At 37.1% G+C, this 51811-nt stretch carries 46 protein-coding genes, 1 tRNA gene, 3 pseudogenes and 1 riboswitch (1 of these 51 running past the window's edge); of the genes and pseudogenes, 20 read left to right on the forward strand and 30 right to left on the reverse strand.

Translation table 11 applies throughout. The annotated features are described in order from the left end of the window. Positions 1 to 1100: the 3' portion of a sigma-54 interaction domain-containing protein gene (locus tag ACQKMR_RS14490; protein WP_427697919.1), read on the forward strand. 295 nt of this gene lie to the left of the window's left edge; the window shows 1100 of its 1395 coding nt (coding positions 296-1395); the start codon falls outside the window, past its left edge; its stop codon occupies positions 1098 to 1100. Between the two features lie 250 nt (positions 1101 to 1350). Here ACQKMR_RS14490 and cobT read toward each other — a convergent pair whose 3' ends face one another. Then, positions 1351 to 2397 carry a nicotinate-nucleotide--dimethylbenzimidazole phosphoribosyltransferase gene (gene cobT / locus ACQKMR_RS14495; RefSeq protein WP_427697920.1) on the reverse strand — a complete coding sequence of 349 codons (1047 nt, stop codon included), beginning with the start codon at positions 2395 to 2397 and terminating at the stop codon, positions 1351 to 1353. 166 nt (positions 2398 to 2563) lie between these two features. Then, entirely contained in the window at positions 2564 to 3112 is a 549-nt protein-coding gene (lepB, locus tag ACQKMR_RS14500) for a signal peptidase I (protein ID WP_427697921.1), read from the reverse strand. Between the two features lie 283 nt (positions 3113 to 3395). Between lepB and ACQKMR_RS14505 the strand changes: the two genes are divergently transcribed. Next, positions 3396 to 4151, forward strand: a complete 756-nt coding sequence (locus ACQKMR_RS14505) for a bile acid:sodium symporter family protein (RefSeq protein WP_427697922.1) — start codon at positions 3396 to 3398, stop codon at positions 4149 to 4151. On the opposite strand, the gene ACQKMR_RS14510 is transcribed toward ACQKMR_RS14505, so the two are convergent. After that, positions 4148 to 5332, reverse strand: a complete 1185-nt coding sequence (locus tag ACQKMR_RS14510; RefSeq protein ID WP_427697923.1) for an acyl-CoA dehydrogenase family protein — start codon at positions 5330 to 5332, stop codon at positions 4148 to 4150. The genes ACQKMR_RS14505 and ACQKMR_RS14510 overlap by 4 nt on opposite strands. A gap of 423 nt (positions 5333 to 5755) precedes the next feature. Between ACQKMR_RS14510 and sfnG the strand changes: the two genes are divergently transcribed. Continuing rightward, positions 5756 to 6826, forward strand: coding sequence for a dimethylsulfone monooxygenase SfnG (sfnG, locus tag ACQKMR_RS14515; RefSeq protein ID WP_427697924.1), 1071 nt, complete (start codon positions 5756 to 5758; stop codon positions 6824 to 6826). A 186-nt stretch (positions 6827 to 7012) separates the two neighbouring features. After that, a complete protein-coding gene (locus ACQKMR_RS14520; RefSeq protein WP_427697925.1) occupies positions 7013 to 7558 on the forward strand; it encodes an NADPH-dependent FMN reductase in 546 nt (181 codons plus the stop codon). Positions 7559 to 7797: 239 nt separating this feature from the next. Here the strand turns inward: ACQKMR_RS14520 and ACQKMR_RS14525 are convergent, their stop codons facing one another. The 3 genes from ACQKMR_RS14525 to ACQKMR_RS14535 all read right to left on the reverse strand — a co-directional run bounded on the left by ACQKMR_RS14525 (position 7798) and on the right by ACQKMR_RS14535 (position 11795). Further along, a complete protein-coding gene (locus ACQKMR_RS14525) occupies positions 7798 to 8583 on the reverse strand; it encodes an SDR family oxidoreductase (protein WP_427697926.1) in 786 nt (261 codons plus the stop codon). A gap of 15 nt (positions 8584 to 8598) precedes the next feature. Then, on the reverse strand, positions 8599 to 9453 hold the full coding sequence (locus ACQKMR_RS14530) for a RhaT/GlcU family sugar-proton symporter (RefSeq protein WP_427697927.1): 855 nt from the start codon (positions 9451 to 9453) through the stop codon (positions 8599 to 8601). Between the two features lie 515 nt (positions 9454 to 9968). Continuing rightward, positions 9969 to 11795: an APC family permease gene (locus tag ACQKMR_RS14535; RefSeq protein ID WP_427697928.1), complete on the reverse strand. Its 1827-nt coding sequence runs from the start codon at positions 11793 to 11795 to the stop codon at positions 9969 to 9971. Positions 11796 to 11946: 151 nt separating this feature from the next. After that, positions 11947 to 12090, reverse strand: a riboswitch (cyclic di-AMP (ydaO/yuaA leader). Between the two features lie 156 nt (positions 12091 to 12246). On the opposite strand from ACQKMR_RS14535, the gene ACQKMR_RS14540 reads away from it, so the two are divergent. The 3 genes from ACQKMR_RS14540 (at position 12247) to ACQKMR_RS14550 (ending at position 14577) form a co-directional block, all read left to right on the forward strand. Then, complete coding sequence (locus ACQKMR_RS14540; protein ID WP_427697929.1) at positions 12247 to 12387, forward strand: bacitracin ABC transporter ATP-binding protein; 141 nt, start codon at positions 12247 to 12249, stop codon at positions 12385 to 12387. A 501-nt stretch (positions 12388 to 12888) separates the two neighbouring features. Continuing rightward, on the forward strand, positions 12889 to 14283 hold the full coding sequence (locus ACQKMR_RS14545; protein WP_427697930.1) for a cytochrome P450: 1395 nt from the start codon (positions 12889 to 12891) through the stop codon (positions 14281 to 14283). Between the two features lie 120 nt (positions 14284 to 14403). Beyond that, positions 14404 to 14577: a hypothetical protein gene (locus ACQKMR_RS14550; protein ID WP_427697931.1), complete on the forward strand. Its 174-nt coding sequence runs from the start codon at positions 14404 to 14406 to the stop codon at positions 14575 to 14577. 330 nt (positions 14578 to 14907) lie between these two features. Here ACQKMR_RS14550 and ACQKMR_RS14555 read toward each other — a convergent pair whose 3' ends face one another. Then, on the reverse strand, positions 14908 to 15096 hold the full coding sequence (locus ACQKMR_RS14555) for a YjcZ family sporulation protein (protein ID WP_427697932.1): 189 nt from the start codon (positions 15094 to 15096) through the stop codon (positions 14908 to 14910). A 956-nt stretch (positions 15097 to 16052) separates the two neighbouring features. Between ACQKMR_RS14555 and ACQKMR_RS14560 the strand changes: the two genes are divergently transcribed. The 4 genes and pseudogenes from ACQKMR_RS14560 to ACQKMR_RS14575 all read left to right on the forward strand — a co-directional run. After that, a complete protein-coding gene (locus tag ACQKMR_RS14560; protein ID WP_427697961.1) occupies positions 16053 to 17396 on the forward strand; it encodes an amino acid permease in 1344 nt (447 codons plus the stop codon). Positions 17397 to 17780: 384 nt separating this feature from the next. After that, the gene (locus ACQKMR_RS14565) at positions 17781 to 18458 is read left to right on the forward strand and encodes a FadR/GntR family transcriptional regulator (protein ID WP_427697933.1); all 678 of its coding nucleotides are present in this window, start codon (positions 17781 to 17783) and stop codon (positions 18456 to 18458) included. 16 nt (positions 18459 to 18474) lie between these two features. Next, on the forward strand, positions 18475 to 19701 hold the full coding sequence (locus tag ACQKMR_RS14570) for a CynX/NimT family MFS transporter (protein ID WP_427697934.1): 1227 nt from the start codon (positions 18475 to 18477) through the stop codon (positions 19699 to 19701). Between the two features lie 52 nt (positions 19702 to 19753). Next, positions 19754 to 19890: pseudogene (locus ACQKMR_RS14575) on the forward strand (NAD(P)H-dependent oxidoreductase); the annotation flags it as partial. 425 nt (positions 19891 to 20315) lie between these two features. On the opposite strand, the gene yhbH reads toward ACQKMR_RS14575, so the two are convergent. Continuing rightward, entirely contained in the window at positions 20316 to 21485 is a 1170-nt protein-coding gene (yhbH, locus tag ACQKMR_RS14580) for a sporulation protein YhbH (protein ID WP_427697935.1), read from the reverse strand. A gap of 368 nt (positions 21486 to 21853) precedes the next feature. Further along, the gene (locus ACQKMR_RS14585) at positions 21854 to 22033 is read right to left on the reverse strand and encodes a hypothetical protein (protein WP_056530917.1); all 180 of its coding nucleotides are present in this window, start codon (positions 22031 to 22033) and stop codon (positions 21854 to 21856) included. 118 nt (positions 22034 to 22151) lie between these two features. On the opposite strand from ACQKMR_RS14585, the gene ACQKMR_RS14590 reads away from it, so the two are divergent. After that, on the forward strand, positions 22152 to 22361 hold the full coding sequence (locus ACQKMR_RS14590) for a heavy-metal-associated domain-containing protein (RefSeq protein ID WP_053344681.1): 210 nt from the start codon (positions 22152 to 22154) through the stop codon (positions 22359 to 22361). 152 nt (positions 22362 to 22513) lie between these two features. Here ACQKMR_RS14590 and ACQKMR_RS14595 read toward each other — a convergent pair whose 3' ends face one another. From ACQKMR_RS14595 to ACQKMR_RS14615, 5 genes and pseudogenes are all read right to left on the reverse strand, one after another. Next, on the reverse strand, positions 22514 to 22840 hold the full coding sequence (locus ACQKMR_RS14595) for an SCP2 sterol-binding domain-containing protein (RefSeq protein ID WP_427697936.1): 327 nt from the start codon (positions 22838 to 22840) through the stop codon (positions 22514 to 22516). 203 nt (positions 22841 to 23043) lie between these two features. Next, the gene (locus ACQKMR_RS14600; RefSeq protein WP_427697937.1) at positions 23044 to 24939 is read right to left on the reverse strand and encodes a PrkA family serine protein kinase; all 1896 of its coding nucleotides are present in this window, start codon (positions 24937 to 24939) and stop codon (positions 23044 to 23046) included. A gap of 660 nt (positions 24940 to 25599) precedes the next feature. Next, positions 25600 to 25739, reverse strand: a pseudogene (locus tag ACQKMR_RS14605) (alanine:cation symporter family protein); the annotation flags it as partial. 3 nt (positions 25740 to 25742) lie between these two features. Further along, complete coding sequence (locus ACQKMR_RS14610) at positions 25743 to 27380, reverse strand: APC family permease (RefSeq protein WP_427697938.1); 1638 nt, start codon at positions 27378 to 27380, stop codon at positions 25743 to 25745. A 135-nt stretch (positions 27381 to 27515) separates the two neighbouring features. Continuing rightward, the gene (locus ACQKMR_RS14615) at positions 27516 to 28508 is read right to left on the reverse strand and encodes a glutaminase (RefSeq protein WP_427697939.1); all 993 of its coding nucleotides are present in this window, start codon (positions 28506 to 28508) and stop codon (positions 27516 to 27518) included. Positions 28509 to 28906: 398 nt separating this feature from the next. On the opposite strand from ACQKMR_RS14615, the gene ACQKMR_RS14620 reads away from it, so the two are divergent. Further along, positions 28907 to 30226, forward strand: a complete 1320-nt coding sequence (locus ACQKMR_RS14620) for a sensor histidine kinase (protein ID WP_427697962.1) — start codon at positions 28907 to 28909, stop codon at positions 30224 to 30226. 4 nt (positions 30227 to 30230) lie between these two features. Then, complete coding sequence (locus ACQKMR_RS14625; RefSeq protein ID WP_427697940.1) at positions 30231 to 31178, forward strand: response regulator; 948 nt, start codon at positions 30231 to 30233, stop codon at positions 31176 to 31178. 127 nt (positions 31179 to 31305) lie between these two features. Here ACQKMR_RS14625 and ACQKMR_RS14630 read toward each other — a convergent pair whose 3' ends face one another. The 8 genes from ACQKMR_RS14630 to queG form a co-directional block, all read right to left on the reverse strand. After that, entirely contained in the window at positions 31306 to 32313 is a 1008-nt protein-coding gene (locus ACQKMR_RS14630; protein WP_427697941.1) for a FecCD family ABC transporter permease, read from the reverse strand. After that, the gene (locus ACQKMR_RS14635; RefSeq protein ID WP_427697942.1) at positions 32310 to 33320 is read right to left on the reverse strand and encodes a FecCD family ABC transporter permease; all 1011 of its coding nucleotides are present in this window, start codon (positions 33318 to 33320) and stop codon (positions 32310 to 32312) included. The genes ACQKMR_RS14630 and ACQKMR_RS14635 overlap by 4 nt, the downstream gene beginning before the upstream one ends. A 77-nt stretch (positions 33321 to 33397) precedes the next feature. Further along, the gene (locus ACQKMR_RS14640) at positions 33398 to 34318 is read right to left on the reverse strand and encodes an iron-hydroxamate ABC transporter substrate-binding protein (RefSeq protein ID WP_427697943.1); all 921 of its coding nucleotides are present in this window, start codon (positions 34316 to 34318) and stop codon (positions 33398 to 33400) included. Next, positions 34315 to 35115, reverse strand: coding sequence for an ABC transporter ATP-binding protein (locus tag ACQKMR_RS14645; protein ID WP_427697944.1), 801 nt, complete (start codon positions 35113 to 35115; stop codon positions 34315 to 34317). The genes ACQKMR_RS14640 and ACQKMR_RS14645 overlap by 4 nt, the downstream gene beginning before the upstream one ends. Positions 35116 to 35436: 321 nt before the next feature. Continuing rightward, positions 35437 to 36186 carry an oxygen-insensitive NADPH nitroreductase gene (gene nfsA, locus ACQKMR_RS14650; RefSeq protein WP_427697945.1) on the reverse strand — a complete coding sequence of 250 codons (750 nt, stop codon included), beginning with the start codon at positions 36184 to 36186 and terminating at the stop codon, positions 35437 to 35439. Between the two features lie 91 nt (positions 36187 to 36277). Then, the gene (gene trmL / locus ACQKMR_RS14655; protein ID WP_427697946.1) at positions 36278 to 36766 is read right to left on the reverse strand and encodes a tRNA (uridine(34)/cytosine(34)/5-carboxymethylaminomethyluridine(34)-2'-O)-methyltransferase TrmL; all 489 of its coding nucleotides are present in this window, start codon (positions 36764 to 36766) and stop codon (positions 36278 to 36280) included. 66 nt (positions 36767 to 36832) lie between these two features. Then, positions 36833 to 37690, reverse strand: coding sequence for an amidase domain-containing protein (locus ACQKMR_RS14660; RefSeq protein ID WP_427697947.1), 858 nt, complete (start codon positions 37688 to 37690; stop codon positions 36833 to 36835). Positions 37691 to 37942: 252 nt separating this feature from the next. Next, complete coding sequence (gene queG, locus ACQKMR_RS14665; RefSeq protein ID WP_427697948.1) at positions 37943 to 39082, reverse strand: tRNA epoxyqueuosine(34) reductase QueG; 1140 nt, start codon at positions 39080 to 39082, stop codon at positions 37943 to 37945. A 105-nt stretch (positions 39083 to 39187) separates the two neighbouring features. Between queG and ACQKMR_RS14670 the strand changes: the two genes are divergently transcribed. Beyond that, entirely contained in the window at positions 39188 to 39856 is a 669-nt protein-coding gene (locus tag ACQKMR_RS14670) for a B3/B4 domain-containing protein (protein ID WP_427697949.1), read from the forward strand. A 331-nt stretch (positions 39857 to 40187) separates the two neighbouring features. Here the strand turns inward: ACQKMR_RS14670 and ACQKMR_RS14675 are convergent. From ACQKMR_RS14675 to ACQKMR_RS14690, 4 genes are all read right to left on the reverse strand, one after another. Then, a tRNA-Gly gene (locus tag ACQKMR_RS14675) sits at positions 40188 to 40261 on the reverse strand. A gap of 189 nt (positions 40262 to 40450) precedes the next feature. Further along, a complete protein-coding gene (locus ACQKMR_RS14680) occupies positions 40451 to 40864 on the reverse strand; it encodes a YbjN domain-containing protein (RefSeq protein WP_427697950.1) in 414 nt (137 codons plus the stop codon). Positions 40865 to 41030: 166 nt separating this feature from the next. Next, a complete protein-coding gene (locus ACQKMR_RS14685) occupies positions 41031 to 42983 on the reverse strand; it encodes an FUSC family protein (RefSeq protein ID WP_427697951.1) in 1953 nt (650 codons plus the stop codon). 307 nt (positions 42984 to 43290) lie between these two features. Continuing rightward, on the reverse strand, positions 43291 to 44319 hold the full coding sequence (locus tag ACQKMR_RS14690; RefSeq protein WP_427697952.1) for an NADP-dependent oxidoreductase: 1029 nt from the start codon (positions 44317 to 44319) through the stop codon (positions 43291 to 43293). Positions 44320 to 44737: 418 nt separating this feature from the next. Here ACQKMR_RS14690 and ACQKMR_RS14695 point away from each other — a divergent pair, with 418 nt between their 5' ends. The 4 genes and pseudogenes from ACQKMR_RS14695 to ACQKMR_RS14710 form a co-directional block, all read left to right on the forward strand. Beyond that, entirely contained in the window at positions 44738 to 45277 is a 540-nt protein-coding gene (locus ACQKMR_RS14695; protein WP_427697953.1) for a TetR/AcrR family transcriptional regulator, read from the forward strand. Positions 45278 to 45346: 69 nt separating this feature from the next. Continuing rightward, positions 45347 to 45619 carry a DMT family transporter gene (locus ACQKMR_RS14700; RefSeq protein ID WP_427697963.1) on the forward strand — a complete coding sequence of 91 codons (273 nt, stop codon included), beginning with the start codon at positions 45347 to 45349 and terminating at the stop codon, positions 45617 to 45619. 25 nt (positions 45620 to 45644) lie between these two features. Further along, on the forward strand, positions 45645 to 45992 hold the full coding sequence (locus tag ACQKMR_RS14705) for a DMT family transporter (RefSeq protein ID WP_427697954.1): 348 nt from the start codon (positions 45645 to 45647) through the stop codon (positions 45990 to 45992). Positions 45993 to 46203: 211 nt separating this feature from the next. Then, positions 46204 to 46353 (forward strand): annotated as a pseudogene (locus ACQKMR_RS14710) (transposase); the annotation flags it as partial. A gap of 218 nt (positions 46354 to 46571) precedes the next feature. Here ACQKMR_RS14710 and ACQKMR_RS14715 read toward each other — a convergent pair. Both ACQKMR_RS14715 and ACQKMR_RS14720 read right to left on the reverse strand, forming a co-directional pair. Then, positions 46572 to 47039: a UPF0158 family protein gene (locus ACQKMR_RS14715; RefSeq protein WP_427697955.1), complete on the reverse strand. Its 468-nt coding sequence runs from the start codon at positions 47037 to 47039 to the stop codon at positions 46572 to 46574. A gap of 64 nt (positions 47040 to 47103) precedes the next feature. Further along, positions 47104 to 47544 (reverse strand): SRPBCC family protein, encoded by a 441-nt coding sequence (locus tag ACQKMR_RS14720; protein ID WP_427697956.1) that lies wholly within the window; start codon positions 47542 to 47544, stop codon positions 47104 to 47106. 533 nt (positions 47545 to 48077) lie between these two features. Here ACQKMR_RS14720 and ACQKMR_RS14725 point away from each other — a divergent pair. Further along, positions 48078 to 49313, forward strand: coding sequence for an alpha/beta hydrolase family protein (locus tag ACQKMR_RS14725; protein ID WP_427697957.1), 1236 nt, complete (start codon positions 48078 to 48080; stop codon positions 49311 to 49313). A gap of 219 nt (positions 49314 to 49532) precedes the next feature. Here the strand turns inward: ACQKMR_RS14725 and ACQKMR_RS14730 are convergent, their stop codons facing one another. Next, positions 49533 to 50012 carry an HXXEE domain-containing protein gene (locus ACQKMR_RS14730; RefSeq protein ID WP_427697958.1) on the reverse strand — a complete coding sequence of 160 codons (480 nt, stop codon included), beginning with the start codon at positions 50010 to 50012 and terminating at the stop codon, positions 49533 to 49535. Positions 50013 to 50304: 292 nt separating this feature from the next. Continuing rightward, a complete protein-coding gene (locus ACQKMR_RS14735; protein ID WP_427697959.1) occupies positions 50305 to 51597 on the reverse strand; it encodes an MFS transporter in 1293 nt (430 codons plus the stop codon). Positions 51598 to 51811: the final 214 nt, after the last annotated feature.

Here is a 51811-nt window from a genome sequence, read left to right on the forward strand (position 1 = left end):
ATGATGGTGAATTGATTCGCGTCGTTAGTTATACCCAGGACCAAACTGAAATCAGAAACTTACAGGATCAATACGGACAATTAGAAAAAAAGATTCAAGAATACCAAACAGAGGTCGAGGAACTTCGGGAACAGGAAGAACTGATCTATCGAAGCAAAGAAATGCAGCAAATCTCCAAAACGATACTCCGTGTTTCAAAAACAGATGCTACTGTCATGCTTCTCGGGGAATCAGGGGTTGGAAAGAGTGTCTTTGCCCGCAGGCTCCATAATCAGAGCTATCGCAGTAAAGAACCCTTCATTGAAGTAAACTGCAGTACCATTCCAGAAAGTCTTTTTGAATCTGAAATGTTTGGATACGAAGCAGGATCCTTCACAGGGGCGCAAAAGCATGGGAAACAAGGATTGATTGAACAGGCACATAACGGAACCTTATTTTTAGATGAAATCGGAGAGCTTCCCTTGGATATGCAGGTCAAATTATTAAATGTTCTACAGGAGAAAACCTTTAAAAGGGTGGGTGGAAAAAAAGAGCATAAGATAGACTTTCGGCTCGTAACAGCAACAAATCAAAACCTTGAGGAAATGGTCGAAAAAGGATCATTCAGGCTCGATTTGTATTACCGCTTAAACGTAATTCCTGTCCAAATCCCACCTTTACGCGAAAGGAAAGAGGATATTGCCATCTTGATCAATCATAATCTTGAGATTATTAACAAGAAATACAAGTCAGATAAAAAATTGCACCCCTCCACATACGAAATCCTCATCCAGCATAAATGGTCCGGGAACGTGCGTGAATTAGAAAACTTAATTGAACGGCTCATTTTGACTTCGGAAGACTCCATTATTTTCCCTGGCTTCCTCCCCTCCCATTTTCATGATCAAGAATCTTTGGAGAAAAAAGATGATACCCTAATGATCGATCAAATGATGGTTGAGGACCGCGATCTCAAGACAGCTCTTGAACAAGTGGAAAAATGGATGATGATGAAAGCACATAAACAATGTAAATCGACATATGAAATGGCTAAATTTTTAGGTATTAGCCAGCCTTCCGTCGTTCGAAAAATGAAGAAATATCAAGGTCAACTTACCTGAGTACAGCTCAGTTTCTAATACCCCATTACATCTGGTGAGTGATAGAAGCTGTGTTTTCGTAACTTTCCAGAAAAGTAATAGGCAGACTATATTGACTTTTTTTCGTAAAATAATTAAATTGTTTGTTAAATATTATTAATCCACATGGTAAAAAACAAGAAATCACGATAGATGCACGGCGGTTTAATTCTTAGCAGGTCTTTTTACATAAAAATAAGAGGCCTTCATATAGAAAGCCTCCTTCATCTTATTATTTGTTTGACACACCTGCCGACTCAAATGTTGCCATTTCCTTTATGATCAATGTTGCTGACTGAAGAATAGGAAAAGCAACTGCAGCTCCTGTTCCTTCTCCTATTCTCATTCCTAGTTGAAGAATTGGCTCTTTTCCAAGCAATTCAATAGCCGTTCTATGTCCCGGCTCTGCGGATTGATGTCCGACAAACATATAATCAGATGCACGACCAGAAATAAGATTTGCAATTACAGCAGCCGTCGTTGTAATAAAACCATCAACAAGAATGGGAATTCGGTTATTGGCTGCTGCAAGCATGGCCCCTGCCATCCCGGCAATTTCAAGTCCGCCAATTTTTATCAGAATATCGATTGGATCATCAGGATTAGGTTTTCTTAAAAGAATTGCTTCTTCAATAATTCTTTGTTTATGTAAAATACCTTCACTTTTTAATCCTGTTCCCTGGCCTACAAGCGATTCTACGCTCTTCCCGCTAACAACGGAGATTATTGCAGAACTAGCTGTCGTATTTCCAATACCCATTTCACCAAGGATCAGACATTTTGCTCCCCGTTCGATCATTTTCAGAGCGCGCTCATACCCGATTTCAAGCGCTTGATTTACTTCTTCCCGTGTCATAGCATTCTCTTTATAGAAGTTTCTTGTTCCACGGCGGACTTTCCTTGAAGTTAATTCCGGTGCTTCAATATCCGCGTCAATCCCGATATCAACTATGTCAAAGTAAGCATGAATCGCACGGCTGAATACATTGATCGCCGCTCCATTATTCAGGAAATTGAGAGCCATTTGTTCAGTCACTTCTTTTGGATAAGCGGAAACCCCCTCATCCGTAATCCCATGATCGGCTGCAAACACAATCACGCCCGGTCTCGATACTTCAGGAAAGGCTTCACCTGTCATCTTTGCTAATTCGATTATCAATTCTTCTAGCCGTCCCAAACTTCCCTGCGGAACTGTAAGCGAATCCACATACCTTTTTACCTGCCGTCCCATTTCTTCATCCAGCATTGGGATGGAGAGAGTGGCTAACTCATTCTTCATTATGAAAATACCTCCAAAATTCAAAATAAAAAACCTTAACCATAGGTAAAGGTCCTTATCTATCATCTGCTATAAATACAACTTAGTCTATATTATTACACTATAAAATTTCTCTTTGAGTAAAATGGATAATGTTAAAACATGCACATATTCCGAGTTCAATATTTTACTGTGGCATCCCTAGTTCATGTAATGGATAGAAACGAAATTCCACTTTACCCACAAGTGATTCCTCAGATATAAAACCAAATCTTCTTCCATCCCAGCTATCCCTACGATTATCTCCCATGACAAATAAATAACCATTGGGTACTTTGGATTTCCCTAATAGATTTTGCAGGGTAAAATTCTCCGTCAGATTTTCTTCAGGTGGAATTTGCTCTTTGTTTGTTTTCAAATATGGTTCTGTATACTTTTTCCCATTGATATATAGCACGTCTTTTTTCATTTCCACACTGTCACCTGAAAGACCAATCACTCTTTTGATATACTTCTTATCTTCATCAGGAGCATGAAATACGACCATATCGAAATGTTCGATCTTACCGATTTTTGTAACAACAATCCGGTCATTGTTTTCATAAGTTGGCTCCATTGATTCACCCTTAACAGTCACTGGGGTAAATAAAAATTGGTTGCAAATAAAGACGATTATTAATGCAAATAGGATAGATTTTGCCCATGAAAGCACTTCACTTTTTATCTCTTTCTGCATATAACTTCCTCTCTTATCGATTTTGAATGATTAACAAATATAAAATGAAAAATCTTTTTATATTAACATTTTACTTAAATGGATTTATTATGTATATAGTAGAAATCTTTAAGATAAAAGATCTTTCTTTTAAAATACTTTTTTTTGCATATGGTAAAGTTACTTAAGAAGAATTTAACGTAGGAAGTTTAGGCTCAAACTTTAAATCACTGCAACGGGCAGTCACTCACCCTTTACCTATTTTCATCGCCGTTTTGATCATCCTGCACGTACTTATGCCAATATGGGTCTGACTCTTGGCTATTTAGTTTTTCGTGGGGATGCCTTCAAGATTATAGGTTTAGTCTTAGCTGTTGTTATTCCTACGGGTGTCACCATTATGATTTGGGTATCCATGTATAAAGGGAATGCTGTACTTGCTCTAACCATTATCCTAATCGACACTCTATTCTCTCCAATCATCGTTCCTTACAGCGTTGCCCTTTTCGGAGGCGGCTCAATTGAAATGGATATGTGGTCAATGGTGAAAGGGTTAATCGGAATGGTCGTTCTTCCGTCCATACTGGCAATGTTCTTGAATCAGACTACGAAAGGCAAGGTAAAAACAATTCTATCCCCCCGATTAGCTCCTTTTTCCAAACTAAGCGTAGGAATTGTCGTAATATTGAACAGTTCAAAAATTGCTCCCTATTTAACTCATTTCGATAAAAAATTAATAATCATGACCTTCTTGGTTTTATTTATATCCGCTTCAGGCTATGCTCTTTCTTGGATGATTGGAAAATTTTTAAGATGGGAACAGGAAGACGTCATTCCCTTAACTTTTACCGGCGGGATGCGGAACATCAGTGCAGGAGCTGTTCTTGCGACCACCTATTTCCCGGCTGCCGTTGCGGTTCCTTTAGTACTTGGAATGCTTTTTCAACAAATGCTCGCTTCCTTTTACGGATATTCCATAGATAAGTATTACCATCGAGGTTTTTCGAAGATTAAATCAGATGGTTTTTTTAAACTTGAGATAATTCATGCTTACCGTTAGGAATAAGGTGTGATTTCAGGCACCTTAGAATTGAGGGCCCAATTGCCAATATCCCGGATTTTATAATCAAGGGGATCATGCAAAGTATGGGTTCTTATATTCCTCCAAAATCGATCATACTGATACCTAGCCGAGGTAGCTCTTGCTCCCATTACATCAAACATACGATTCGTTACCTCTAACGCCGTTTTCGCTACGGAAACCTTCGCTGTTGCAATCGTGATCCCGCACTCTCCCCGTTCCTGCTCAGTTAGCATCCACTCTTTTTCCCATACATTCTGCAGGGCGTCTGCTGCATTTTGAGCCAGTGCAGCTGAAGCTTTTAACTGAACGAATAATTCTCCATAATGGCGAATGGTATAGGGGTCGCTGGTTGCATCTTCTACATAAGACGTCATCCAGGGACGGGTCACATTTTTTGTATAGTTCTTTGCTTCTTCAAAGGCTCCTTCCGCAACTCCTAGCATCACATGAACCAAAATAGTTTGGGCAATGTGTGTCCTTAGTGTAGGAAACAAACCTTGAAGATCTTGTTCATAATAATCAAGCACCTCTTCCTTTTTCAGTACCACTTCATTAAATATAACCGTCCCGCTGTCTGTTTGCCGCTGTCCAAAACTATCCCAATCATCCTGTATAATAATTCCTTTTCGATTAGTTGGAATAACAGCAATAACAGGGCGATCAAAACCTGTGCTCTTAGCAGAAATCAATAAGCGGGCAGAATCCATTGCCCCTGAACAAAAGCTTTTTTTTCCATTCAATATCCAATGTGAGTTTTCTTTATTCAACAGCAAATTTTCATCCCGAGGATTAAATGCATTTCCCCAGAACAAATTCTTTTCAGCCGTTTCCTCATATAACTTCTCTTTCTGAAATGGAGATCCGAATAAGTGGACAGATGTCAAACATAAGAAATGATATCCGAATAAATGGGCGATCGATCCATCCACTTTTGCCAGTTCACGTGTTAATTGTAAAACTGTTTTCCAATCTTCCCCTTTCCCTCCTAGGGATTTTGGAATCATAAGCGAAAGCAAACCACTTTCACGAAGTAAATCACGCTCAAATTTTGCTGTTCCTCCTCGTTTATCTCGCTCAATTGCTGTTTTAGCAAATTCCTTAGCTAATGAGTATGCTATTTCAAGATAATCAGCCTTACTTTCTTTCGCCATTTTCATTAATTGAGTCCTCCTTAATGCTTCTTTAGTTTCTTATATAAAAAATAATAAAGAGGCTCCCATCTCAAGATACATTCCACCTTGAATTGGGAGCCTCTAGTGATCTAGTCGGCTATTGAATTATCAGAATCTTCGTTTTTATATTAAATCTTATTAAACACATTAGTCAAGTAATAATTAGGGATATTTTTTTGCAAAGAATACAAATCTGCCCTTTAATCCTCACTTGACAGATGGGCTTAATGTATAATAAACTTTCTCACAAAGGTGTACGGACTTTTAAAAAAACAAAACAAAATATGCTGACTGGTTTACCAGAGGCTCTTGTCGAACTCTTCTTTTATTTGAAGGCTGACAAGAGCCTTTCTTTATAAAAAATTGCTTTTTAGAGAAGATATTCCCGAAAAACAGGAGGTAATAAAAATGAGTTTACAATTTGCATATTGGGCACCAAATGTAAGTGGCGGTCTGGTTATTTCGAATATTTCCCAAAGAACAGGTTGGACGTATGACGCGAATAAACGATATGCACAAATGGCCGAAAACCTAGGATTTGATTATGTTTTATTGCAAACTCGATTCTTTGCAAGCTATGGGGCTGAGAATCAATTAGAAGCTGCTACGCTTGCTTCTGCATTGGCAAGTGTGACTAATAAAATTAATATCATTACAGCCGTTCTTCCTGGACTGTGGCATCCCGGTGTCGTAGCCAAAATCATCTCTACGATCGATCATATTAGCCATGGACGTGCATCCATAAATATCGTTAGTGGATGGTTTAAAGACGAGTTTACTGGCTATGGAGAACCATGGTTGGATCATGATGAACGTTACAGGCGTTCTGAAGAGTTTATACAAGTTCTACGAAATTTATGGACAAAGGAAGAGACTACGTTTAAGGGTGATTTTTACCGAACAAATGAAGCACCCCTAAAACCCAAACCGATTAACCCTCCCAAAATATTTCAAGGTGGCAACTCTATTGCTGAGGCAGGACGAGTGTCTGATGTTTATTTTATAAATGGAAACACATTAGAGAAATTAAAAGAACAAATTGACCAAGTACGATCATTGGCTCGCTCGAATGGAAGAGAGATTCAGATTGGTGTCAATGGTTTTGTGATTGTTCGTGGTACAGAAGAAGAAGCAAAACGAGTTTTAACAAATATAGTTATACATGCAGATCAAAAAGCTGTCGAAGGATTTAAAAAACAAGTGAAATTTGCAGGTCAAGCTTCATCACAAGGAGAAGGAATGTGGCAAAACTCAACATTCGAGGATCTCGTTCAATACAACGACGGATTCAAAACCGGGTTAATTGGGACTGCCGAGCAAGTTGCGGACCGCATTATTGAATTAAAAAAAATCGGAGTGGATATCATCTTAACAGGATTCCTGCACTACGAAGAAGATTTACAAGCCTTCGGGGAGAAGATAATTCCTCTCGTAAGGCAAAAAGAAGAAAAAGTAAAAGAAGAAATTACTACTATATAGATAATAAGAATCCAACAATGCAACACTATTGCTGATTTAAATTAGTCACATTACTCCGAAGTAGGGCAAGTATATGAGTTTTCATAGGCACCCTTTTTCCCTTTCAATAAAATAACAATTATAATGTGAAAGTGGAACAAATTAACATGAATAGACAATACAAATAAGTACTCGGAGGTAATGAAGATGAAAATTGTTGCAATTGTAGGGAGTATTCGTAAAGAATCTTATAACCTAAAGCTTGCTAAATTTATTCAAACTCGATATCAAGAACGGTTTGATCTTGAAATCTTAAACATTCGGGATTTGCCTTTTTATGACCAAGATATTGAAAACGAACCTCCTGTAGTTGTAAAAGAATTTAAAAGCAAAGTCGCTAGTGCAGATGCGGTCTTATGGGTAACTCCTGAATACAATGGTACGATTCCTGGCGTATTAGGCAATGCTATCGATTGGTTATCACGTGTGGATAAAGTCTTGATTGGTAAACCATCATGGATCATGGGTGCGTCCATGGGGCAATTAGGAACGGTTAAAGCCCAATTACATTTGCGTGAAATTCTATTCGCTTTAGGTATCTCCTCTCCTCTGCTTCCTGGAAATGAAGTTTATGTTGGAGCAGTTCATGAAAAAATCGATAAAGAAGGTACTCTTACGCATGAACCGACTGTTCAGTTTTTAGATACTGTCGTTGATAACTTCATTGCCTGGTTTAATCATCATAATCGTTAATTTAGTAAAAATCCCAGTAGGAATTATCCTACTGGGATTTTTTGTGCGTCCTACCTATTCATTAAACTAGACTCTTCTTCGACTAGTATAAGTTGTGAGGCAGATTCAAACTTTTTTAGCTGAACAAATGCCTACTTAATCATCTACCCTATTAAAGAAGAGCAGACTAACGAGGAAGTAAGTCCAAGATAGAAGCTATTAAAACCATTATTAAGACGAGTATGATTCAAGAGATTCTTTCATCCTCTTCCCGCTTGAAATGAAGGATATTTCGTCATTCCCCCATCAGCAAATAGGGTGATGCCTGTTACATAACTTGACTCCGAAGATGCCAGCCATACAGCAACCGCAGCGATTTCTTCAGGCTTTCCAATGTACCCCATTGGAATCATACTTTCAAGATCCTTTTTCTTTTCAGGATCTTCAAGCTTGTCGGCATTTATTGGCGTGGCTATTGCACCTGGACCAATGCTGTTTACACGAATCCCTTTTGGCGCATATTCTAGCGCCAAAGTTTCCGTAAGCAACTTCACACCGCCCTTGCTTGCCGCGTAGTGAACAAATAAAGGCCATGGAATTTTTTCATGTACACTGGACATATTTATCACATTTCCTTTAATGTTGTTTTCTACAAAATACTTGATGGCTTCACGGCAACCTAAAAAATTACCTGTTAAATTGGTGTTAATTACCCGGTTCCAGTCGCTTAATGGCATCTCATGAGAAGGGACTGGATTTTCTATTCCTGCATTATTAATGAATATGTCAAGTTTTCCAAATCCCTTTATGGCTGATTGCACAAAATTAATCACATCTTCTTCAACGGTAACATCGCCTTTTACTGCAATAGCTTCCCCATCAGTTTTTTTGATTTCTTCTAATACACTATCTGCTTCCTCTAATTTAGTACGGTAATTAACCACGACCTTCGCCTTTTCCTGAGCAAAGCGAATTGCCATTGCCTTTCCTAAACCAGTGGATGAACCAGTTATCACAACGACCTTTCCTTCTAAATCTGTATACATTTCATCGCCCTCCAATTAACTTTTTGCGAGTCCGAGCATAACCCCAGCTGTAATAATCAAGATAATTCCAATAACGATTCCAATTAATTGGCGCCTTGTTTTCTTCTCATGCAAAATTATGATCCCACCGAGCGTTGAAATAATAATGCCCATTTGAGATAGGGAAAAACTCGTTGCGACTCCCACACGAGGCTGTGATATAAATAAAAACATGTTTCCTGCTGCCCATATTAATCCAGGAATGATATTGCGAATTGCATACTTATTAAACGGCTTATGTTTAAACGTTAATAATAAGCCACCTACCACCATCCCGATTGCTTGAGGAAACAATGCTGACCAGCCATTAACATCAAAAAGACGTGCAACAACCACATAAACTAAATAACCAAATGTTGAGATGAGTAGAATAACGATTCCCTTTTTCAAGTTTCCCGATTTACTCTCTTTTGATTCTTTATCTTCCAGTGAGGTCAACACGATTCCAATGATAATAAATACTAAAGCCAGTACGCCTAAAATAACCGCTTTCAGTGTAGACCATTCGTGAAAAACAATGACTCCAAATAAAGTAGTAGAAATCAGCTGTAATCCCGTTGAAATCGGCATTGTTTTAGAAACACCCATTAAATCAATGCTTTTGAGCTGATTAGCTTGTCCAACAGCCCAAAAAAGTCCTGAAACAAACCCCACACCAAAAACTAGAGGTGACAACTTGATATCCGCGAAAAAATAAACCCCAATAGAAAAAATCAAAGCCCCAATCGTTGTACCTAGGGTTTGACTATAGGGACCACCACCAAGTTTCACATTAAATAAAACGATACTTCCCCAGAATAGTGCCGGTAAGAGAGCTAATAATATATCCATTTTCAACCCCCATATATGTATGTACTAAACATGTCATTTTTTAATATGTACTCACTAAGAAAATTGAACCTTGGTAATTTTATCTATGAAAACTTCTTAGAGGCTTACTGAATTTTGATCATCTAATGACCATTTATTCAAATGAATGATAATGATAAATTCAAAAGGAAAGACAAATTCAGCTGCAGTTGTTCTACATAAAAAGGGCTGCCAGCGGCAACCCTTTTTATGTAGAATTAGTATTCTCACTCATATTAGCTTGAAATAATGGAGGAAATGTTTGAAATGAATCCACTCGTTCCCTCTGCGTTGAATCTACTACGATACTATCGGTATCACCTGAATAATGTAAACACTTATGACTTGTTGCACTTCTTAAACAATAGGTGGTTGCCAATTTTGGCAAAAACTAAAACCTCTCATTTTTTGAATGATATCAAAAATCTATTTGTCAGTCATAAACTTTATATTTCCAGAAAAGTAAAGCTATCAATGAAATCACTTTTTTTATATTTTTATTTTTTCAAATGATACGGTACTGTCGTAATAACTACATTTCTTCTATAAAGTAAGTATGCACGGATCAGTAAACTAGATTGGTTGTGAAGAATATTGTGCCAGCCTTTCTTCGGAATAAATTGTGGAATGATTACTGTAACTTTATAGTTAGATTCCCTCGCTTTATGTTCAACTGTATCTACAAATTTAGTTAGTGGCTGTATGATACTTCTATAATAAGAGTTCAGTGTGACGAGTCTAATATCTGGTTGCCACTTCTTCCATTTTTCTTCGAATTTTTTTTCATCTTCTCTTTCAAAAGCAACATAAACGGCAATAACCTGATGTGCCGAAAGAGATTTAGCATAATTTAATGAGTTCTCAACCACATGAGTTATACCAGCCACAGGTACAATAATGATATTCCCTTCTATTGGTAAGATAGGCTCACAAGTTGTAATCCTAAGTTGGTCACCAACTGCTTCATAATGCTTTCTAATTCGATGAAAAATAACAATGATGATAGGTAAAAAAATCAAAACAGGCCAAACCTGAGTAAATTTGGTTAAAAAGAATATCATTGTGACGATAAAGCTAATAAGGGCACCAATTGAATTAATGGTTAATTTCATCATCCATCCTTTTGGCTTTTCGCGAATCCATTTAACAATCATCCCGGACTGAGACAACGTAAATGGAATAAATACCCCAACCGCATAAAGTGGAATAAGATTTTCTGTATGTCCTTCAAATGCGATTATTAAGATGATTGATGCAAGTCCTAGTATGATAATTCCATTGGAATATCCTAATCGGTCTCCTCTAATTGTAAACGCCCTTGGTATGAATTTATCCTTTGCAAGATTTACCGCAAGCAAAGGGAAAGCAGAATAGCCAGTGTTGGCAGCAAGTATCAAAATTAATGCAGTCGTACCTTGAATGAAGAAATACATGAAATTCCGTCCAAAGATCTCTTCAGCAATCTGCGAGACAACTGTTACCTCTGCGTTAGGTACTATGCTTAAATAATAGGCTAAGAATACAATTCCCGTAAATAACACGGCAAGTAAAGAACCCATTGCTATTAATGTTTTTGCAGCATTATTAGGGGCTGGATCTTTAAAGTTCGGAATCGCATTGGAAATCGCTTCAACTCCTGTTAATGCTGAGCTACCTGATGCAAAAGCTCTTAGAAGTATAAATAAACTGATTCCTGCTACTGGTGTTCCAATTGATGCATGTAAGTCAGGGGAAACGCCACCAGTTAAAATTTTGTATAGACCTACACCAATCAGAATGAATAACGCTAAAACGAATAGATACACTGGATAGGCTAATACGGAAGCCGACTCTGTTACCCCTCTTAGGTTTAGGATGGTAAGAAGAATTACAAAAATTATAGCAATAAAGACATTATATGAATGTAGGCTCGGGAAAGCAGATGTGATGGCATCTGTACCCGCAGAAACACTTACAGCCACAGTTAGGATATAGTCGACTAACAAGGATCCTCCAGCTATCAACCCAGGATTCACACCCAAATTGTTTTTTGAAACCACGTATGCTCCCCCGCCATGAGGATAAGCAAAGATAATTTGTCTATAGGACAAGATTAAAGCCATTAACAGAATCAATACACCAATGGCGATAGGAATGGAATACCAAAATGCTGCGGCACCCACTGTAATTAAAACAATTAATATTTGTTCCGGACCATATGCAACCGAAGACAAAGCATCAGAAGATAATATGGCCAAGGCTTTTGTTTTGTTAAGCTTTTGGTCACCTAATGCCGTTGATTTTAAAGGCCGGCCTATTAAGAACCTCTTTATAGAAGATAACATTAAGAATCACCGCCATTTTTCAAATTAAGTGTATTTTGCCCAGTTATATGAATAAAACTTTACGAACAAAACAAGAATAAAATAGAAAAATGCCCACAAGTCATAGTTAAATAGACCTGCAGACATCATTTTTTTGTCTCACAAGTTCCACCTTCCTTCTCATATAACGCTTACGAGGTTAGCTGTCGGATTCGGGCCTTTGAGTAGCCCTACCTAGAAAGGATTCACCCCTTGGATTGTAAAACAATCCCAAGAACGGTTCCCCCGTACCATAAGGTTTCAGCGATTTAGAAATATGAAACTGTTGATATCATACTCCCGTGATTCAGAAAAGTAAATGAAAAATTTGCAAACAAAAAGAATAATTTTTTCTTAGAGAGGTTATGTTGTTAACAACTACTTCATTAGTGATTAAGACATATGGTACCAAGAAAGGATAGAGGAGAATTACATGCCCCCAAAAAATGATAACCCAATATTATCTGATGAATTTTTAGATCAAGTGGTTAAAGAAATTAACGAAGAATATGGTGGTCCCGCAATGGAAAAAAATGATCAGCACCAAAATAGAGATAGGGAAGAAAGAAGCTGAATACATCTCTGATTTATCAATAAATTCTCCTTTCTATTTAAACTAATTTAACAATTAATTAGCCAAAAACTTCATTTAAAATTAGTAAAATCATTTAAAAACACCAAAAGAAAAATCACTTTCAGAATATCTCAAAAAAACTCTGGATTCCTCTTTCCCAGAGTTTTTTAATCTAGGTCCCTTTAATTCCTTACCTGTTTTATAGGAAGGATTTTAGGAGCCTCTATTTGTACTTCTCCTCCTTTTTGAAGGTTACTACCAGCTCGAAATACGCCCTCACGATTTGTTATTTTCTATAATTAAAAAACTATATTTTTAGCAGAATTAAGAATAGAAATCTAGTAATCTCCCCTCACCCTTTAGGACGCATATATTCATTCATTATGATTAACTAATTAAAAATTATGTGCTCTTTCTTTTAACAACTTGTCCAAACCAATATAGCTTATTCTCATAGAATGATTACAAGAAATTATTATTACCGAAAGGAGAAAAACAACATTGAGTGAAACTGATGAAGTATTATATGATTCTCCAATGGTCCCAAATGGAAAACTAATTTCTGGCCATACAAAGGAGTTTCAAAAAGATGTACTTGGCTTTCTTACCCGTTTATCAAAAGAATATGGAGACGTTGCAAAATTTCGTTTTGGACCTTTCCAAAATGTTTACCTCATTTCAAATCCGGATTTAATAAAGCAGATACTTGTAACGAAACAAAAATCCTTCGTCAAATCAAAGGACAGCAATGCTATAAAACCACTCGTTGGTGATGGAATTCTTACAAGTGAAAAAGACGTTCACATGCGCCAGAGAAGGCTTATTCAACCCTCTTTCAAAAAGTCCCATATTAGCAATTATGCCCAGGATATGATTGATATAACAATGGACTATATTTCAGCTTGGAACAATAGGGAAGAACGGATTATTACAAAAGATATGATGAATATTTCTCTCGGTATAATCAGCAAGACCATGTTCAGCATGGAATTCAAAGATGGGTATGAAGTGGTCGGGGAACCGATAGAATCATCCTTGAGAATTGCCGTAAAAAGGATGAGAACACTACTTCGATTGCCTTTATGGGTCCCAACTAAAATCAACCGTAAATATAAAAATGCGATACAGAAACTTGATACTGTGATTTATAGCATAATCGAAAAACGTAGGGAAGATGCAGAGAGACATGAAGATATGCTTGGGATTCTAATGGAGGCTAGAGATGATAAGGACGGCTTAGGTATGTCAAACCAGCAAGTACGCGATGAACTAATGACCATTTTCCTTGCCGGTCACGAAACGACGGCAAATGCACTTTCCTGGACCCTATACTTGCTTTCACAGCATCCTGAAGTGGAAACTAAACTTTTCAATGAAATAGACAGAGTAATAGGAAACCGTAATCCAGCTCCTGACGATTTCATGAAATTAACATACACACAAAATATTATCTGGGAATCTCTTCGACTATACCCGCCAATCTATATCATATCGCGGCAAGTGGAGGCGGATGTGGTAATTGAAGGGTATCGTTTTAAAAAAGGCGATATGTTCCTGATAAGCTCTTATGTGATGCATCACAAGCCGGAGTATTTTGATAATCCAGATTCTTTTATTCCAGAGCGATTTGAAAACAACTATTTGAAAACTTTACCTACGTACGCTTACTTTCCATTTAGTGGGGGGCCAAGAGTCTGTATTGGTAATCATTTTGCTTTTATGGAAGCTGTGCTTGTCCTAGCGTGCATTTCTAAAACGTATAGAATAAAGCTTGCACCAGACCATCATGAAGTAAAACCAATACCAACCCTTTCACTCAGACCAAAGCGTGGATTGCGCATGATAGTAGAAGAAAGAAATGAAGAAAGTTCAAAACCTAAAGCTTCTGATATTTAAATGAATATTACTTGTATTATATGAAGAAAACTTTCCTTCTGCTAATAAGGCCTGTTATTAACATTTTTAAGAACCATACCTATTTTGATGGTCATCTGAATTACAAAAGGAGGGATGAAAATGTATATGCATCATTCACCCAAGATGGGTATCATCCACACTGAAATGCACTATCTAGGGATGGCTTCACAGGTATTTGCCGGTTATTTAGAATTTCTACAGGATAGTGAACAGGTACAAGAAACCGATTACCTACATCCACTTTCTTTCTCCACTTTATGTGAGAGTGAATAGCCTTTTAATAATTATAGAAGAAACCGACCTATTAAGGTCGGCTCAGTTTGTAGATAAAAAAGACTGTAGGTAAAAGAGGTTCTATCTAAATTTTATAACAAAGTTGATTGGAGCGGAAGGTGCGAGACTCCTGCGGGAAAAGCGCGTCTAGGGGAGACCCCGCAGGCGCAAGCCGAGGAGGCTCCCGGACCGCCCTCGGAAAGCGAGTGCCCTACGTTCCAATCAACGTTCAAATTGTACAAGCCATAAAAAAGCTGTAGGCAAACTCGATTTTCATCGAGTTTGTCTACAGTCTGAACCGACCTATTAAGGTCGGCTTTTTTTATTATTTTAGCAGTAGCCCCCATATCCTTGAACCGGGGCATATCCACCGTCGAATCCTCCACCGTATCCTCCACCGTATCCTCCACCACAAAAGCTAGCTCCAACAATTACTAACAGTATAAACAAAACGACTATAAAGGCGAAACCTCCACCAAATCCAAAACCGCCGTCACAACTTGACTCACAACCTGACATATAGAAACATCTCCTCATTTGTTTTTATAGAAGAACTTTACTGGGTTATCTCATCTTATGCACTAGTCAGGAAAATGACAGCAATTTAACAGGACTATTTTTGCTCTCATAATTTGTTAATTAAAAATCCCACAATCTCCAATGAATATTGAATAGGTTGAAAATTATTTTGTATCAGCTTTATATTTTTAAAGTTTCACTTATATATTGTATATTTTCAGATGATTTACCGCACTTTAAGAAAAGATTGAAGGTGATATAATGGCCAAAATGTTTTCAGTTTTATTAATTTTGTTAGGGACGCATTTACTAATGACTGCTCGTAACGTTTTTGGGGGTGGAAACTCAATCACTCGAACAGACAAATCTGAACTGTGCCCAAGTTCATTTATTAATCTCTCTACATTGATTTGTTGAATGTTTTTCTTTAGACTTTATAAAAGAACACCCGTTTCGCACTATGTTCGTTTCAGCAATGACTGATTTAGTATCTAATTTAGAAAAATATATAAAGGTTTAAGAGAAAAATATTGAAAATTACACTCTTAATTTTTAGAACTGAGATCCGATTAAGCAATGTATAGATGGATATGGTACAAGTAAGCTAAATAAGAATTCAAGAACCCAAATTCCTCATATTGGAATTTGGGTTCTTTGTTTACAAAGGTGTACTTAGTTCCTCACATCATTTATTTCCTAAAAAATATGCTCTTTAAAAGTAAGGATTCAAATAGAAAAATAAATTAACTTTAACAAATGACATTTTAATTAAGAATAAGTATCAAAATATGTTTAAATAATATCCACAATTCATTCTCTACTGTTAGACCCCTATATAAATTGACATTATTCTGAATTATGTTATATTAATATAATTACTTTAGCGCACGAAAGCGTTTAATCACAGAAAAGTCATTTGATTTTTATTAAAATAACGGAAGAAAGGCATGAATAACATGGAAAAGACTCATCATGATTTACAAAGGGGCTTATTACCAAGACATGTCCAGTTTATTGCATTAGCAGGAATGATAGGAACAGGGATCTTTAAGGGGAGCTCAGATACATTAAATATGGCTGGTCCAAGTGTTGTAATAGCCTATTTAATAGGAGGCCTATTGTTATTTATTGTAATGGCAGCCTTAGGAGAGATGGCAACCGTTTTTCCCAATTTGAACGTACAACACCTTATAAATAAAGCTTTTGGGTTTCAACTATCCTTTATTGTGGGATGGCTCTATTGGTTTAATTGGATTATCGTGATTATTGTAGAAATAGTAGCAGCCGGAAGCTTTTTACAATACTGGTTTCCCTCTGTACCATTATGGTTACTAAGTATACTTTGCGCGTCAGTAGTAATAGGAATAAATTTGGTTCAAGTAAAATACTATGGAGAACTCGAATTTTGGTTTGCAGGTATTAAAATAATAACTTTAATTGCTTTTATTATTTTAGGAGCTTTAATCCTACTAGGAATTTTCCCTAGTTCCGCTTCATTTTCTAATTATACAGAACATGGTGGCTTTTTCCCTCAAGGAATTGGAGGCATGTTAAGTGCACTTTTAGTTGTAATGTTTTCATATGGAGGTGCTGAATTAATAGGTGTGGCTGTCACAGAAACAAAAGATAGTCAGCAAGTTATACCAAAAATCATTAAAGGAACAGTATGGCGGGTAATCCTTTTTTACGTCTTGCCCATTCTTATTATTTGCGGAGTAATACCTTGGAACCAAGTAAGTACTGAAGAAAGTCCTTTCGTTCAGGTTTTCAGCTTATCAGGACTACCCGGAGCTGCTGATATTATGAATTTCGTCCTTTTAACTGCTGTCTTATCAGCAGCAAATTCAGGTATATATGCTACATCAAGAACATTGTTTACTCTATCTCAGAACGGAGAAGCCCCTAAGGTATTTTTAAGAACAACCAAAAAGGGTATCCCGCTTAATGGAATATTTCTAACTACATTTTGTATATTAGTTGGTGTGTTTTTATCCTATTTAACTCCCGATCTGATATTAAGCTATCTTATGGCTATCCCTGGCTTTACAGTTTTATTATTATGGATCAGTATATGTTCAGCTCAATTGAAGCTCCGTAAACAATACACTGACAAACCAGGTTTCCGGGTAAAATGGTACCCATATACAACTATATTTGCGATCACAGCTTTAAGCTTTATCTTTTTTGCTTTTCTCTTTAATAAACAAAATATTATTGGTACCACTGTATGTCTTATAACTGTGGGAATATTTATCCTACTCTCTTTTATTGTCAAACAAAAAAAAGCAGCTAAAAAATAGACATACTTCTTTTCAATTACAATTAAGTCTGGGAATTTAATTCCTAGACTTTTTTATAATTCCTTATTTAGTTTTAACATTTATGTACCTTATAAGAAATGAAGCCCCGGAATTTTTTATTTCAGGGCTTTTTTCTCCTATATTAAAAGGCTTTCTGCCCTGACTCTGGCCTTTTCGGGTAACATCTCCCACGCAACAGAGGATAATTGAATAGTTGCTCAGGCTATTCTTTATGTATCGAGAAAGTTCTTACGATAATCCTGGTTGTATTCTTCAGCATTTTCATTGAATACTCCGTACTTTAACTCTCCTGTTTATATTTTCAACATACATATGTTAAAATAACCAATGAACCAATCATCCTACAAATTTGAGGTGTATACATTGACCATATCTAAAACAAATCGCTTATCACTTGTAGAACAAGTTGTTTCTCAAATTGAATCGTTAATTGAATCTGGCGAATGGGAGATTGGAAATCAGATCCCTCCTGAAATGGATTTGATAAAACAGTTCGATGTGAGTAGAAATACATTAAGAGAAGCTGTACGATCACTTGTTTATGCAGGTCTTTTAGTAACAAAACAAGGAAAGGGAACGTTCGTCAGGTCATCAAGTGTCTTGGGCGTTGCTATTCAACGAAGAATCCAGCAGTCAGGTATATTAGAGACGTTAGAGGTACGACACGCACTCGAAAGAGAGGCAGCACAATTAGCTGCAATAAGGCGTGACAAAGATGATATAGAACAGTTACGAACCCATATTGCAACATGCCATGATGCAGCGGAAGCAAAGGATAGTCAGGCTTACGAAGAAGCTGATATTCAGTTACATAAAGCCATTATAGAGGCATCACATAATAGCTTGTTAATTGATTTGTATGAACATATGGCAGATTCTTTACATGCTTCTATCCATCAGATAGTTGAGATGAGTTCTGATGCGAACCTGCATTTGAACATTCATTGTAGCCTTGTAGATGCCATCATCGAACAAGATGAAGAACGGGCAGTTGAAACAGTGAATGAATACATTGCTCAGTTCAAAAAATCTTTAATCTAAGTACGGAGGACATTTTATGAGTATTCGCCAAGCAACAAATCAACTTGAACAAACGAAAATAGATATAAAACCTAGAATAGGATTACTTATTATAGGGATTATTCTAATTGGAGCCAACCTTAGAGCTCCTTTAACATCTGTAGGGCCACTGGTAACCTCGATCCGTGACAATTTGGGAATATCCAATACACTATCAGGTTCATTAACAACGATACCTTTACTTGCTTTTGCACTCTTATCCCCGTTTGCCCCTAAGTTAGCACGACGTTTTGGAATGGAGCTTACCCTATTCATTTCCTTAATCTTATTAACGGTCGGGATTGGGATACGATCTATTGGCGGCGTAACGACATTGTTTTTAGGAACCATTTTAATTGGGTTAGCCATCGCTATTGGCAATGTATTGTTACCCAGTCTTATTAAACATAACTTTGCACGAAATATTGGTTTGATGACAGGGATTTATGCAGTTTCCATGAATTTATGTGGCGCAATAGGATCCGGTATCAGTATTCCCATTTCCTCTTCATCAGGATTAGGATGGGCTGGCGCCCTTAGATGTTGGGGGATCTTATCTCTTATTACCGTTTTCTTTTGGATGCCACAATTAAAAAAGCCATTCAAGTCCGATAAGGATGAACAAACGGCACAAAAGGTAAAAAACATTAACTTATGGCGTTCTGGTTTAGCGTGGCAGATCACTTTATTCATGGGACTGCAATCGTTTATCTTTTATACAGTAATTACCTGGATGCCAGAAATCCTGGAGCAAAAAGGACTAAATGCTGATGAAGCCGGTTGGATGCTATCCATCATGCAGCTTGCCGTCATTCCTATAACATTCATTGTGCCAATTTTAGCTGGACGCTTACAGAGTCAGCGTTTGTTAGTAGTCCCTCCTGTTATTTTTCTTATTGTAGGGATATTCGGTATTTTGTACGGAAGCACGCTGCTTATCCCAGTATGCATGATTTTGATTGGGGTTGGAGTCGGAACGATATTTAGTTTATCCATGATGTTCTTTAGTCTTCGTACACAAAGTACCCATGAGGCGACGGAACTATCCGGAATGGCTCAATCATTTGGGTATCTTTTAGCTGCAGTTGGACCAATATTATTTGGAGGGCTACATGACATTACACACAGTTGGACGATTCCCTTACTAATGTTAATCGTAGTTTCAGCTCTAATTTTCATTGTTGGAATGCGTGCAGGAAAAAACGAATATGTAACAACTCATTAACCTCGCTTAAATAAATAGTTTTTCTGATATATATATATTGTGTTTTTTTAAACACAAAGTTGGAGCCGTATTCTGTACAACAGCAACCACACATGGCAGAAGCAGCCTTATTACACCTATACTTTTCCAGGGGATATTATTGTTGGTTTCCCGAGAAATATTCCTGAAAATACGCTTTATGGATCGTATTAGGGTGTAGGGATTTCACGTCCAGTTGAAAGTGATGTACTTATAACTGAACATGATGAAGAAAGAACTTGGGAAAGCATTAGGAAATGTGTCGGGGAAGTAACGAAACGAATGATATAAATATAGTCGTCGAATATGTAGCCTTTGCTTCTTTTAAGCAAAGGCTTTTTTATATAAAATTCCACTTTATGAATCTTGCACGTAATTCCTTATCGTTCTGATGTTGCCATGAACAGCCAATCTTCTTTAAAATTAGTTGTTCAACTCATTGTGAACTTTCCCTCTTTAGATTTGCTGTATCTTTTCTCCGTCACCTGCAAAAAAACAAAGATTGAAAAAAAGACGTACCATGTGAACTGTACGTCTTTTTATAAATATAGCTATATATAATTTAAATAAACTATATAGCTCCACAGCTTCCTTTTTTATGCATACTTCTTATTTTCTTCATCTTTAAAAAAGCTCTTCATCGCGTGGAAAACGTCAGCTTTTTGCTTAAGAATATAATACCTGAATTTTTCATTGTCGATATTCTTATAAGCAGTCATCAATGTCGAATGGCGATTGTATTGATTGACTTCCCCATAGCCGAACATATTGGAAACCTTCATGAGTTCTTCCACAAGCTTTACGCATCGAACGTTATCAGACGTGAGATTGTCACCATCGGAAAAATGAAATGGATAAATGTTAAACTTCACAGGGTCATATTTATGATCAATAAGTTCTAATGCTTTTCGATATACGGAAGAACAAATTGTACCGCCACTCTCCCCTTTTGAAAAGAAATCTTCTTCCGGGACCACTTTCGCTTCTGTATGGTGGGCAATAAACTCGATTTCAACCGTTTCATATTTTGTCCGCAAGAAACGGTTCATCCAAAAGAAGAAGCTTCTGGCCATGTACTTTTCCCACAGACCCATACTTCCAGAAGTATCCATCATTGCCAATACGACTGCTTTGGAGTCCGGTTTCTGAATTTCATTCCACGTTTTGAATTTAAAATCTTCTTTATAAATTGGATGAAAACCTGGGTCGCCGCTTAAGGCATTCCGTTTGAAAGCGGATATCATGGTTTTCTTTTTATCAATATTTCCCATTAAGCCTGTCTTGCGAATGTCGTTGAATTCAATATGCTCAAGCGTGTGCTCCGCTTGTTCCTTTTTCTGAAGATTAGGCAGTTCTAACTGGCTGAACAGCGCTTCTTCTAATTCCATCATTGACACTTCGGCTTCATAATAATCCTCGCCAGCCTTGTCACCTGCCCCCTGCCCTTTGCCTCCTCCGGCATCAGATGGTGAGCCATCTCTTGCGACCACATCCCCCACTTTACTATCGCCATCGCCTTGACCCACATGTTTGTTTTTATCATAGTTATAACGAATTTTGTATTCATCCAAGGAGCGAATAGGAATCTTAATAACATCCCGACCATTAGACATTACAATGCTTTCTTCTGAAATTAATTCAGGTAAATTATTCTTAATTGCTTCCTGCACCTTTTCCTGATGGCGTTGTTGATCATCATAGCCTTTTCGATGGAGGGACCAATTTTCCTGTGAAATCACATATTGTTGATTATTCTCTTCCGACATTCTCTTCCCCCCTTATAAATGTTTGCACGCTTTTCATCATTCCTTCATATAATAAGTTAGTGTGAGAAAGCCCACATCATTCCGGTTTTTCACATTAGTAAAATACAGTCCGGAAACAACGGACTAAAAGAAAAGTATTACTCTATCTTATGCAGCGATAAAGGATAATTTACAAAAAAATTCGATAATGGACGTTTGCCTATAAATTAGACAAGCCATTGAATAATATATAAGTTGTTTACGATTTCTTTCTAAGATCAGACTTAAAAAATTTCTGTTTTCACTAAACAACAAAAGGGTGCCCCAGTAACTTTCTGGACACCCTGTTTACTCAGATATAGATACAATTATTCTAGTTGTGGACTTTTTCAATCTTTTTCTTCCTCTATTTCATGTTGGACTGTACCTGGGCGTTTATCCCACTCTTTCAATTCTTCATTCGTCCTTTGATTTTCCATCTGCTTGCCAAGTTCTTTCATCTCCTCATAATCCTTAGCCATAGAGCTATTTTCAGGAACATGATCTCGCTTCAATTCTTCTTTACTCATTTTCCATCACCTCTACTTATTGATACCCAATATTTCCAAATCTAAAACTTTACATATGTATCGAGAAGATAGGGTATAGATAAGACATATGAGCAAATCACTAGGAGGTGAAAGGAATATGCAAACAACCACACTCTATGTAAAGGAAGCAACATCTGAAGGGCCAATAATAAATCTAGAATCCATTCTATTGTCTACGGACGGGGTAGAGCGTGCGATCATCGATGTTGATGACGGTGAAATCAAAATTGATTATAGTGAAGACAAACTTTCACCGGGACAACTTGTGACACTTATTGAACAGTATGGGCTGAATGTCACCAAATAAAGTAAACTCGTTGATTGGAGATCTGGAAGGGCGATGACAGAGGCGTAGTTGCACTTATACTAGCTTCTTACTTTGCAGTGCTGCGTCGAGTTACTTCCTAGCTACCGCAAAAAAGACCGAACTCTTCTGCAGCAGGAAGAGTTCGGTCTTTTTTATTTATAACATTTTACAATTTCCTGCAGTTTCAAAGCAAGGCTGATGTTTCCATCTACCTTTAAGCCACCTGTCATGAAGGCCACAGCTGTATTTAAATCATCATTTAATAACTTGGAGAAGTTTTTCTCCGATAATTTCAATGTCACTTCTGGATCATGAGATGAACCTTTGACCACTTCAACTTGTCCATCTTTGATCAACAGTTGAACGGGACCAATTTCTTCAATATTGAATTGATACACACGATTTTTTTCGTTTTGAATATACTCTGGGTTATCATTGATTTGCCCAGCTAATTCATTCAACTCAGTGATCACACCCATTAAAATCCCTCCGTTAATCTGTTTCAGATGATTCCGTTTACAAAAAAACTCCTAGATCACTGTCATAAGACGTGTTTTTCCTTCTTAAAGTTGTCTCATTCTACTTCAGCTAAAAGATTTTAATAGCTAATATGAATAACATTATTTTAATTCTGTATAATTAAAACCCCCACCCTTTTAGGGGTAGGGGCAAATTTTATGATTTACCGATTTAACAAGCTTCCCACATAGCGTAGCAAATCATTGGCAGAAGTGGTATTATAACCATGCTCATCAACAAGTCTCGTGATGACTTCGTTCACTTTCTTCAGCTGTCTTTCGTCTGGTGTCTTCGTTGAAGTAGTGATTTTGACAACATCCTTCAGGTCGGCAAACAGTTTCTTCTGAATGGCTTCACGTAAACGGTCGTGTGAATTGTAATCGAATCGCTTCCCTTTACGTGCATAGGCAGAAATACGGATTAGAATTTCTTCGCGGAATGCTTTCTTTGCATTTTCAGAAATTCCGATTTGCTCCTCAATCGACCGCATCAATTTTTCATCCGGGTTAATTTCTTCCCCCGTCAATGGATCACGCAGCCTTGATTTATTGCAGTATGCTTCGACATTATCCAGGTAATTATCCATCAGGATTTTCGCCGACTCTTCATATGAATACACAAATGCCTTTTGCACTTCATTTTTGGCAATGGAGTCGTATTCTTTACGTGCCAGTGAAATGAAATTTAAATACCGCTCTCGAAGTTCATTCGTAATCGACGGATGCTGGTCAAGACCGGCTTTTAACGACATCAGTACATCCAGTGCGTTAATCGATGGATTTTCCTTTCGAATAATCGTTGAGGAAATTCGGTTAATCACATAACGCGGATCAATTCCACTCATGCCTTCATCCTGATATTCTTTTTTCAATTCATTGATGTCTGCAGAATTAAAGCCTTCCACGTTTTCTCCATCATATAACCTCATCTTTTTCACTAAATCGATATCGCCTTTTTTCGGGTCCTTTAGACGCGTCATGATGCTGAAAATTGCCGCAACCCTTAATGTATGCGGTGCAATATGAACATCAGAAACATCACTTTCATGAATCATTTTTTCATAAATCTTTTCTTCCTCGGTCACCTTCAGATTATATGGAATCGGCATGACAATGATTCGGGAATGCAGTGCTTCATTTTTCTTGTTGGAAATAAAAGCTTTATACTCCGTTTCATTCGTATGAGCCACGATAAGTTCATCGGCACTGATCAATGCAAACCGTCCTGCTTTAAAATTCCCTTCCTGAGTCAATGAAAGCAAATGCCATAAAAACTTCTCATCACATTTCAGCATCTCCTGGAACTCCATCATCCCACGGTTCGCTTTGTTTAGCTCACCATCAAAACGGTAGGCACGCGGATCCGATTCGGACCCATATTCGGCAATTGTTGAAAAATCGATGCTGCCTGTCAAATCAGCAATATCCTGTGACTTAGGATCAGATGGACTGAATGTACCAATACCAACACGCTTATCCTCTGAAAGGAAAATACGCTCGACCATCACATCTTCAATCCTGCTTCCATACTCCTGTTCTAACCTCATAACGTTCAGCGGCGATAGGTTACCTTCTATTCGAATGCCATATTCCTCATAAAAATCTTCCCTTAAGTACTGTGGGATGAGATGCAGTGGATCTTCATGCATTGGACAACCCTTTATTGCATATATTGCTCCAGAATCTTTTAACGAATAATTTTCAAGTCCCCGCTTCAGTAAAGAAACAAGCGTAGACTTCCCACCTGAGACTGGACCCATCAAAAGCAAGATCCGTTTACGTACATCAAGTCGCTTAGCCGCTGGATGAAAATATTCCTCAATAAGTCTTTCCAGTGAATCCTCTAGACCAAACAGCTGGCCGCTGAAAAAATTGTATTTCTTTGATCCATTTACTTCCTCTATCCCCGCATCTCTGATCATGTTGTATACACGTGAATGAGCAGATTGTGCAACCAATGGTGTTTCTTTCAAGATGTCTAAGTACTCTGCGAAGGTACCTTCCCACTTCAGCTTCTGTTCATCTTCTCTAAATTTTTCGATTTTCTTTAAAATATCCATTTCAGGAACCTCCCCCTGTCACTTTCAGAGAATACTTAAATCTATGCGCCAAGTCTGACAAACATGTCAGACTTTAAAAAGAGGTTGTGCAATTGGCTCGAATACCTCTACACTTTTTCTGTTTAAGAAAGGCTTTAATCTTGAACAATTAATGACAAATCAACCGACAAGAAAAATTGCGTGCACTCCTGCTAAAAATTAGGGTATACTAAGCCTATACTTAAGTGGGACAATATGGGTAAAGGGAGGTCACAACATGGGCACAGTTATTATCATTGCAGTTACTATTGCATTTTTAGCCGCTATCTTCACTGCTGGGTATGACGATAAACCAGGTGTGAAGTAAAAGGAATAAAAAATCCTTTCTTATAATTCCCAAAAAAGGGGACAGCAAATTAAATTTGCCGTCCCCTTTTTTGCGCCCCCTCATCAATACAAGCAAATAAAAGCACTTTCGAAGTTCTACTATATATATGAGAATGGCAGTGACTACACAAACTATTTGGCCAAAAAAAACAAAATTGAAAAAGCGGAAGTCATCATGTTTGATTTTGATATGGAGACGAAATAAGGCAACAAATTCTTTAAGAAGAGAGATTTAATTTTTTCGCGAGCTTCGTTAATTTCAACTAACCATTTTTATACAGTTGGTATCATTAACGAATTGGCTCTGGCAAGAATAATTGTATTTGACTGTACATCGTTAAACACGAGACCGCAAATAATCCACCCATCCACCGCTTCTTTAAGCCTTTTTCCAAAAAATAAGCTGGATCACCTCGCAAACCGTTTTTATCTTTTTTTTATACAGCGTTCTTTTTTTCCGATTGAGATGCCATGTTGTTCTCCTCTATTGATCTCAAGTCATCGTTTACTTTCTGTCCTTGTTCCAAATATTCTGTTTGGAATCCACTCTTTATTGCCCAACTATAAAACACAAGAGATATACATGTAATTAAAACCATATCCCAACCAAAAGGAATTACGTTTAGTCCACCAAACTTTTCACTTCCTAAGTATGAAATGGTCATCATACATAGTAAGTAAACAACCATCCAAAGCCCTGCTGAAAAGTTTTGACGGAACCCCTTCCATTTTATTTTTGCTTGATAATAGAAATAAACGGGAAGACCCATCATAATGATAAATAATACTTGTCCTGTCAGTGGCCACCTTGCCCAATATAGAACTAAAGAAGCAAAAACAAAGCCAAGTGGTGCAATAATACTTAATCCTTTTAGACGTAATGGTCTGTACAAGTTCATACCTGTGCGTCTTAATGTCATAACAGTTACTGGACCTGTAATATAAGAGACTAAAGTCGCAACCGAAATAACCTCTGCTAGTACTCCCCAACCTCTAAACATGAATAAGAATAAGAAAGATACACCTAGATTTAAAAACATAGCTTGACGTGGAATGCCATAGAGAGGATGTAGTTTCCCAAACACGCTTGGTAAATATTTATTCTTTTCCATTCCATAAAGCATTCGTGACGTTGTCGCCGTATATGTTATACCTGTCCCAGAAGGAGAAATAAAAGCATCGGCGTATAGTAAAATAACTAACCAGTTTAGGCCTAAAACAATTGCTAAGTCAGCAAACGGTGAATTGAAATTCAAATGTTGCCACCCGTTCACAATCATAGACGGATCAACGGCTCCAATAAACGCAATCTGTAATAAAACGTAGATAACTGTTGCAATTAAAATTGAACCGATTACTGCAATTGGGATTGAACGTCCAGGATTCTTTGCCTCACCAGCCATATTAATCGGACTTTGAAAACCGTTAAATGCGAAGATAATACCAGAAGTTGCTACAGCAGTAAGTACACTTGCCCAACCATTAGGTGCTATACTGCCTGCAGATGTAAAATTGGATCCATGAAAACCAGCAAATAAAAGTGCCCCAATCGTAAGTCCTGGTATAATAACTTTAAAGACAGTAATAAATGAGTTAGCTTTTGAAAACAAACTAACGGTCCAGTAATTTAATAAAAAGTAGACGATTAGTAATACAGAGGCAATTGCTAAGCCTCCCCCAGTAAGTCTTCCATTTACTACTAAACCATGTGTCCACTCCGCCCATTTCCAAGGCCATGAGCTCATATATTGAACAGAAGCAATCGCTTCAACAGGAATTACAGAAACGATTGCAATCCAGTTTGCCCAAGCTGCAAGAAACCCTATAAACGAACCATGAGAGTACTGCGTATATTTTACCATTCCCCCAGCTTCAGGAAACATAGCCCCTAATTCACTGTAAGAAAGTGCGATAAATAAAATAACAACCATCCCAATAATCCAAGAGATAATGGCAGCTGGTCCAGCGATTTGTGCCGCTCTCCATGCTCCGAATAACCAACCTGAGCCAATAATTGACCCGAGTCCTACCATCGTTAACGAAAATGTTCCCATCTTTCTCTGCAAATTATTCATATGTTTATCACCATGCTTTCCAAAATTCATTCCTTTAGATTAACTTTTTAAAGTAGATTGATAGAGAAACCTTAAGGATGTTCCCTTTATTGCCCTTTTATTATTAGCACCAGAACCCCTTTAACCATTAGGCTTTTAGAAGATACTTAGATCCCATTCTTGTGCCATTTGTTTCAATAACATACCACCTGTTACGCTATTCCCATATTCATCAATAGCTGGTCCATATATACCAATACCACATCCATCTTGAAAAGGCATTTCTCTTCTAGCACTTGGAGGAACTAGTGCCATAATCCCGCCAGATACTCCACTTTTAGCTGGCACCCCAACAAAAGCCGCAAATTTCCCCGAAGCATTGTACATTCCACAAGTTAGCATTAACGCTTTGGCTAGTTTAGCCACTTCTTTAGGAAGGACTTGTTCTTGACGAATAGGATGGTACCCATCTTGTGCGAGAATTAGTCCAATCAGGGCTATGTCTTCTGTTGTTACTACTATGGAACATTGCTTCAGGTACACCTCTAAAGCTTCCTCTACATCCGATTCTAAATAATTCATCTCTTTTAAATAGTGAGCTAGAGCTCTATTTCGATGAGAGGTTAGCCACTCAGATTGAAACACATCCTTATTGATTGTCGGGCGTTTCCCTAACAAACTTTCGATTAATTCATAGAGAAATTCTAATTTTTTTTGTGAAGACTCTCCTGGGAGAAGCGAAGCTATAGTAATTGCTCCAGCATTTATCATAGGATTAAACGGTTTTCCTGGCTTATGCATTTCTAAACGAATGATTGAATTAAAAGCATCCCCAGTTGGTTCCACGTCGACCCGATCTAACACATAAGAAATACCACGACCTAAGCATGCGGCTATAAAGCTGAGTACTTTTGATATACTTTGCAACGTGAAAGGGACTTCCCAATCCCCTGACGTTATCATTGTTCCACCTGGCTCTAGTATGCAAATACCTAATTGCGATAAGTGTGTATTTCTCAATGCAGGTATATAATTGGCGGTTTGTCCTTTAGTAGCATAGGATCTGTAATATGCTACCCATTCATCTAAGCATGCTTTCTTTTGACTACTAGCGTGAATGTTATACTCTTCCGCTAATTTTTCAACCATATTTCCCCACCTCTTTAGTTGTTGTATCTTTATATTTTCTTTATAAGCGTTTTTACCGAATCCCATCAAGCGTACTTACGATAGATTCGTTGAAAACATAATTAAGCTTATAAATATTGTTAAGCGCTTTCAATATTTCTCTAGAGGGAACCTATTTTTAATTTTAAAGAGGGAACTACATAATCTAACGAAAACCTACAAAATCAAAAAAATAAAATCTTCAAAAAAAAAAAGCGTGATTGTCTCACAGGTTCTAGTACCAATTTTTGTAAATAGATAAACCAGATTGTATTTGCCATACTTGGTACAAATCCGTTTTAGATTCGTTTTTGGGAACCAAAGTAAGCGTTGTATTGAAACCGATGAAACTGTATACTAATTTTCTAACAAATTGGGAGGTGATCGACTTGAATCTCGGTACATTAATGAAAAAAGAGGTCTATATTCTTGTTCTGATGTTGCTCACAGTGCCATTAGCAGGTGAATTGAGTTTTTATCCTTTAAATGAAACGTTTCGAATAAGTTTTGGTCCACCGATCCTTTTCTTCTTTTTACTATTATTACAGAAAACACCTGCCATTTTATCAGGCATCTTGACAGGAACAACCGTTGTGGTATTTCGTATTTTAATAGACTTTTTTATGCACGATAATTTTCACTGGACGTCCACTTTTCAAGCCCATTATCCTAGTTTTTTCTTTTATTTCACCTATTCCTTGTTTTTTTATTTAGCGAAAATCAACCGCTTTCAAAACCGATCATTGATTATTGGGTTTATTGGTCTCATTATCGAAATATTATCCGACTCTGTAGAATTAATCTTTCAATATTTTGTATTAGAAACAACCATTACGATAGGTGCATTAAATGAGATGATTATAATCGCATTCGGCCACAGTTTTATCGTATTAAGCTTTTTTAATATGATGAAACTTTATGAAGCACAATCAAGAGAAAAGCAAATCAGAAAACAAAATGAACACATGCTTATGCTCATTTCCAATTTATATGAGGAAACGATTCATTTAAAAAAAACATTAAAAAATGCAGAGAATATTACAAAGCAATCGTATGATTTGTATCGTGATTTAAATGAACGGGAAAAGCGGGAAAAACAACCTCATGTTCTCCCACAGCAATTAAGTCAAAAAGCATTACGCATCGCAGGCGAAATGCATGAAGTTAAAAAAGATAATCAACGAATTTTTGCCGGTCTCTCTAAATTGATTTCTAATGAGAGCTTTAAAGATTATATGGATGCTGCTGAACTTTTCCAATTAATTATCCGAATTAATGAAAAATATGCCTTATCACTAGAAAAAGATATTCAATTTGAATACTCATTAGATCGAAACAACGATTCACATTATCATGTATATACCGTATTATCTCTTATCAATAATTTAGTAGCTAATGCAGTGGAAGCAATTATTGATAAGGGAATCGTTAGATTAAGTTTGTGTGAACTTTCCGACAATGTAGAATTAAAAGTTGCTGATAATGGAACTGGAATCCCTCAAAAATATCAGAAGGTGATTTTTAAACCTGGATTCACTTCGAAATATGATCATTTGGGGACACCTTCAACAGGGATTGGACTCTCATATGTAAAAGAAGTGGTGAAAGAACTTGGGGGAGATATCCTGTTTGAGAATAAGCCTAACGGCGTCGTCTTTTCAATAAAGTTACCAATTCATAAGTTGATTCAGAAAGGGTGATTTCATGCGTTTTTTTATAACAGATGATGATTGCGCTATACGTTCAATCTTAAGCCAAATTATAGAGAACGAAGATTTAGGAGAAGTGGTGGAGGAAGCGGAAGATGGCAGTCTATTAGAAGGACACATTTTGAATTTAAAACAAATTGATATATTATTTATTGATTTATTAATGCCTATCCGCGATGGCATTGAGACACTTCGTCATATAAAAGATACATTTAATGGGAAAATCATAATGATTTCGCAAGTTGAATCAAAAGAACTTATTGGTGAGGCATACTCTCTCGGAATCGATTATTATATTACTAAACCAATTAATCGTATTGAAATATTAACAGTTATTCGAAAAGTAATGGAACGTATTTATTTAGAAAGATCGATCACTACTATCCAAACCTCATTAAATAGTGTATTGCATTTTGAACAGCCAAAAGTGGATAAATCAAATATTTTAAATGAAAAAAGTATAATAGAAGTGGGCGAATTTCTTTTATCGGAATTAGGGATTGTGGGAGAAAATGGATCTAAAGATTTCATTGAAATGCTTCAATATTTATTCATGTATGAACGTACTTATACTTTTGAACAGCATTTCCCGACTCTTAAAGATATTTTTGTAGAAATTACAAAAAAAAAGCTCGGACCATCAGCTGTACAGGCTGATATTAATCGGGAAATAAAAGCTACCGAACAGCGAATACGTAGGGCGATTAATCATTCGTTAATTCATTTTTCTTCGCTAGGTTTAACAGATTTTTCAAATCCAAAGTTTGAAAATTATGCTTCTAAATTTTTTGATTTCACAGTCGTTCGCCAAAAAATGAAAGAATTGCAAAATGATTCAATAATAGTTCTTACTCCTACCCGAGTAAATACAAAAAAGTTTATTCAAGTATTCTTTTTCGAAGCGAAGCGCTTAAATTCAGAGGAGATTATTAGATATAGATAATCATAAATAAAAACAAGATTGCTACGGAAATTTGTTAAATTCCACAAAGTACCAAAAAGTAAAAAAACCCCTGAAATAAATATTTCAAGGGATTCTTTCAACAATCATGAATCTGTACACATCATTCTTATTTTTTTAACAACAAATACATGAAATAAGGTGCACCGATCAACGCAACCATAATACCTGCTGGAATACCCTCGGGTTCAACTATATTACGACCGATTGTATCGGCAAGCAGTAGTAGCCATCCACCAATTAATATGGCAACCGGAATAAATAATTGATTTCGAGGTCCCACTAAAGATTTTGCTATATGTGGGGCCATAAGTCCAATAAATGCAATTCCACCTGTAACTGAAACGGCAGCAGCGGCTAGGGCAACAGCTGTTATAAGTAAGACAATCCGTTCCTTTTCAATCGATACACCCACACCGATTGCAACAGGCTCGCTTAATCCAAGAAGATTCAATCGATTTGCTTTATATAATGTAAATGGAATGAGTATAACCAACCATGGAAGTATTGCCCATATGAAAGGCCAATCCGCACCCCAAATATTTCCTGCTAACCATTTCGAGATGAAATCAACTTTTGATCTTTCGGCTGATGAAATGAGTACAATCGTCATACCGGAAAGTGCCATTGAAAACCCCACACCAATTAACACTAACCGTACAGGTTCAAGACCGACCCTTCTTTTATATGAGAGTACATATATTAAGCATGCCGTCAGTAACGCGCCGATAAAAGCGACAAGTGGAATCATATAAACAAATGAACCTGTGTCTATTGGGAAAAACAAAAAGAAAGCCGCTATCGCAACACCCGCTCCAGAGTTAATACCGATTATACCTGGATCAGCTAAATCATTACGTGTTATTCCTTGTAAAATCGCACCTGATAGTGCAAGGGCCATTCCTGCTAAAAGGGTAATGATGATTCGTGGTAATCGGACGGAAAATAAAATGAATTCCTCTTTAAAAGTCCCTTGCCCGAAAAGCGTTGGAAGCAGTCGATCATAAGATAAATTAGAGTACCCTACACTGGTCCCAATAATGATTGTAATGATAATAAGTGCGAATAATACACCTAGTATCCATCGCTGTTTTTTGATTAAAGCTGACTGGATCATGAAAATGCTTTACCTCCTTTACGGACGATTAGCAGGAAAAAAGGTAAACCTATCATCGCAACAACCGCTATCACAGGTGTTTCATATGGAGAATTGATTGTACGGCCGATCGTATCGGCAAGAAGCATGAAAGTGGCTCCTAAAATTGCAGATATAGGCAATATAAAACGATAATCCGTACCAACAATGGCTCGAACCATATGGGGAACCATTAAACCGATGAATACCATATTCCCGACAAGTGCAACGGAAGCCCCTGCAAGGAGAATGATGACAACGAAGAGAACCGCTTTTATTTGTGTTGTCTTTTGACCTAACCCAACAGCTACTTCTTCACTTAAGCTAAGTATGGTGAGCTGTCTAGAAAAGATAAGGGAGATCAGGATACCTATTAATATAAACGGAACGATTACTCGAAGTTGACTCCATGATGTACCGATATTTCCCCCTGCCGTCCACATCGATACATCTTTTGATACTTTGAAATAAATACCGACCCCTTGTGATACTGCAAATAGGAATGCAGAGACCGCAGCACCAGCTAAAACGATCCTTAAGGGAGAAAATCCGCCCTTTTTCATCGCACCGATTCCAAAAACCATGATTGCCCCAACAGCGGAACCAATAAAGCACGCACTCATAATCCCTAAGTTATTCGCTGAAGGAATGAATGCCAGCGTAATTGCGAGAGCTGCATTGGCACCTGCCGTTAATCCAAGCAGCCCCGGATCAGCAAGTGGATTTCTTGTCATTCCCTGCATGATGGCACCTGAAACGGCAAGTGCCGCACCAACAAAGATTGCCCCCACCTCGCGAGGGAAACGGATTTCCCGAATGATGGAAATCTTATCACCTGAAGCATTGGATGTCAGTGCTAACCATACATCTTTAACGGTAGTATCTGCCGCGCCAAATACCATTGAAATAATAAACATGCTGATAAATAGAGCAATCGCTATAATCAGTTTAAATATAAATGGGATGAAACGTTGATTTTCATTAGTCATCTGTCTCTCTCATCTCTTTTTTTTATAGAATAAAAGGAGAGGAATTCTTTAGTTAAGAATCCCTCTCCCTCGCTGAATTATTTTCCAAGAAAGCTTTTAGAAAAGAAGTCTAATTGATAATCTAATGTTATTGGATCATTGAAGTAGAATTCTTTCGCATTAGCTTCAAATAGTTTATTGTTTTTAACAGCAGGAATGTTTTTATACGTATCTGTTTGTTGGAATGAATTGTCCTCATCTTTATTATTACTTAAAATCACATAATCACCAGCATAGTCTGACAGAACTTCTAATGATAAGGCAAAGTAACCATCTTTCAATGCCACTTCTTTTACTTTTTCAGGCATAGCCAATTTCATTTCTTGATAAAGGATTTCCGTTCCACGGCCCCAGTTATCGCCGAATACATAAAACTGTTTGTCAAACTTTTCAAACACAGAAACTGTAGCATCTTCACCGATTTTAGCTTTAATGTCCTCGCCAGTGGTTTTTGCACGTTTTTTGAAATCATCCACCCAAGCTTGAGCTTCTTTTTCTTTATTCAAAAGTTTACCAATTTCTATATGTTGTGTTAAATAATCAACTTTTCCGTATGTATACGTTACGGTTGGAGCAATTTCACTTAATTTATCCACATTTTTAATCGTTGATAATCCAATGATTAAATCCGGATTTAATTCGATGATTTTTTCCAAGTTTTCGTCAGTTACTTCTTCGACATCTTTTAATTCTTTAAAATTCGGGTTCATTTTTGACCAAGAATCAACCCCTACAAGGTTAACATCCAATGCCATGACGTTACCTGCGAAAGAAGATAGTACTACAACACGCTTTGGATCTGCTGGAACTTCAACAGGGCCATTTTCGGATTGGTATGTGATGGTACCCGATTTCTCCTTTTTCGAAACGGAGCTTTTTTCTTTTTCTGTTGACTCGTTACCACAAGCACTAATAATTAACACTAACAGAAGAATAAATGGAATCATTATCTTTTTCATTTGTTCAATTCTCCTTTTAATAAATTGTATGTACTACACATTGGTTTGTTTGTTCGTTGATCTCGTCCGATTACCGCATCAATATGGAATACTTCCTTAAGTACATCATGAGTGATGACTTCTTCACAATCTCCCGCTTTCACTATTTCTCCGTCTTTTAAGGCAATAATATAGTCAGCAAAACGAGCAGCTTGATTTAAATCATGAAGGACCATAACAATCGTACGTTCCTGTTCTACATTCAGTTTCTGTAAGAGTTCTAAAACTTCTAATTGATGCGCCATATCTAAATAGGTTGTAGGCTCATCAAGGAAGATAATTTCTGTTTCTTGTGCAAGGGCCATTGCAATCCAAACGCGCTGGCGTTGACCTCCTGATAGTGCATCTACAGGCCGGAACTTAAAGTCTTTTGTTCCTGTTACTTCAAGTGCCCAGTCGATTACTTCATAATCTTTTTTGGTCAAGCGTCCAAAGCCTTTTTGATAGGGAAAGCGACCATAAGATACGAGTTCGCCGACAGTTAATCCACTTGCACTTTCTGGTGTTTGCGGAAGAATCGCCATCTTTCTAGCGAGTATCTTTGTGCTTTCTTTTGAGATATTTACTCCATCTAAAACGACTGACCCAGATTGATTGGGAATAATGCGAGTGATTGCTTTTAACAGTGTAGATTTCCCACAACCATTTGATCCGATAATTGTTGTAATTTTTTTATCTGGAATTTCCACACTGAGATCTTTTACAATTAAACGTTCACCATAGCCAATATTTAAATTCTCTGTATATAGGCGAACCATTATTGAACCTCCATTTACTGAAAAATAAGTAAAAACTCAAATGAAAATGATTATCATTATCTATTACTTAATTACTATAATTCTATATAAATATATTGTCAATAGTATTTTAATGACTATAATAGGATAATTTAATGTGGGATGTTTGGGGAACAATTCTAAAACTATTTATCTCGAGAGGGCTACCTGTTTATTCCAATGATACTTAAAAACAGAATGACCTCGGGACAATACCCGAGGTCATCTAATGGTTGATGCACTTTTAAGAATAATCCATTATGGATAAAAATTCAGAAATCCCTATAAAGTGTTTTTTATCTTTTAATGCTTTTTAAATCCTTGCTTTTCCACGTAATCTTTCATATACATCCGGCTTTTCTTTCCAAGCATACCAGCCATTTGCTGTGTCCAGCTATCTTTTCGTTTGCCTTTTGTACGGCGTTCATAATAACTAGAAATCGTTTCATTATACTCTTTCAGTTGACCGATAAACTCCTGCTTATCCGCCTGATAGCCGTTTTCATGATATATATTGGATTGTGGCAGACGTGGCTTTTTATCGGAACGATTTTTAGGATAACCGACTACAAGGGCGAATAATGGAATAACACGATTCGGAATATTCAAAATCTCTGACACTTCCGGAAGATTGTTACGGATTCCACCAATATAGCAAATGCCAAGATCCATTGATTCAGCAGCCAATGCAGCATTTTGAGCTGCAAGAGCCGCGTCAATGCAAGCAACCATGAACTTTTCTGTGCTTTCAATCGACTCGGAAAGGTCTGTGTCTTCCATCTCAGCTACCCTATCATGTCGATATAAATCAGCGCAGAAAACGAATAGGTGTCCATTGTTCTCTACATAAGATTGTGGTCCGGCTAGTTCCGCAAGTTTGGCTTTCTTTTCCGGATCAGTCACCCCAATGATTGAATAAGCTTGAATATAGCTTGAAGTTGATGCAGCCTGAGCACATTCAACAATCGTATGAATTTGCTCTTCCGACAATAGCTTGTCCTCGAATGAACGAATGGAACGGTGATCTAAAATCTTCTCAATAATATTATTCATAGCTTCCACCCCTAAAAAGTATGTAAGTAAAACATCTACCATGGGGGGCTATATCCCCCACTGATAGTATGGTAACAAAAGCCTCAATTCATCAACCTTTTGTTTTCAAATCCAAATCACGATAATTTTGCTGCCTTAAGGCCTCATAAATTAAGATTGCTGCTGTATTGGACAGGTTTAGAGAACGAACTTTATCCGTCATCGGGATTCGCAGACAACGGTCTAAATTTTCATGAATCAGTTCTTTCGGAAGGCCCGTGGTTTCACGACCGAACATGAAATAAATTTCACTGTCCTGATCACTATAATCGAAGGTTGTATGCGGCTGCTCTCCAAATTTCGTTAAGTAATAAAATTCACCGCCGGCATTCTTTTCATAAAACTCTTCCAATGAATCATAATAATGGATTTTAACATTCTCCCAATAATCGAGACCGGCCCGCTTAAGCTGTTTGTCATCCGTTGAAAAACCGAGCGGACGAATAAGGTGCAGGGACGTGTCTGTTCCTGCGCAGGTTCTTGCGATATTACCTGTATTTGCTGGAATCTGTGGTTGATATAAAACTACATGTATTGCCACTTCATTTTCACCTCTAGTTTAAACTTCATCTAATTATAGCATTTAAACAAACAGACTAAAAACCAATCACACTCCATCCAAAATCGAGAAGAATTTATAAACGATATTCGGTGTATATCTGCTCGAATCCTCATACGTCCAGTATCGATGACGACTGTTCATCGTATGTGCATTCACAAGCGGCATCCCGTTCTGATCCTTCGCCGTTACAATCAAGTTATGATCAAAGCGACCGTCTCCTTCGAAGTCAATACACATGATATCGCCTATGTCCATTTCCTCAGCTGTTTCTAAACGTTTTGTCTGGATTCCCTTTCCGCTAGCAAGCAGATTATATAAGGAGTGTGCAGTCGTCCAGGTATAGCTCCAGCTTTTCCCTCTTATCCACCAGCCCTTATTTTTGTTTGGCGCCCCCCACATCGGGATTCCTCCTGCATGCAAACATTGTGAAATGAAATTCGTGCAATCATCAGTGAACTTGTGGTACGCAGGATTAAATTCATTCCACCACCGCTCAGCATACTGAACAGCCTTCATCCTGTCATACTTATAAGAAAGCCGCTCCGAACCTTCTTCCCATTTTAGAGGCACCTCTTCTGGTTCAAAGCTTGGTGTAAGGTCACATTCATCTATTAAATATCCATCTCGAAACCTCGCCTCCCTTTCTTCCATTTCCTCTTCTATATAAAAAGAATCTTCCTGCTTCAATAAATATTGTAGATGTACTTGATAGGCCAATACCGTATCCTTTTCTTCCTTTCTCTTCGAGTGAACCTTTCCTGCAGCATTTACCCGCACAATTTCCGTACAACGGTTCCGCATTAACTCCTTTTTCAGATGCAATTTTCTTTCATCGCGTTCTTGAGTATCGGAAGTATAACACTCCACTCTTTCTTGCAAAAGCTGTTTCAATTGTTCCCTCAAAATCATGCCCTCCTTCATACCATCTATGCTAATGTTTATGTATGAGGGCTTGGACAAAAACACAACTTCATTAAAGAAGAATATATTAATGGCCTTTTTTTGTTCATTTCCTCGATATAAACTCCTATTAACAAAAGATACTAGCAGAAACGCTTAGAACTATTAACCCCTCATCCTCACACTTCTACAAAAAATAAAAAAAGGCCGTCCCGTTAATTGCATACGAGGCGGCTATATCTGATATATTTAATATTATTGAGGCTCCAAGGTAAACTGCAGTCCTTTTTCAATTTCTGTACGTACCTCAACATCGGTTTCGTTCATTAAAGCTTCTTCTAAAACAGAAACTACTTGTTTCCTTCCGATCTTCCCTATTGCCCAGGCCGCGGTTCCCCGTAATACAGGACGCGGATCTTCCTTCATGATCTGAATCAATTCGGGTAGTGACGTTTCATCTTTAAAGTGGGCTAATGCTAAAATGGCATTTCGCTGGATTGGCTTTTTACCTCGCCACGAACCAGATACATAGCCGTATGTTTCTTTGAAATCACGATTTGAGATTGTAAGCAGAGGCTTCAACAACGGCTTCGCAATCTCAGGGTCAGGCTCCATCTCTTCATGAAAGTGAAAATCCATTCCTTTGTTTTTCGGACAAACAGTCTGGCACGTATCACATCCGTACAAACGATTCCCTATTTTCGTCCTGAATTCATCAGGGAGAAATCCTTTTGTCTGCGTTAAAAACGCGATACAGCGCTTAGAATTCAACTGACCACCCTGCACGAGTGCGCCTGTTGGACAAACATCCACACATTTATTGCAAGTCCCGCATTGATCTTCCATCGGTTGATCCGGTATAAATGGCAAGTTGGTAATCATGTCACCTAAATATACATAAGACCCAAATTCCGGAGTAATAATCATACTATTTTTAGCACTCCAGCCGATTCCTGCACGCTCAGCAACAGCACGATCCGATAATTCACCAGTGTCCACCATGGACTTTGTCATTGCTCCTGGCACTTTATCTTTAATAAAATCCTCAAGTAGCTGCAATTTATTACGAAGAACAGTATGATAATCCGTTCCCCAAGAGGCTCGGCAAAAAATCCCGCGTCGCTCACTTTTTGTACTTTGTGGTGCATTCTTCAATTTCGAAGGATAGGCCAGTGCAATCGAAATAATGGATTGCGGTTTATCAAAAATCAATTCAGGGCTGACTCTTTTTTCAATATCCGATTCTTCAAATCCTGACTGATAATCTAGTTCCTGCTGACGAATCAGCCGACTTTTCAATTCGGTAAAATTCGAGGCTGATGTAAACCCAATTTTATCAATGCCAATCTCTTTACTATATATAATCACTTCTTGCTTAAGTGTATTCATATCCATATTTATCACCTTCGTTCATTCATTATTCCCACAGAAGCTTGTATTCATTTCAAACCATTGCTATCTATGATAAACTAATTGCAATCATTTTTGGAGGTGTAACGTTTGGAAATTAACATTTCCGCTAATCTTAGCAGTAAAATCCCTGATTTCAAAGTTGGGATCATTACATATGAAAACATCGAAGTTGGCCCCTCCCCGCAAATGGTCAAAGGAAGACTGCAGTTATTTCAAGAAGCTCTTTTCTTCGACCTAGATGAAAAAGAATTAACCGATTTCCCTGGTATCAAAGAGTGGCGAAAGATTTTCAAATCGACCGGAACAAACCCGTCACGCTACCGTCCTTCCGTGGAAGCTCTATACCGTCGTGTTAAAAAACAAAATTACTTAACATCTATTCATTCCGCTATCGATCTGAATAATTTCTTCTCCCTTTTATATGAAGTACCAATTGGCATATATGATGCGGATAAATTAGCAGGAGATATCTCGATTAAAATTGGCGAGAGTACAGACGAGTATAACGGCTTGAATGGCCGCTTGAATTCCATGGAAAACATGATTACTTCTGCCGATAGTGATGGAGCATTCGGAAGCCCTTACGTTGATTCAGAACGAACAAAGGTTACGGAAGAAACAAAAAGGGCAATCCAAATCATCTATTTACAAACAAAGACTCCAATCAAAGAAGCCCAACAGTTAACAGAGTCCTTGATGAAAATGTTCCTCGAAATCCACGGTGGAGAAGGAACTTACTCTATTTTAGAAGTATAATAACAATCAAAACTAACCCCTTCCTTAATCGGAAGGGGTCTTTTTATAGGATAGGATATTGCTTTTAATGCTTTTTCTATTAGTTAAAACACATGCTCCAGTTTATAGATTCACTTAATACTCTTCCAGACATCATATCAACTAGGTTCTTCGTTACCCATGAATAGCCTCATCACATAATACTTCGTTAAATAATAGGTACATAGTACACTACTTACAAATTTAGACAATAAAAAAAACCCTCTGCAAACAGTAGAATTTTCGTTTTAAAAATATATAAACGCAAAGCTTCGTTCTCCAGGTAACGAAACCCTGCGTTATGAGTATGTATTGGAGCGGGTGAAGGGAATCGAACCCTCATCATCAGCTTGGAAGGCTGAGGTTTTACCACTAAACTACACCCGCGTATTCTTGTAGAATTTTGTCGAATCGCTTACCAACAAAATTAATTATATAGTTTATATTAAATAAATGCAATAGTTATTTTTAAAAAAATAATAAAAATTTAATGAATGTAACAATAGTATATTCATCACTCTATTAAAGATGTTAAAAAGTTCTCTAAAACAGAGAACTTTCCCTACATCTACACTGTTAAGACCAGATGACTTCCATTAACGACGGGTATACCTGCTCAGCTGTTTCAAGTAACATGATTAACTTCCTGAAAGCTAAATCCGGTAAAAATTCTCCCTCAAGGGAATAAGAATAACGAATTGAAATAGTTCCTTTTTCTTCATACAACTTTGAATATCTAAAATTAGCATTATATTCATTTAACAGTGTGTGTACATCCCGCTTTTTATCAGGATTCTTCAACTCGGCCACATTAAAACAAAATAAATCCGCCACATTTTCATTTTGGTTGAATGCAAAAACTAAAAGAACCTTCCAGCCATCCTTTAACTTCTGCTCTGCTCTAAAAAAGGTGGTGTCATCTTCTTTCAATTCATTCATATAGATTTTCTCGCGCGTTAAAAAATCCCGAAATTTAGCAACGTTTGACATGATCCATCACCTTTCTGTATGTATTTACATTTTATAATGAAAATTGGCATTTTTACAGATTTTTTGGAATAAACCCTTTTATTTTTCAACTTTCCCAAAATAGTACTTGCATTCTGTTGAATAGAGGGAGCCAATAATAAGAACTCCCTATAACAAAACTCGAAGGTTAGCTTGAAATTCCTCCTCTAAACTGAAGAGCTTCTTGGAGGTCCAAAATCTCGTTACGAATTTTTGAGTACCCTTCAATTTCAGGGACAGTTTTATTTGTTGGAGATTGATCTTTATCTGCAGCTATTGCCATGGTTTCAAAAACATAAAGCAGTTGAGCGAGTTCTTTCTCTGAAAGAACTGGTCGGTCAGAGTATTTCAAGCTGGCATTTAGATAATATCCCAATTGTTCTATTGAGAATATAACGGGCCATAGTGACTCTAATCTGTCCTTATTTTTGAATATCTCACCTAGCGCTGTATTGTACACCGTTAATAGATTGACCATATTGGTTTGCATTTTGCTTCGTTCACTACTCTCATCAAATGAAAGGGTACTATTATTTTCAGAGAACGCCATCAATAAAAATTGGCCCTGACTTCGAATCGTTTTCGCGATAAAATGACTCAGAAGACTGGATGCTGACCGACTTCCGACTAACAATGACCCAGCAAGACCTATGAAACTCCCAACAACGATATCAGTTATTCTTGCTGTTGCTAAGAAACCGAAGTCGTAACTTTGAGCTGAATATTCAGCCATGATTAAAGCTGAAGGTGTAAAGAACATCGCAGCTAACCCATAATTCCGAACGATAAAAAGCTCTGTAATAAAAGTCAAACACAAGATGATTATCACAATTATAAACTCGTTATGAACAGATGCAAGAATCAAACTTGCTAATAGGAGTCCAATGATTGTCCCGAAAGTCCTTTGAACGGCACGATGAAATGTGGCGATAATGGTAGCACCGGACATGACGGCAGCACAGGATAAGGGAACCCAATACGAACGATTAAAACCGGCTGAATACGCGATGATAGCGGCAATAGTAAGGATTGCTCCATATCGTACAGAAGAGAGAAAGACAATGGAGTTTTTATCAAATGCCCCCAGAAAAATAGTTCTTAAAGAATGCTTTGAGATTAAGACTTTTTTATGAATTTTTTTAACCGGTTCATTCATAACGGCATCAGCATTATAGATTTTTATGAATAAATCTTCTACTTCTTTATCAACCTGCTCTGGCTGAAGAATCCTTGATTTATTTTTCGTTTTTGATCCAATAGAGTCAGCTAGTGCATGAACGGATTTCCCTAATTCAGGTGGAAGTACAATCTTTTTGTTCAAAGAAATTTCAAGAGCTCTCAAGAACATCGTGTTTGCATGTTCATTTAATAGAAACAACCGCTTAAATATATCTGTACTTCTCTTGGCTGAATACCCAGCTAAAAGAGTATTTTCTGCTTGCTTCATCGCTAGTACCGTACTGTGTCTTGCTGCATTAAACTTCTCCGTACCTATTGAATCAAAGAATACCGCCAACTCACTATACACTTTTTTTACCGCATTAGTTTCAGGTCCATGAGGATTGAAAAACCAGCCTAACATACAAATTATCCAAGATAATGCCCCGCCTAATAAAACAAGCCCTCCACGTAATGGCGCAAGTGATTGATCAATAGGCATACCTGTAGCAAGCGCAAAACTCAAAACAAAAAATATTGCCGAAGGACCAGTGATATTTAAAGCACCAAAAATGAAAAACACACAAGCCCCTATAATCCCCATCACTATAGCTGTCCCTAGCTGATAAGGAGCCAAAAGGGTTCCTAAGACAACAGATAAAGAAAGTCCCCACATTACAAAGAAAATCTTTTTAGCTCTTTGCTCATACGGTTGGTTAAACACGTATAAATAAGAGAATCCACCAATTCCCGCCAGTAAACCGTACTCAAAATTCCCCAATAATAATCCTATGAATACAGGTAATGCTGCAGCAATTCCTGCACTCAATGCCTTTATCCATGGAAATGGATTCTTTTTTATTTCAAAAGCCTGTTTAAATGTCGTATGTATCGCATCTAATTTCGGAGACTTTGAAGATACTCTTTGTTTATTTTTGCTCATTTTACTTTATCCTTTCATTAAATAATTCGCTCCCTATCTTCTCTTTTAACGTTATTCAACCATTATCATAAGGTTAAATCTAGAGATTCTTTTAATATCCTTCATTAACAACAAAAGATACCTTAAAGGTAATCGGGGGATATTCGTGAGGCCTTTCTCGTATCTACGAAAAGGGAAACGGCCTTCCTCCGATTGAATATCGAAAAAAGGCCGCTTTATTATATACTCTTTTTTCAATACCGTTTTTAAACTTCCTAAAGACTAAGTCACCTTAGAGGTATCCCCTCCACAGTGTTCTCCTGATAACTTAGAGCGTAGCGTATTTAGGTTCTGCAACTTTTACAAGTTGCTTACCAAGGTTTGTTCCTTTAAATAAACCTAGAAATGCATCAGGTGTATTTTCAAACCCTTCAATAATGGTTTCTTCATACTTCAGTTTTCCTTGCTGTAACCATTCCCCTAAATCTGTAGCACCTTCTTGGAATCGTTCAGCATAATTACCAACTGTGAAACCTTTCATAAGTGCACTCGTTTTGATCATCGCCGATTGCACGCGCGGCCCTAAATCTTTTCCTTCTGCATTATACGAGGAAATAGCTCCGCATAATGGAATACGAGCATTTGTATTTAAAAGTGTGAAAACAGCATCCGTTACCTCACCGCCAACATTATCGAAATAAACATCGACTCCTTTAGGAACAGCGTTTTTTAAATCTGTCGCAAAACTATCTTTTTTATAATTTACAGCTCCATCAAAGCCAAGCTCTTTTGTTAAATACTCAAGCTTTTCATCTGAACCGGCAATGCCAACTACCTTAGCACCTTTAATTTTAGCAATTTGTCCAACTACTGAACCAACAGCCCCAGCTGCTCCAGAAACCACAACCGTTTCACCTTCTTGAGGTTTTCCAATATCGAGCAAACCAAAGTAAGCTGTTAAACCAGTCATCCCGAGAATCCCTAAATGAGTTGTGACTGGGGCAACTTTTGGATCAATCACTCGGATTTCTTTTTCATTAACCACCGTATACTCTGCCCAGTCGATATTCCCAACAACAACATCTCCTTGTTTGAAGGAATTCGAATTGGATTCTACCACTTCGGCAACAACGCCTCCAGTGATGACCTTATTCAGTTCAAATGGAGCAATATATGATTTAGTATTTTGCATTCTTCCGCGCATATAAGGATCGACAGATAAATAAAGCGTCCGTACTAAAATTTGATTTTCTTTTGGTGTGGGAACTTCACTCTCCACAAAGTTAAAATCTTCTTTCGAAGGCATTCCTTTTGGTCGGTTTGCCAGGGTGATTTTTTGTTGTTTGGATTGTGTCATTTTGCGTTCCTCCTTGATTTTGAATACGTAATATCTAAAAGTAAGCGTATCACTGTTAAAGTTCATCGGTCAAAAATTATGACCGCTTGACTCATCCCTACTATATCTATATGTAGCCCTTATTTAATTTTCTAAACTTGTTATCTACCTATATTATGTCCTACCTTTTTCATTCATAAAAGGGTTAAATTTTTAGGGCTAAAACCTGTATTATTTAAACAATAGGCTTTGCTAAACATTAATGTTGATTTCTGAACTAATAAAAGTGACCACTTATTGTGGTCTTATTTAGTGCATCTTATGCAAGTAACGCACCTTTATATTGAATAAGAGTTATTGTATGTACTTGACAAAAAAACCGTTTGGACGTTATCATTTTAAAAAACCGTCTGGACGGTTTTAAAAAGGATGATTATATTTGGAATCGAAAGCTAAAATGAAACGTAATCTTATCTTGAAATCTGCAAAAGAATTCATTATTCAAAATGATTTTAATGATTTGACTTTAGATGCTGTGGCAAAACAAGCTGGAATTAGTAAAGGTGGCTTATTATATCACTTCCCAAATAAAGAAGCATTATTGGTAGGGTTAACACAATATATTTTTGAAGAATTCACTATGTTATTTGAAGAACATGCTAAGAAAGACCCATTAGAAAAAGGTAAATGGTGTCGTGCTTTAATAGAAACAACAAAAGAGGACTTGGACCACAATGCCGAGTTAAATGTAGGAATAATTGCTGCTTCTATGTTGAACCCTAGTTTATCAGAAAGTATGTCCAAAAGTTATCAGTATATGCAAAACAAAGTGGAACAGGATAATATAAACCCCATAACAGCAACTATTATTCGGTTAGCAATAGATGGTCTTTATTACTCAGAGCTGTTTAATATAGCACCGTTAGATGACAAAATGAATAAGGAAGTAATCCAGCGATTAATAAATATGACAAAATAGGAGGAGTTCATCTTGAATCCATATATAATTTTGGGAATAGCCATCATTAGTGAAGTATTTGGTAGTTCAATGTTAAAAGTATCAAACGGATTTAAAAAGTTGTTCCCTTCCATTGGAGTAATAATTGGAATGGGTATAGCCTTTTATTGCTTGTCTTTATCTCTTAAAACAATTCCACTGGGTACGGCTTATGCTATTTGGTCAGGTATAGGCACAGCTTTAACTGCAGTAGTGGGTGTTATCGTATATAAAGAAAGTTTTAATCTAAAAAAATTTTTAGGTTTAGTCCTAATCATTGGTGGAGTTGTTGTTTTGAAACTCTCAAGTGGTGGCGCTCATTAACCTTTAGAGAATCGGAGGTAATAGGATGAAAGGTTATATCGCTTTAGGAATATCAATAATCAGCGAAATATTCGGCACGACAATGCTTAAATTGTCAGAAGGATTTACAAATTTAACCCCTTCACTTGGAGTTATTCTTGGTTTTGTATTAGCATTTTATTGCTTATCATTATGTCTTAAAACAATTCCGTTAAGTTTAGCTTATGCTATTTGGGCAGGAATAGGAACAGCTTTAACAGCGTTAATTGGTGTACTGTTATGGCGAGAACCATTTAGTATCATTACATTAGGTGGCTTAGTGTTAATAATTGGAGGGGTAGTTTTATTAAATGCTTCTAATACTTCAGAACAAGTAAGAAAATCATCAAACTAAAAGGTTTGATGCTTCAGACTGTAGACAAACTCGATAATTATTGAGTTTGTCTACAGTTTTTTTTAGGTTTTTAAAATTTGACCGTTGATTGGAACGTAGGGCACTCACTTTCCGCGGGCGGTCCGGGAGCCTCCTCGGCGCCATTGCGCCTGCGGGGTCTCCCTTGGACGCGCTTTTCCCGCGGAGTCTCGTACCTTCCGTTCCAATCAATGTATTCGCAGATGCAAAAGAAAAGCATGGTATGCGTTGGACTACTTTAAGGGGACTTAAAAAATTGTCGATGCAGACGATGCTTACTTTCGCTGCCATTAATTTAAAGAAGATGGCCAATTGGACATGGAAAGGTCCAAAAATGGCTTAACAGAGTGGGCTCGTAAAGCCCCAATCTCTTAACCTTGGGCCAAAATTCAAAGGGCATTTCAAAAGGGGTTCGGAATTTTTCAATTCCGAACCCCTTTTGTCTACAAACTGAATCATCAAACTAATAGGTTTGATGATTTTTGTTTACCGATAAAATATACGTTAGTTTAACATAAAATAAAGCGATTACTCTTATTAAGCAATCTCACTTTGTCTTATCTATTCAATATAGTTGACGTTATTATCTTGACACCATTCTTTAGCAATTTGTTTAAAACGCTCGTCACGATATGAATACCATTGATCTTCAATTTCAAAATCTATTATTTTGTCCTTAAATTTTCTAAAGGCACCCTTTCCCTTAATTTCAAATAATAAAGAATTTTGCTTTCGTAGATCACTAACAGTTAGGCAGAATTCTTCCATCATTTCATATTCATTTAAATCATATTTAGTTGGCAACTCTATGTAATTCTCAAAGTTTTCAACAATATCATTAGCAATCCTTAAATTTTCTTGTTGCCAATCAGGTAAATGATTGAATGGTTCATCATCTTCAGCAGCTCTCAAATCATTAGAAGTTACAAAAAAAATTTCACCAGTTTTAATATTTAGAAATGATTGAGATTCTTCAAACTGTATTTCCATTTCTTCAATAATATCTTTAAGCTTTACTTGTACAGTCATGATATGGGATCACCTTCTATATTTTTTTACAATCGATCCTGTTAGTTCTACAAGAATTATTTAACTAATGGATTAATGATGCTCTCAAATTACTAATGCCATTTTCCAAATAACCCTTTAAACAAGTTAACATATATACCCAACCCTCTTTTTGTCCTATCATTTTGTTTATAATCTCAGGGTCATCTTCTTTAAAACCTAATTCGTTTACTTCAATAATTGTACTCGTATTATCCAACTCTTTTAGTGTAATTGTAACAACCGTTTCTTGACCATGTCCTCCCCACGAGAAAACAATTTTTTTATCTTCCTCGACTTCCAATACATTGATAACCCCTTCAGCATTGTATTCATCATATCTCCAAGTAATCGTCTTGCCTTGTTCCACTCTTCCAGTTCCCGATGAAAACCAATAATTAGACATTTTTTCAGGGTCTACTATGGCTTCAAATACCTCATTAACTGGTTTGAGTATTTTAAATTTCGTAGTTACTTGAGTATCCATACAAAATCAACTCACTTTCGGAATATTTGATAATTCTTCCATTATATCTATATCATCATTAAATAAACAAATTATATACTTTCTTAACTTCTAAAAAAGTCCTTTTATTTATATAGTTCTTCTTCAAATAATCTGCCCCGTTACCAAACCAACTCCCTTATTGAAGTAAAGCACCAGTTAGTTCATTATTTGCTACCACAACTAAAAGGTTACAGTTTAGCGGAAGAATAATTTTTATTATAAGGAAAATTATTGAAATTAAATGTTAGAATGTAGTTGTATCAACTGGAAGAAGACTAATCCGACTTGTTAAGGAATGAGTGACTGAATCAAACAATAAATTTGATCGCACTGTATTAGGCTTTATTCGAGTTATAAAGTACTGTAACACTAACTTTCTAAAAAAATATCTTCTGTTCCTATTATCTATAGGCTGGAAAGGGGCTCTTATGAAAAGACTGTTTTCGATTATATGTATCATCGTAAGTGCTTTTGTATTATTGGTAGGGTGTAGCACAAAGGAGGAAGAACAGGTGGAAAAGAATACGAAGGAATTGGGCTCGTTGAAAACTATTGAAGGTACGTGGGAAGGAGAAATAATGGTTCCAAATCAACCGCTCCCGATTATTGTTCATTTCACGAAGAAAGATGGAACGATAAGTATTCCTGTACAAGGATTGAACAAATTCCCCTTAACAAGTGTAAAGTTAAGTAAATCAGACTTGTTTTTTGATATGAAAATTCAAAATCAACAAATTACGTTTGATGGGAAAGTAGATCAGGAGAAGATTTCAGGAACATTCGTTCAGAAAGGGCAAGAGTTCCCTTTTGAATTGCTTAAGAAATCTGATGAGAAAGTTGAGGAAAGAGCATCAGGTGAGGTTGTGCAGGCCGACTTGAAGAAAGGAACCATGTATGGCCTTTTAGAAACACCAAAAGATGAAGGTCCTTTTCCTGTGATGATTATAATTGCTGGTTCTGGTCCGACTGATAAAGATGGCAACTCCATTGCAATTCCTGGGAAAAATAATAGTTTAAAAATGTTAGCAGAAAGCCTTGCAGAAAAAGGTATCGCAAGTATTAGGTATGATAAGCGCGGAGTCGGGGAAAATATGAATTTGGCAGGAAAAGAAGAGGAACTGAGATTCGAACAATATATTGATGATGCAGCTGCATGGGTTCAATTTGCTAAAAAGGATAGCCGTTTTTCTAAAGTTGGCATCATCGGCCATAGTGAGGGTTCATTAATTGGAATGGCAGCTGCAAAGAAAACAGAGACAGACACATTCATTTCATTAGCTGGAGCAGGCGAACCTATTGACCAAGTACTTCTTAAACAGCTTGAAGAGCAGCTGACACCGACGTTATTAACAGAGTCTAAAGATATATTAACAAAACTAAAACAAGGTAAACAAGTTGAGACTGTAAGTGCAGACTTGCAAAGTGTATTCCGTCCTTCTGTTCAACCTTACATGATTTCTTGGATTCAATATAATCCCATGAAATTAGTAAAAGAACTAAATATCCCTGTTCTAATTGTAAACGGTAATAGAGATATTCAAGTCGCGTCCACTAATGCAGAAGCGCTACACAAGGCAAAAGGAGATTCTGAATTACTTATACTCGAGAAGATGAATCATGTATTGAAAGAAGCGCCTGTAGATCGAGAGGGCAATCTAGCAACCTATACCAATCCTGAACTACCATTATCAACTGGATTGGTGAATGGAATTGTTGAATTTTTAAGCGAATATGACATTATCCAGTAATGAAAATCATAAAAAAGTAATTCAGAATGGGGGGTCTCCTCGGGATGTTTAGCTTTGAAATAAAGGTTGATCAAAAGTTCCTCATGACCCCCTATATTAGGGGAATTAAAGATAAGACATTCTTCTAAATTTTAAAATCAGTTTTTAAAATAAAGATTGATAATTTTATTTAGCCCTTATCAACAAATCCCCATAAGATTCAATTTTTTTTTTGCTTTACTACAAAGTTGTAATTTTTCTCCCAACCTTAAATAAAAGTGGAATAAGTACTAGTAAAGTAATGCCAACTGTCATTGTTGAAAATATTAACTCTTCCCACGCTAACTGATGGTTCTCAAAAAAACGTAGGATAATGAGGGAGTTAATTGGAATATTAAGCATAATCCCTGTAACAAGACCTGGTGCATATTTTTTTAATGCTATTGTTGCAATGACATGAGGGAAAATAGCATTGAGAATCATTGAACCTAAAAAGCCAATGAAAATCCATTTCGCTAAGTTCGACTTCGGTACAGACAGATAATAGAATGCTGATAGGTATGCAAGTGTAGTAATGACAATCACAGCAAAATGAAATTCACCTGCTGTAACGGATTTTTGAAACTTTGAAGGTTGCTGTGACCATTTAGGCAGCCAAATTGCCTCTTCTATATTATGCAACGTAATCGCAAAGCAAAATAAGAAAATGAAAGAATCCATACGCTACCTTCTTTCCTAAATGAGTTTCTATGGCCTTTTAGGTAAAAAAATATTCTTTCTCATTTCATTCTACATTTATAAAAACAGCTAGCCAGATTCCCAAAATCTAACAAGCTGTTTTTATCAAAATTCAAAATAAATTATCAATCTTTTTTTGTGCAAATACAAATAACCTTGATAAATATACAAATAGAAAGAGCATGTTTTGAATGGGTCAAAACACATATTCAATTGAATGAAACTTTTATTATTAGTTTGTGCATTCTCCATACTTCTTAACTTTAAAAGTCCTTCATTCTTTACCTCTAAGGGACCAAATGACGACTGGAATAAGCAGTAGTGAAAGGATAGATCCGGCAAGTGAGAGTGTTGCGTAGCTGTAATGAGCTACAACCATGCCAGATAGTGCCCCGCCCGCTGCCCCTGACAAAGCGATTAAAACATCGACAGACCCTTGCGTCTTTGCTCGAGTTGAAGGGTGAGTTGAATCAACTATCAGCGCCGTACCACTAATCAAACCGAAGTTCCAGCCAAGCCCAAGTAAAACAAGTGAGGTGTTGAGAACCAGCATGGAATCAGCTGGTCCACTGGCAGCAAGTATACAAGCAGCAAGCAGAGTGGAACCAGAAGCGATGACCACTGCAGTTCGTCCAATTTTATCTACTAAGAATCCAGTTACTAAAGAAGGCAGAAACATCGCTGCTATGTGAAAACCAATTACAACCCCTACCTCTTTCAAATCATGTCCATGATGTCCCATATGTATAGGTGTCATTGTCATAATTGCAATCATTAAAAAATTAGTTAAGGTCATTACTGTAGCACCGGCAACAATTCCTCGCTTGTTTATCGCCGGTACATTAGAATCCTTGTTTGAAAGCTCGGCATTGTGTGTTTTCCGAACATCTACCATTGCTTTTGCAACAATGAAAGGGTCTGGACGAAGTAATGCTAATAACACCAAACCAGCAAGGATATAAGCTACAGCGGCAAGAATAAATGGACCAGCCAGAGAAGGAACACCGATTGACCAAGCCAATTCGCCCATTATATTTACCAAATTGGGGCCGGCAACAGCACCGAATGTGGTTGATACCATAGCAATACTGATAGCTGTTGCCCGCTGTTTAGAACTTGCCAAGTCTGTACCGGCATAGCGTGCTTGTAAGTTTGTAGCCGATCCAGCACCATAGATTAGCAGTGAAATAAATAAAAATGGAATACTGTTAATTAATGCTGAAATTACTACCCCGATCGCTCCAATACCACCAGCCAAGAAACCGGTCGCGAGTCCAGAACGGCGTCCAAAACGTTGGGAAAGTTGCCCTACAATCAGGGCTGCTCCTGCAGAACCTAATGTGAACAATGCAGCCGGAACCCCTACCATACTACCTGTACCAAGCATGTCTTGTGCAAGAAGTGCTCCGACGGTTACACCAGCTGCAAGACCTGCACCCCCGAATATTTGTGATATGACAACAATCAACAACGTACGTCGATATAACTGTTGCTGTTTTTCTGGAGAATCAATGTATGTTTGTAACCAATCTGGTTGATTTTCTATACTTTTTTCTACTTCAGACATTATTCTTTCTTCCTTTCCGAAAAGCTTATTTATCATCTTAGAGATTATCAACCTTACTACTATAGAAAAAGAGAAAGAAAATGGAGCTATTTCCAGCCCCATATCAAAGTAAAGCAACTGTTAGCATTCCTGTAGAGCATTAATTATCGGCTTTGAAAAAAACAGAGCCCCTCAGTATGATGAGAGTACACACAAACCAAAACTCATCTTAAGG

Origin of the sequence: Peribacillus sp. NPDC096540, from assembly GCF_050278525.1 — a bacterium.
Taxonomy (GTDB): Bacteria; Bacillota; Bacilli; order Bacillales; family DSM-1321; genus Peribacillus.

Coding starts and splice junctions, on each gene's coding strand:
- cobT (WP_427697920.1), bottom strand. CDS start 2,397: ATGAAGAATGAGTTAGCCACTCTCTCCATCCCAATGCTGGATGAAGAA.
- lepB (WP_427697921.1), bottom strand. CDS start 3,112: ATGCAGAAAGAGATAAAAAGTGAAGTGCTTTCATGGGCAAAATCTATC.
- ACQKMR_RS14505 (WP_427697922.1), top strand. CDS start 3,396: ATGGGTCTGACTCTTGGCTATTTAGTTTTTCGTGGGGATGCCTTCAAG.
- ACQKMR_RS14510 (WP_427697923.1), bottom strand. CDS start 5,332: ATGAAAATGGCGAAAGAAAGTAAGGCTGATTATCTTGAAATAGCATAC.
- sfnG (WP_427697924.1), top strand. CDS start 5,756: ATGAGTTTACAATTTGCATATTGGGCACCAAATGTAAGTGGCGGTCTG.
- ACQKMR_RS14520 (WP_427697925.1), top strand. CDS start 7,013: ATGAAAATTGTTGCAATTGTAGGGAGTATTCGTAAAGAATCTTATAAC.
- ACQKMR_RS14525 (WP_427697926.1), bottom strand. CDS start 8,583: ATGTATACAGATTTAGAAGGAAAGGTCGTTGTGATAACTGGTTCATCC.
- ACQKMR_RS14530 (WP_427697927.1), bottom strand. CDS start 9,453: ATGGATATATTATTAGCTCTCTTACCGGCACTATTCTGGGGAAGTATC.
- ACQKMR_RS14535 (WP_427697928.1), bottom strand. CDS start 11,795: ATGTTATCTTCTATAAAGAGGTTCTTAATAGGCCGGCCTTTAAAATCA.
- ACQKMR_RS14540 (WP_427697929.1), top strand. CDS start 12,247: ATGCCCCCAAAAAATGATAACCCAATATTATCTGATGAATTTTTAGAT.
- ACQKMR_RS14550 (WP_427697931.1), top strand. CDS start 14,404: ATGTATATGCATCATTCACCCAAGATGGGTATCATCCACACTGAAATG.
- ACQKMR_RS14555 (WP_427697932.1), bottom strand. CDS start 15,096: ATGTCAGGTTGTGAGTCAAGTTGTGACGGCGGTTTTGGATTTGGTGGA.
- ACQKMR_RS14560 (WP_427697961.1), top strand. CDS start 16,053: ATGGAAAAGACTCATCATGATTTACAAAGGGGCTTATTACCAAGACAT.
- ACQKMR_RS14570 (WP_427697934.1), top strand. CDS start 18,475: ATGAGTATTCGCCAAGCAACAAATCAACTTGAACAAACGAAAATAGAT.
- yhbH (WP_427697935.1), bottom strand. CDS start 21,485: ATGTCGGAAGAGAATAATCAACAATATGTGATTTCACAGGAAAATTGG.
- ACQKMR_RS14585 (WP_056530917.1), bottom strand. CDS start 22,033: ATGAGTAAAGAAGAATTGAAGCGAGATCATGTTCCTGAAAATAGCTCT.
- ACQKMR_RS14590 (WP_053344681.1), top strand. CDS start 22,152: ATGCAAACAACCACACTCTATGTAAAGGAAGCAACATCTGAAGGGCCA.
- ACQKMR_RS14595 (WP_427697936.1), bottom strand. CDS start 22,840: ATGGGTGTGATCACTGAGTTGAATGAATTAGCTGGGCAAATCAATGAT.
- ACQKMR_RS14600 (WP_427697937.1), bottom strand. CDS start 24,939: ATGGATATTTTAAAGAAAATCGAAAAATTTAGAGAAGATGAACAGAAG.
- ACQKMR_RS14610 (WP_427697938.1), bottom strand. CDS start 27,380: ATGAATAATTTGCAGAGAAAGATGGGAACATTTTCGTTAACGATGGTA.
- ACQKMR_RS14615 (WP_427697939.1), bottom strand. CDS start 28,508: ATGGTTGAAAAATTAGCGGAAGAGTATAACATTCACGCTAGTAGTCAA.
- ACQKMR_RS14625 (WP_427697940.1), top strand. CDS start 30,231: ATGCGTTTTTTTATAACAGATGATGATTGCGCTATACGTTCAATCTTA.
- ACQKMR_RS14630 (WP_427697941.1), bottom strand. CDS start 32,313: ATGATCCAGTCAGCTTTAATCAAAAAACAGCGATGGATACTAGGTGTA.
- ACQKMR_RS14635 (WP_427697942.1), bottom strand. CDS start 33,320: ATGACTAATGAAAATCAACGTTTCATCCCATTTATATTTAAACTGATT.
- ACQKMR_RS14640 (WP_427697943.1), bottom strand. CDS start 34,318: ATGAAAAAGATAATGATTCCATTTATTCTTCTGTTAGTGTTAATTATT.
- ACQKMR_RS14645 (WP_427697944.1), bottom strand. CDS start 35,115: ATGGTTCGCCTATATACAGAGAATTTAAATATTGGCTATGGTGAACGT.
- nfsA (WP_427697945.1), bottom strand. CDS start 36,186: ATGAATAATATTATTGAGAAGATTTTAGATCACCGTTCCATTCGTTCA.
- queG (WP_427697948.1), bottom strand. CDS start 39,082: ATGGATATGAATACACTTAAGCAAGAAGTGATTATATATAGTAAAGAG.
- ACQKMR_RS14680 (WP_427697950.1), bottom strand. CDS start 40,864: ATGTCAAACGTTGCTAAATTTCGGGATTTTTTAACGCGCGAGAAAATC.
- ACQKMR_RS14685 (WP_427697951.1), bottom strand. CDS start 42,983: ATGAGCAAAAATAAACAAAGAGTATCTTCAAAGTCTCCGAAATTAGAT.
- ACQKMR_RS14690 (WP_427697952.1), bottom strand. CDS start 44,319: ATGACACAATCCAAACAACAAAAAATCACCCTGGCAAACCGACCAAAA.
- ACQKMR_RS14700 (WP_427697963.1), top strand. CDS start 45,347: ATGTTAAAAGTATCAAACGGATTTAAAAAGTTGTTCCCTTCCATTGGA.
- ACQKMR_RS14705 (WP_427697954.1), top strand. CDS start 45,645: ATGAAAGGTTATATCGCTTTAGGAATATCAATAATCAGCGAAATATTC.
- ACQKMR_RS14715 (WP_427697955.1), bottom strand. CDS start 47,039: ATGACTGTACAAGTAAAGCTTAAAGATATTATTGAAGAAATGGAAATA.
- ACQKMR_RS14720 (WP_427697956.1), bottom strand. CDS start 47,544: ATGGATACTCAAGTAACTACGAAATTTAAAATACTCAAACCAGTTAAT.
- ACQKMR_RS14730 (WP_427697958.1), bottom strand. CDS start 50,012: ATGGATTCTTTCATTTTCTTATTTTGCTTTGCGATTACGTTGCATAAT.
- ACQKMR_RS14735 (WP_427697959.1), bottom strand. CDS start 51,597: ATGTCTGAAGTAGAAAAAAGTATAGAAAATCAACCAGATTGGTTACAA.